The sequence below is a fragment of the Aeromicrobium sp. Root344 genome (assembly GCF_001425755.1).
Lineage (GTDB): Bacteria > Actinomycetota > Actinomycetes > Propionibacteriales > Nocardioidaceae > Aeromicrobium.
On sequence record NZ_LMDH01000001.1, the window covers coordinates 2,742,852 to 2,800,220 of the forward strand.

Annotated in this window: 49 protein-coding genes and 3 tRNA genes (1 of these 52 cut by a window edge); 35 read left to right on the plus strand and 17 right to left on the minus strand. The window is 69.3% G+C overall.

Going from position 1 to position 57,369, the window contains the following annotated elements; translation table 11 throughout:
- Positions 1-27 precede the first annotated feature (27 nt).
- Positions 28-104, minus strand: a tRNA-Arg gene (locus ASC61_RS13550).
- 93 nt (positions 105-197) lie between these two features.
- Here ASC61_RS13550 and ASC61_RS13555 point away from each other — a divergent pair.
- The 5 genes from ASC61_RS13555 (at position 198) to ettA (ending at position 7,128) form a co-directional block, all read left to right on the plus strand.
- Entirely contained in the window at positions 198-1,385 is a 1,188-nt protein-coding gene (locus ASC61_RS13555; protein WP_056212732.1) for a PrsW family intramembrane metalloprotease, read from the plus strand.
- Between the two features lie 103 nt (positions 1,386-1,488).
- Positions 1,489-3,204 (plus strand): GTPase, encoded by a 1,716-nt coding sequence (locus ASC61_RS13560; RefSeq protein ID WP_235503559.1) that lies wholly within the window; start codon positions 1,489-1,491, stop codon positions 3,202-3,204.
- Positions 3,201-4,850, plus strand: a complete 1,650-nt coding sequence (locus ASC61_RS13565; RefSeq protein ID WP_056212734.1) for a GTPase — start codon at positions 3,201-3,203, stop codon at positions 4,848-4,850. Before ASC61_RS13560 ends, ASC61_RS13565 begins: the two co-directional genes overlap by 4 nt.
- 109 nt (positions 4,851-4,959) lie before the next feature.
- The gene (locus ASC61_RS19975) at positions 4,960-5,403 is read left to right on the plus strand and encodes a single-stranded DNA-binding protein (RefSeq protein ID WP_056212736.1); all 444 of its coding nucleotides are present in this window, start codon (positions 4,960-4,962) and stop codon (positions 5,401-5,403) included.
- A 42-nt stretch (positions 5,404-5,445) separates the two neighbouring features.
- Positions 5,446-7,128, plus strand: a complete 1,683-nt coding sequence (gene ettA / locus ASC61_RS13575; RefSeq protein WP_056212738.1) for an energy-dependent translational throttle protein EttA — start codon at positions 5,446-5,448, stop codon at positions 7,126-7,128.
- On the opposite strand, the gene ASC61_RS13580 is transcribed toward ettA, so the two are convergent.
- Positions 7,125-7,598 carry a MarR family winged helix-turn-helix transcriptional regulator gene (locus tag ASC61_RS13580; RefSeq protein ID WP_056212740.1) on the minus strand — a complete coding sequence of 158 codons (474 nt, stop codon included), beginning with the start codon at positions 7,596-7,598 and terminating at the stop codon, positions 7,125-7,127. The genes ettA and ASC61_RS13580 overlap by 4 nt on opposite strands.
- Before the next feature lie 98 nt (positions 7,599-7,696).
- Here ASC61_RS13580 and ASC61_RS13585 point away from each other — a divergent pair, with 98 nt between their 5' ends.
- Positions 7,697-8,242, plus strand: a complete 546-nt coding sequence (locus tag ASC61_RS13585; RefSeq protein ID WP_056212742.1) for a YceI family protein — start codon at positions 7,697-7,699, stop codon at positions 8,240-8,242.
- Here ASC61_RS13585 and ASC61_RS13590 read toward each other — a convergent pair.
- Positions 8,239-8,814, minus strand: a complete 576-nt coding sequence (locus ASC61_RS13590) for a TetR/AcrR family transcriptional regulator (RefSeq protein WP_056212743.1) — start codon at positions 8,812-8,814, stop codon at positions 8,239-8,241. The two genes, ASC61_RS13585 and ASC61_RS13590, sit on opposite strands and share 4 nt — an antisense overlap.
- A gap of 99 nt (positions 8,815-8,913) precedes the next feature.
- On the opposite strand from ASC61_RS13590, the gene ASC61_RS13595 reads away from it, so the two are divergent.
- From ASC61_RS13595 to ASC61_RS13605, 3 genes are read left to right on the plus strand one after another with little or no spacing between them, the layout of a single operon-like run.
- Entirely contained in the window at positions 8,914-10,059 is a 1,146-nt protein-coding gene (locus ASC61_RS13595; RefSeq protein ID WP_056212744.1) for an acyl-CoA dehydrogenase family protein, read from the plus strand.
- 32 nt (positions 10,060-10,091) lie between these two features.
- Positions 10,092-11,309: an acetyl-CoA C-acetyltransferase gene (locus ASC61_RS13600; protein WP_056212746.1), complete on the plus strand. Its 1,218-nt coding sequence runs from the start codon at positions 10,092-10,094 to the stop codon at positions 11,307-11,309.
- Complete coding sequence (locus tag ASC61_RS13605; RefSeq protein WP_056212748.1) at positions 11,306-12,061, plus strand: SDR family oxidoreductase; 756 nt, start codon at positions 11,306-11,308, stop codon at positions 12,059-12,061. The genes ASC61_RS13600 and ASC61_RS13605 overlap by 4 nt, the downstream gene beginning before the upstream one ends.
- A 62-nt stretch (positions 12,062-12,123) precedes the next feature.
- Here ASC61_RS13605 and ASC61_RS13610 read toward each other — a convergent pair whose 3' ends face one another.
- Positions 12,124-13,728 (minus strand): M4 family metallopeptidase, encoded by a 1,605-nt coding sequence (locus ASC61_RS13610; protein WP_056212750.1) that lies wholly within the window; start codon positions 13,726-13,728, stop codon positions 12,124-12,126.
- Positions 13,729-13,816: 88 nt separating this feature from the next.
- Complete coding sequence (locus ASC61_RS13615; protein WP_056212752.1) at positions 13,817-14,776, minus strand: LysR family transcriptional regulator; 960 nt, start codon at positions 14,774-14,776, stop codon at positions 13,817-13,819.
- Positions 14,777-14,969: 193 nt separating this feature from the next.
- Here ASC61_RS13615 and ASC61_RS13620 point away from each other — a divergent pair, with 193 nt between their 5' ends.
- Both ASC61_RS13620 and acpS read left to right on the plus strand, forming a co-directional pair.
- Positions 14,970-23,960 carry a type I polyketide synthase gene (locus tag ASC61_RS13620; protein WP_056212754.1) on the plus strand — a complete coding sequence of 2,997 codons (8,991 nt, stop codon included), beginning with the start codon at positions 14,970-14,972 and terminating at the stop codon, positions 23,958-23,960.
- Complete coding sequence (acpS, locus tag ASC61_RS13625; protein WP_056212756.1) at positions 23,957-24,346, plus strand: holo-ACP synthase AcpS; 390 nt, start codon at positions 23,957-23,959, stop codon at positions 24,344-24,346. The genes ASC61_RS13620 and acpS overlap by 4 nt, the downstream gene beginning before the upstream one ends.
- Before the next feature lie 143 nt (positions 24,347-24,489).
- On the opposite strand, the gene ASC61_RS13630 is transcribed toward acpS, so the two are convergent.
- The 3 genes from ASC61_RS13630 to fabG form a co-directional block, all read right to left on the minus strand.
- The gene (locus ASC61_RS13630) at positions 24,490-25,107 is read right to left on the minus strand and encodes a TetR/AcrR family transcriptional regulator (protein WP_056212758.1); all 618 of its coding nucleotides are present in this window, start codon (positions 25,105-25,107) and stop codon (positions 24,490-24,492) included.
- 10 nt (positions 25,108-25,117) lie between these two features.
- A complete protein-coding gene (locus ASC61_RS13635) occupies positions 25,118-26,146 on the minus strand; it encodes a phosphotransferase family protein (RefSeq protein WP_056212759.1) in 1,029 nt (342 codons plus the stop codon).
- 81 nt (positions 26,147-26,227) lie between these two features.
- Positions 26,228-26,983 carry a 3-oxoacyl-ACP reductase FabG gene (fabG, locus tag ASC61_RS13640; protein ID WP_056212761.1) on the minus strand — a complete coding sequence of 252 codons (756 nt, stop codon included), beginning with the start codon at positions 26,981-26,983 and terminating at the stop codon, positions 26,228-26,230.
- Positions 26,984-27,152: 169 nt separating this feature from the next.
- Here fabG and ASC61_RS13645 point away from each other — a divergent pair, with 169 nt between their 5' ends.
- The 3 genes from ASC61_RS13645 to ASC61_RS13655 are packed head-to-tail and all read left to right on the plus strand — an operon-like array spanning position 27,153 to position 29,629.
- Positions 27,153-28,661: an acyl-CoA carboxylase subunit beta gene (locus ASC61_RS13645; RefSeq protein ID WP_056212764.1), complete on the plus strand. Its 1,509-nt coding sequence runs from the start codon at positions 27,153-27,155 to the stop codon at positions 28,659-28,661.
- Positions 28,661-28,885 carry a biotin/lipoyl-binding carrier protein gene (locus ASC61_RS13650; RefSeq protein WP_056212772.1) on the plus strand — a complete coding sequence of 75 codons (225 nt, stop codon included), beginning with the start codon at positions 28,661-28,663 and terminating at the stop codon, positions 28,883-28,885. The genes ASC61_RS13645 and ASC61_RS13650 overlap by 1 nt, the downstream gene beginning before the upstream one ends.
- Positions 28,886-28,906: 21 nt before the next feature.
- Positions 28,907-29,629, plus strand: a complete 723-nt coding sequence (locus ASC61_RS13655; RefSeq protein WP_056212773.1) for an acyl-CoA thioesterase — start codon at positions 28,907-28,909, stop codon at positions 29,627-29,629.
- Here ASC61_RS13655 and ASC61_RS13660 read toward each other — a convergent pair.
- Together ASC61_RS13660 and ASC61_RS13665 are read right to left on the minus strand one after the other, a co-directional pair.
- The gene (locus ASC61_RS13660; protein WP_056212775.1) at positions 29,613-29,999 is read right to left on the minus strand and encodes a globin; all 387 of its coding nucleotides are present in this window, start codon (positions 29,997-29,999) and stop codon (positions 29,613-29,615) included. The two genes, ASC61_RS13655 and ASC61_RS13660, sit on opposite strands and share 17 nt — an antisense overlap.
- Complete coding sequence (locus tag ASC61_RS13665; RefSeq protein ID WP_056212777.1) at positions 29,996-30,928, minus strand: mechanosensitive ion channel family protein; 933 nt, start codon at positions 30,926-30,928, stop codon at positions 29,996-29,998. Before ASC61_RS13665 ends, ASC61_RS13660 begins: the two co-directional genes overlap by 4 nt.
- A gap of 33 nt (positions 30,929-30,961) precedes the next feature.
- Here ASC61_RS13665 and ASC61_RS13670 point away from each other — a divergent pair, with 33 nt between their 5' ends.
- Together ASC61_RS13670 and ASC61_RS13675 are read left to right on the plus strand one after the other, a co-directional pair.
- The gene (locus ASC61_RS13670; RefSeq protein ID WP_056212778.1) at positions 30,962-31,246 is read left to right on the plus strand and encodes a hypothetical protein; all 285 of its coding nucleotides are present in this window, start codon (positions 30,962-30,964) and stop codon (positions 31,244-31,246) included.
- A gap of 132 nt (positions 31,247-31,378) precedes the next feature.
- Positions 31,379-32,362, plus strand: a complete 984-nt coding sequence (locus ASC61_RS13675; protein ID WP_056212779.1) for a hypothetical protein — start codon at positions 31,379-31,381, stop codon at positions 32,360-32,362.
- A gap of 63 nt (positions 32,363-32,425) precedes the next feature.
- Here ASC61_RS13675 and pepN read toward each other — a convergent pair whose 3' ends face one another.
- A complete protein-coding gene (pepN, locus tag ASC61_RS13680; RefSeq protein WP_056215683.1) occupies positions 32,426-34,945 on the minus strand; it encodes an aminopeptidase N in 2,520 nt (839 codons plus the stop codon).
- A gap of 153 nt (positions 34,946-35,098) precedes the next feature.
- On the opposite strand from pepN, the gene ASC61_RS13685 reads away from it, so the two are divergent.
- The 7 genes from ASC61_RS13685 to ASC61_RS13715 are packed head-to-tail and all read left to right on the plus strand — an operon-like array spanning position 35,099 to position 41,850.
- Positions 35,099-36,247 (plus strand): glutamate--cysteine ligase, encoded by a 1,149-nt coding sequence (locus ASC61_RS13685; protein WP_056212780.1) that lies wholly within the window; start codon positions 35,099-35,101, stop codon positions 36,245-36,247.
- Complete coding sequence (locus ASC61_RS13690; RefSeq protein WP_056212781.1) at positions 36,244-36,888, plus strand: mycothiol-dependent nitroreductase Rv2466c family protein; 645 nt, start codon at positions 36,244-36,246, stop codon at positions 36,886-36,888. The genes ASC61_RS13685 and ASC61_RS13690 overlap by 4 nt, the downstream gene beginning before the upstream one ends.
- Before the next feature lie 30 nt (positions 36,889-36,918).
- The gene (locus ASC61_RS13695) at positions 36,919-37,812 is read left to right on the plus strand and encodes an alpha/beta hydrolase (RefSeq protein WP_056212783.1); all 894 of its coding nucleotides are present in this window, start codon (positions 36,919-36,921) and stop codon (positions 37,810-37,812) included.
- Positions 37,813-37,828: 16 nt separating this feature from the next.
- Positions 37,829-39,367 carry a CDP-glycerol glycerophosphotransferase family protein gene (locus ASC61_RS13700; protein WP_056212785.1) on the plus strand — a complete coding sequence of 513 codons (1,539 nt, stop codon included), beginning with the start codon at positions 37,829-37,831 and terminating at the stop codon, positions 39,365-39,367.
- Between the two features lie 33 nt (positions 39,368-39,400).
- Complete coding sequence (locus ASC61_RS13705) at positions 39,401-39,859, plus strand: ribose-5-phosphate isomerase (protein WP_056212787.1); 459 nt, start codon at positions 39,401-39,403, stop codon at positions 39,857-39,859.
- Complete coding sequence (locus ASC61_RS13710) at positions 39,852-40,664, plus strand: Fpg/Nei family DNA glycosylase (RefSeq protein ID WP_056212789.1); 813 nt, start codon at positions 39,852-39,854, stop codon at positions 40,662-40,664. Before ASC61_RS13705 ends, ASC61_RS13710 begins: the two co-directional genes overlap by 8 nt.
- Before the next feature lie 13 nt (positions 40,665-40,677).
- On the plus strand, positions 40,678-41,850 hold the full coding sequence (locus ASC61_RS13715; protein WP_056212791.1) for a PP2C family protein-serine/threonine phosphatase: 1,173 nt from the start codon (positions 40,678-40,680) through the stop codon (positions 41,848-41,850).
- Here ASC61_RS13715 and ASC61_RS13720 read toward each other — a convergent pair.
- Positions 41,771-42,637 carry an oxidoreductase gene (locus ASC61_RS13720; RefSeq protein WP_056212792.1) on the minus strand — a complete coding sequence of 289 codons (867 nt, stop codon included), beginning with the start codon at positions 42,635-42,637 and terminating at the stop codon, positions 41,771-41,773. The genes ASC61_RS13715 and ASC61_RS13720 overlap by 80 nt on opposite strands.
- A gap of 41 nt (positions 42,638-42,678) precedes the next feature.
- Between ASC61_RS13720 and ASC61_RS13725 the strand changes: the two genes are divergently transcribed.
- On the plus strand, positions 42,679-43,251 hold the full coding sequence (locus ASC61_RS13725) for a YdeI/OmpD-associated family protein (RefSeq protein ID WP_056212794.1): 573 nt from the start codon (positions 42,679-42,681) through the stop codon (positions 43,249-43,251).
- Here the strand turns inward: ASC61_RS13725 and ASC61_RS13730 are convergent.
- Entirely contained in the window at positions 43,248-43,877 is a 630-nt protein-coding gene (locus ASC61_RS13730; protein WP_056212796.1) for a tripartite tricarboxylate transporter TctB family protein, read from the minus strand. The genes ASC61_RS13725 and ASC61_RS13730 overlap by 4 nt on opposite strands.
- 146 nt (positions 43,878-44,023) lie before the next feature.
- Here ASC61_RS13730 and ASC61_RS13735 point away from each other — a divergent pair, with 146 nt between their 5' ends.
- Positions 44,024-44,575: a type 1 glutamine amidotransferase domain-containing protein gene (locus tag ASC61_RS13735; protein WP_056212798.1), complete on the plus strand. Its 552-nt coding sequence runs from the start codon at positions 44,024-44,026 to the stop codon at positions 44,573-44,575.
- 252 nt (positions 44,576-44,827) lie between these two features.
- On the opposite strand, the gene ASC61_RS13740 is transcribed toward ASC61_RS13735, so the two are convergent.
- Together ASC61_RS13740 and ASC61_RS13745 are read right to left on the minus strand one after the other, a co-directional pair.
- Positions 44,828-44,901 (minus strand) — tRNA-Gly (locus tag ASC61_RS13740).
- Positions 44,902-44,948: 47 nt separating this feature from the next.
- Positions 44,949-45,494, minus strand: a complete 546-nt coding sequence (locus tag ASC61_RS13745; RefSeq protein WP_056212800.1) for a hypothetical protein — start codon at positions 45,492-45,494, stop codon at positions 44,949-44,951.
- 31 nt (positions 45,495-45,525) lie between these two features.
- On the opposite strand from ASC61_RS13745, the gene ASC61_RS13750 reads away from it, so the two are divergent.
- From ASC61_RS13750 to ASC61_RS13770, 5 genes are all read left to right on the plus strand, one after another.
- Positions 45,526-45,599, plus strand: a tRNA-Pro gene (locus tag ASC61_RS13750).
- A gap of 96 nt (positions 45,600-45,695) precedes the next feature.
- Complete coding sequence (locus ASC61_RS13755; protein ID WP_056212802.1) at positions 45,696-47,339, plus strand: alkaline phosphatase D family protein; 1,644 nt, start codon at positions 45,696-45,698, stop codon at positions 47,337-47,339.
- Between the two features lie 129 nt (positions 47,340-47,468).
- Positions 47,469-48,836, plus strand: a complete 1,368-nt coding sequence (tig, locus tag ASC61_RS13760; RefSeq protein ID WP_056212804.1) for a trigger factor — start codon at positions 47,469-47,471, stop codon at positions 48,834-48,836.
- A 57-nt stretch (positions 48,837-48,893) separates the two neighbouring features.
- On the plus strand, positions 48,894-50,153 hold the full coding sequence (locus ASC61_RS13765; protein WP_056212806.1) for an esterase/lipase family protein: 1,260 nt from the start codon (positions 48,894-48,896) through the stop codon (positions 50,151-50,153).
- Positions 50,154-50,181: 28 nt separating this feature from the next.
- A complete protein-coding gene (locus ASC61_RS13770) occupies positions 50,182-50,664 on the plus strand; it encodes an SRPBCC family protein (protein WP_056212808.1) in 483 nt (160 codons plus the stop codon).
- On the opposite strand, the gene ASC61_RS13775 is transcribed toward ASC61_RS13770, so the two are convergent.
- Positions 50,655-51,293: a flavin reductase family protein gene (locus ASC61_RS13775; protein WP_056212810.1), complete on the minus strand. Its 639-nt coding sequence runs from the start codon at positions 51,291-51,293 to the stop codon at positions 50,655-50,657. The genes ASC61_RS13770 and ASC61_RS13775 overlap by 10 nt on opposite strands.
- 64 nt (positions 51,294-51,357) lie before the next feature.
- Positions 51,358-52,095 (minus strand): GntR family transcriptional regulator, encoded by a 738-nt coding sequence (locus ASC61_RS13780; RefSeq protein WP_056212812.1) that lies wholly within the window; start codon positions 52,093-52,095, stop codon positions 51,358-51,360.
- Positions 52,096-52,217: 122 nt separating this feature from the next.
- Between ASC61_RS13780 and ASC61_RS13785 the strand changes: the two genes are divergently transcribed.
- The 5 genes in view from ASC61_RS13785 to iolD are tightly spaced (at most 20 nt apart) and all read left to right on the plus strand, a layout consistent with a single transcriptional unit that may run on beyond the window.
- A complete protein-coding gene (locus tag ASC61_RS13785) occupies positions 52,218-53,111 on the plus strand; it encodes a TIM barrel protein (protein ID WP_056212814.1) in 894 nt (297 codons plus the stop codon).
- A 20-nt stretch (positions 53,112-53,131) separates the two neighbouring features.
- A complete protein-coding gene (gene iolC / locus ASC61_RS13790) occupies positions 53,132-54,055 on the plus strand; it encodes a 5-dehydro-2-deoxygluconokinase (RefSeq protein WP_056215685.1) in 924 nt (307 codons plus the stop codon).
- Positions 54,055-54,948, plus strand: a complete 894-nt coding sequence (locus ASC61_RS13795) for a Cgl0159 family (beta/alpha)8-fold protein (protein ID WP_056212816.1) — start codon at positions 54,055-54,057, stop codon at positions 54,946-54,948. Before iolC ends, ASC61_RS13795 begins: the two co-directional genes overlap by 1 nt.
- A complete protein-coding gene (iolB, locus tag ASC61_RS13800; RefSeq protein ID WP_056212818.1) occupies positions 54,945-55,784 on the plus strand; it encodes a 5-deoxy-glucuronate isomerase in 840 nt (279 codons plus the stop codon). The genes ASC61_RS13795 and iolB overlap by 4 nt, the downstream gene beginning before the upstream one ends.
- Positions 55,781-57,369, plus strand: partial view of a 3D-(3,5/4)-trihydroxycyclohexane-1,2-dione acylhydrolase (decyclizing) gene (iolD, locus tag ASC61_RS13805; RefSeq protein ID WP_056212820.1) — the 5' portion only. 325 nt of this gene lie beyond the right edge of the window; 1,589 of the gene's 1,914 nt are visible here — the first part of the coding sequence; it begins with the start codon at positions 55,781-55,783; the stop codon falls past the right edge of the window. The genes iolB and iolD overlap by 4 nt, the downstream gene beginning before the upstream one ends.

Sequence of the window (57,369 nt, forward strand, 5' to 3'; positions counted from 1 at the left end):
CATTCGTTCTGAGAGGTCACGTGAGCTTGGCGCGCCCGGCAGGATTCGAACCTGCGACCTAGAGATTAGAAGGCTCTTGCTCTATCCGGCTGAGCTACGGGCGCCCGGGTCGTGAAACCCGCACCAAGCCTATCGGCGTACGTCGACCAGCCGGCGGACCCGGCTTCGGGTCTCGCGTCATGCCCTACGATTTGCGGGTGACAGAAGCGACTGCCGCCGCGACCCCAGCCGCGCTGCCCAAGTACTCCGAGGCAATCCGTCAGCGTGGCCGCACCGCACTGATCGTCATCTTCGTCGTGGTCGCGATCGCCGGAGTCCTCGGCGCAGCATGGATCGCCTGGCGGGGGAGCGACGGCGACGCCGCCGGCTCCACGTTGTCGATCGGCTACGCGCTGATCCCGCTGCCGCTGCTCTGGCTCGTCTACTGGTGGCTCGACCGATACGAGCCCGAGCCGAGGCGCTACAAGTTCGCGGCCTTCGTGTGGGGTGGGGTCGTCGCAGTCGCGATCGCCCTCACCCTCGAGCTCTCGATCCAGGAGATCTGGGACCTCAGCGACAAGCAGATGGCCTCGTTCATCGCACCGATCGTCGAGGAACCCGCCAAGTGCCTGTTCCTCGTCCTCACGTTCACCCGGGCACGCCGGGTCATCGACGGATATCTCGACGGACTGATCTACGCCGGCATCGTCGGCATCGGCTTCGCGTTCGTCGAGAACATCGGCTACTACGCCAGCAGCTACCTCGGCTCGCCCGACATCCAGGTGGCCGGCGCCGAAGGTGCCACGGCCACGTTCGTCGTCCGTGGGCTGTTCAGCCCGTTCGCGCACCCGCTGTTCACCTCGGCGTTCGGCATCGCCGTCGGGCTGGCCGCGGCTCGCCGGTCCAAGACCATGAAGGTCCTGATCTGCACGCTCGGCCTGGTCGTCAGCGCCGGACTGCACGGTCTCTGGAACGGCTCGCTGAGCTACGGCGGCGGCGTCGGCTTCGTGCTGGCCTACCTCGCGCTGGGCGTCGTGCTCGTCGGCCTCGCCGTGCTCGCGATCATCGTGCGCAGCAGGCAGGTCCGCATCCTCGAGCGATCCCTCTCCTACGTGGCACAGCGTGGCTGGATCCATCCGGCTGAGATTCCCTACCTCTCACGGTTCGGCTACCGCAAGGCCGCGCGCCGCTACGCCAAGAGCCACGACGGCAAGGTCGCGGCCCAGGTCGTCAAGCGATACCAAGGCCTCGCGACCGAGATGGCGTTCCTGCACGACGGCCTGATGAGTGGTCGGCAGATCCCACGAGGCGTCGAGCGCACGTACGCGCTGCTCGACGCGATGTACGAGCTGCGGCCGATGTTGCGATTCCCGCCGGCTCTGCAGAGCACCGGCCGTCACTCCTGACTCCTGCGTAGCACGAGGCGTGGCGGCGAAGTGCCCCCTCGTCCACTAATCTGTGCAGAGACCCGCATTGCGCACAGACCACCGTCGACGAGAGGAGCACCCAGTGGCCAGCGAACACGCTTCGGCCGAGCTCCTTGGCGCGATGAGCAAGCTCCTGACCAGCGTTCGTGACATCTCGCTGCGCCTCGAGGTCGACGGCGTCGACGAGGCCCGCCGCACGCAGGCCAAGGTCGCCGATCAGCTGTCCGACTACGTCCTGCCGCGCCTCGTCCAGCTCGACGCGCCCCTGCTGACGGTGGTCGGTGGCTCGACCGGTGCCGGCAAGTCGACGTTGGTCAACTCGCTGGTGGGGGAGCGGGTCACGGAGTCCGGCGTCCTCCGGCCGACCACCCGGTCGCCGGTCCTGGTGCACAACCCGGACGACGCCGAGTGGTTCCTGCCCGACCGCATCCTGCCCGACCTGCCGCGCACCAACGTGCCGAGCAACGACACGTACGCGTTGCGGTTGGCGACCTCGGACAAGATCCCACGGGGGCTCGCGATCCTCGACGCGCCCGATGTCGACTCGATCGACCAGGGCAACCGCGAGCTCGCCGCCCAGCTCCTCGCCGCCGCCGACCTGTGGCTCTTCGTCACCTCGGCGGCGCGCTATGCCGACCAGGTTCCGTGGGACTACCTCCGCCAGGCGGCCGAGCGCAGCACCTCGGTCGCGGTGGTCCTCGACCGCACGACGTCCGACGCCGTCCTCGAGGTGCGTGGACACCTCGCCCGCATGATGACGTCCCGCGGACTGTCCGACTCGCCGCTCTTCACGGTGCCCGAGTCAGGCGTCGACGCGGACGGCCTGCTGCCGCGCGAGGCGGTCTCGCCGATCGTCGTGTGGCTGCACGAGCTCGCCGCCGATCCGGCCGCCCGCAAGATGGTCATGGCCCGCACGCTCGACGGTGCCGTGCGCCACGTCGTCCTGCGCACGCACGACGTCGCCGACGCGATGGACGCGCAGATCGCGGCCTCCGAGGTCATGCACGGCGACATCGACACGATCTATCGCAAGGCGCTCGAGACCTTCACGGTCCAGGTCAGCGACGGCACGGTGCTCAAGGGCGAGGTGCTCGCGCGCTGGCAGGAGTTCGTCGGCACCGGTGAGCTGCTGCGTTCGGTCGAGGAGAAGGTCACCCGCATCCGCGACCGCTTCGTCGACGGCGTGACCGGCAAGCGCACGCGCTCCACCGAGGTCGTCGAGGCCATCGAGACCGGCGTCCAGATGTTGCTGGTCGAGCACGCCGAGGCCGCCGCCGAGGTCGCCTCCCGCGCCTGGGCCGACACTCCGGCCGGCCGCACGCTGCTCGACGCCAACCGAGGCATCGACCGGGCGTCGCGCGACTTCCGGGTCCGCGCCCAGCGCATGGTCCACGACTGGCGGCAGGCCGTGCTCGAGCTCGTACGCGTCGAGGGTGCCGACAAGCGCATGACCGCGCGGTTCCTCGCGTTCGGGGTCAACGGCATCGGGGTGGCGCTGATGATCGTGATGTTCTCGCGCAACGGGAAGGGCGAGGAGGCCGGCGGCACCGCGGCCCTGGGCCACAAGCTCCTCGACGCGATCTTCGGCGAGGAGGTCGTCGCGAGCCTGGCGGCGCGCGCCCAGGCCGACCTCGAGTCACGCGTCGCAGCACTGTTCGAGGGTGAGATGCAGCGGTTCCTCGACCTCGTCGAGTCGCCCGACACCATCAAGGCACACCAGGCCGTCCTCCGTGAATCTGCCCGTCAGGCCGAATACGCTCGGCATGCCGACTTCCTGAACGGAGAGACGACGTCATGACAGCGCCGAGCGACGCCGCCGAAGCAGTGTTCGGCGGCGGCCGGAACGATGTCGCGAAGCGGCTCGACGGCCTCACGCAAGCGGTCGAGGCGAGTCGCGGTCGCATCGACGGCGAGATCCTCGCGCCGGCCGAGATGCTGTCGGGCCGCGCGGCCGAGCGCCTCAAGCTGTCCGGCGACCACACGATCGTCGCGCTGGCAGGCGCCACCGGGTCGGGCAAGTCGTCGCTGTTCAACGCTTTGACCGACCTCGAGCTCGCCGGGGTCGGCGTACGCCGCCCCACGACGTCATGGGCCTTGGCCTGCGCCTGGGGTCCCGACGGCGCACAGGGACTGCTGGAGTGGATGGGCATCCCGGCACGCCACCAGGTCTCCCGCATGAGCATGCTCGACCACTCCGACGAGGACACCAAGCTCGACGGCCTCGTGCTGCTCGACCTGCCCGACCACGACTCGACCGAGGTGTCGCACCATCTCGAGATGGATCGCCTGATCAAGTACGCCGACCTCCTGGTGTGGGTGCTCGACCCCCAGAAGTACGCCGACGCGGCGATCCACGACCGCTACATCCGGCCCATGGCGTCCTACGCCGACGTCACCCTCGTCGTGCTCAACCAGATCGACCGCATCCCGTTCGAGCAGCGTGAGCGGGCACTGACCGACGTCAGGCGCATCCTCGCCGACGAAGGGCTGCCCGACGTCACGGTGGTCGGCGTGTCCGCGACCCGCGGTGACGGCGTCGAGGACCTCAAGCGCGAGATGGCGAGCCGCATCCGGGCCAAGTCCGCGGCGAAGTCGCGGCTCGCGTCCGACATCTCCGCCGCGGCGAGCGTCATCGCCCAGGTCGGCGGCACGAGCGAGACGCCCGGCCTGTCGCCGGTCGACCGTGACGCGCTCGACGACGCACTCGTCGAGTGCGCGGGTGTGCCGCAGATCGTCGACGCGGTGTCCTGGTCGACCCGCCGTCGTGCCGCGCAACGCACCGGATGGCCGGTGACCCGTTGGCTCGGCCGGCTCCGCAAGGACCCGCTCGCGGAGCTGGGCCTCGGCGACGACCTGTCGATGTCGGCACTCGCGCGCGCGGCGGTTCCCGAGACCGGCAACGTCCAGCGCGCCAACGCCGAGCTCGCGATCCGTGACGCCGCCGAGAAGGCTTCGGTCGGCCTCGAACGACCGTGGCGCGATGCGATCCGCGACGCCTCCAACCCGCCGGGCGACGACATCATCGACGCGCTCGACCGAGCGATCCACGAGACCAGCCTCGGCGTGGCTCGCCCGGCCGTCTGGTGGCGCATCGTCCAGGTGCTCCAGCTCCTGTTGTTCGTCGCGATGGTCGGTGGACTGGTGTGGCTCGCCGCGCAGGGCATCCAGCAGCTCGTGTCGTTCGACCTGCCCGACCTCGGCAAGATCGGCGGTGCGCCGATGGCGGCCGTGGTCGCGGGCGGATCCCTGGTCGCGGGCCTTGTCCTCGCTGCCCTGTCCAGCCTCGCGTCACGCATCGGCGGTCGTCGCAAGGCCAGGCGTGCCGACCACCAGCTCCGTGACGCGATCGACCGGGTCACGGCCGAGCGGGTCATTGCGCCGATCCAGGCCGAGCTCGACTCCTACGCCGCATACCGGTCGGGCATCCTCGCGGCCCTGGGCTGATCCACAGCCTGCTCGAGGCCGGTGGCCGGTCCACAGGGCGTGTGGCGGGCCTGTCGTCGCGCTCCCGCAGACGCGAGTGTGGTGCTCCTCATCTGCGAAGGAGATCTCCATGTCCAACGACAACACCATGACGTTCCACGGCCGCGTCGGCACCAAGGTCGAGCTGCGCGAGGGCGCCGTGCCGTGGGTCCTGTTCCGCGTCGCGTCGACGCCCAGCTACTTCGACCAGGCGACCCGCACGTGGCGCGACCTCGAGACGATCTGGGTCTCGGTCAAGGCCTGGCGCACCCTGGCCCAGAACGTCGCCGACTCGCTCGAGGTGGGAGACCCGATCGTCGTGATCGGCAAGATGCGCACCGAGAAGTGGACGACGCAGGACGGCGAGCCGCGCGAGAGCACGGTGCTCGAGGCCAACCTGATCGGCCACGACCTGACGTGGGGTGTCACCAAGCTGCAGCGGGTCGACCGCCAGGCTCCGACCGCCGCGCGCGAGGACACCGGCGCAGCCTTGGCCGCGCTCGAGGGAGAGCAGGTCGAGGCCCCGGCTGCCTGATCCGATTCGTCCGGCTGGGCCCGGATCTATAGGCTTGTCCATATGGCCGATTACGTCTTCACCCTCCGCAACGTCCGCAAGAAGCTCGGCGAGAAGGTCGTGCTCGACGACGTCACGCTGTCGTTCCTCCACGGCGCCAAGATCGGCGTCGTCGGCCCCAACGGCACCGGCAAGTCGACGCTGTTCAAGATCATGGCCGGCATCGTGCAGACCGACAACGGCGACGCCATCAAGGACCCCGACGCGACGGTCGGCATCCTGCTTCAGGAGCCGCCGCTGACCGAGGGCCGGACGGTGCTCGAGAACGTCGAGGAGGCCGTCGGCGAGATCAAGGCCAAGATCGACCGGTTCAACAAGATCAGCGAAGAGCTGGCCGACCCGGACGCCGACTACGACACGCTGCTCCCCGAGATGGGTGAGCTGCAGACCGACCTCGACCACGCCAACGCCTGGGACCTCGACTCCCGCTTGGCCCAGGCGATGGACGCGCTCCGGTGCCCGCCACCCGACGAGCTCGTCGATCACCTCTCCGGTGGTGAGCGGCGCCGCGTCGCGCTGTGCAAGCTGCTCCTCGAGCAGCCGGACCTCCTGCTGCTCGACGAGCCCACCAACCACCTGGACGCCGAGAGCGTGCTGTGGCTCGAGCAGCACCTCGCGTCCTACCCGGGCGCCGTCCTGGCGATCACCCACGATCGATACTTCCTCGACAACGTCGCCGAGTGGATCCTCGAGCTCGACCGTGGCAAGACGCACCCCTACGAGGGCAACTACTCGACCTATCTCGAGACCAAGCAGGCGCGTCTCGTGGTGGAGGGCAAGAAGGACGCCAAGCGCGCCAAGATCCTCGCCAAGGAGCTCGAGTGGGTGCGCTCCAACGCCAAGGCCCGCCAGGTCAAGAACCAGGCACGCCTGAGCCGCTACGAGGAGATGGCCGCCGAGGCCGAGCGTGGCCGCAAGCTCGACTTCGAGGAGATCAACATCCCCGCCGGGCCGCGCCTCGGTGACGTCGTGCTCAACGCCAAGGACCTGCACAAGAGCTTCGGCGACCGTGAGCTGTTCGACGGCCTCACGTTCGACCTGCCGCGCGCCGGCATCGTCGGCGTCGTCGGTCCCAACGGCGTCGGCAAATCGACGCTGTTCCGCATGATCGTGGGGGAGGAGAAGCCCGACGAGGGCTCCCTCGAGGTCGGCCAGACGGTCAAGATCTCCTACGTCGACCAGGGTCGCGGCGGCATCGACAACAACCTCAACATCTGGCAGCTCGTGTCCGGTGAGCTCGACTTCATCAAGGTCGCCAACTACGAGGTACCGAGCCGCGCCTATGTCGCCTCGTTCGGCTTCAAGGGTCCGGACCAGCAGAAGAAGGTCGGCGTGCTGTCAGGCGGCGAGCGCAACCGGCTCAACCTGGCGCTGACGCTCAAGATGGGCGGCAACCTGCTGCTGCTGGACGAGCCGACCAACGACCTGGACGTCGAGACGCTGCAGTCCCTCGAGGACGCGCTGCTGGACTTCCCCGGCTGCGCCGTCGTGGTCTCGCACGATCGCTGGTTCCTTGATCGCGTCGCCACCCACATCCTCGCGTGGGAGGGCAACGCCGAGACGCCGGCTCGCTGGTTCTGGTTCGAGGGCAACTTCGCCGACTACGAGGTCAACAAGGTCGAGCGCCTCGGCGAAGAGGCGGCGCGCCCGCACAGCGTGACCTACCGGAAGCTGACCCGCGACTAGAAGTTCTTGCCGTGGAGCTGCTCCACGACGTTCTGCATGATGCGGCCCATCGCGATGAAGTCCTCGGCGTCGGCATTCTCGATGAGGTAGTCGTGGACGCCCTGGACGTGCGTGTGGGCAGCCGCCTCGAGCACGCTGAAGCCGTGATCGGTCAGCACGGCGGACACGCCACGACCGTCCTCGGAGCACTGCCCGCGCACGACGATGTTCTCGCGCTCGAGCCGGGCGATCGTGTGGGTCACCCGGCTGCGGGAGTGGGCGACTGCGTCAGCCAGCTCCGCCATGCGGATCGACCGTCCGGGCGCCTCGGACAGACGCACGAGAATCTCGTACTCGGGCATCGACAGCCCGTGCGCAGCGCGCAGGTCGCGGTCGAGTCGATCCATCAGAACGGTGGTGCCGCCGAGGAACGCGCGCCAGATGCGCTGCTGCTCCTCGGTGAGCCACGGGGTGGCCGTCGTCGTCTCCATGTGATCCATCCTACTGTGTGAGACTGTTGATTGAATTTTCAACATTGTGCTAGAGTCTAACTTGTTGAAGGATCAACTACATACTTCGAGGAGAATTCATGAGCACCGCAACTGCAGTCAGCACCGGCACCTGGACGATCGACCCGACTCACACCGAGATCGGCTTCTCGGTCCGCCACCTGGTCAGCAAGGTCCGCGGCAAGTTCGAGGCTTTCGAGGGCACCATCGTGACCCACGATGACCTCACCGCTTCCTCGGTCAACGTCACGGTCGACCTCAACTCGATCAACACCGGCACCGCCGACCGCGACAACCACCTGCGTTCGGCCGACTTCTTCGAGGTCGAGAGCCACCCGACGATGACGTTCGTCTCGACCGGCATCGTCCAGAAGAGCGACACGGACTTCGTCGTCACCGGCGACCTGACGATCAAGGGCGTCTCCAAGCCCGTCGAGCTCGCAACCGAGTTCCTCGGCGAGGGCGGCGACCCGTGGGGCGGCACCCGCGTCGGCATCGAGGCCACGGCCGAGATCAGCCGCAAGGAGTTCGGCATCGACTTCAACATCCCGCTCGAGGGCGGCAAGGTCATGGTCGGCGACAAGATCTCGATCCACATCAACGCCGAGGCCGTTCTCCAGGCCTAGGTGCGCCGCGTCATCCTGACGGCCAGATCGGCATGCAGGCTGGCGAGCTGATCGCCGGAGCGTGACCCGCCCGGCTCGAACCATCGCACGAGATCGACGCCCAGGGACAGCAGCGAGAACGCGGTCCCCGGCACGTCATCGACATCCAGGACGCCCTGGCCGACACCGTCGGCCAGGGCGTCCTGCATCGTCTTCTCGATGCTGCGCCGGAAGGTCGCGACCTCGGCGCGGTGCTCGTCGCTCAGCGCGTGGTACTCGTACTGGACGATGCGGCCGACCCGGCTGTTGTCGGCGTGCCACAGGCTGAAGTCGTAGACCATCGACCGCAGTCGTTCGATGGGGTCGGTGCTCGACGCCGCCGCCTTGGTGATGACGTCGAGGGCGCTCCGGTGGCCCTCGATGCTGACCGTGAAGAGCAGGCTCTCCTTGGAGTCGTGGTGCACGTAGACCGCCGCGGGGCTCATGCCGGCGCGCGAGGCGATGTCGCGCGTCGTCGTGCCGGCGAACCCCTTCTCCGCGAACGCCTCGATCGCGGCGTTGATCAGCCGCTCACGTGCCGTGATGGTCGTCATGTCACCCCTCTTTCGGTTGACAGCATGACGGAGGGCTTGCATGCTAAGCAAGCGCTTAGCGCGTTTCCTCCCAGTTTCCCTGATCACGAAGGCAGTGCAGTGCGGCGGACGATCTACGACCAGGACCACGAAGCGTTCCGGGACTCGTGTGCGGCCTTCCTGGCCAAGCACGTGACCCCCAACCTCGAGACCTATCTCGAGGAGAAGGCGCTCCCGCGCGACTTCTGGCTCTCCGCCGGCGCCGAGGGCTTCCTCGGTCTGGAGATCCCCGAGGCGTTCGGTGGCGCGGAGGCCGGAGACTTCCGGTTCAACGCGATCTGGGCCGAGGAGCTCAGCAAGCTCAACGCTGCGCTCGCATCGTGCATGGCGATCCATGCCGACATCGCGGTGCCCTACATCGTCGACCTCGCGACGGACGAGCAGAAGCAGCGCTGGCTGCCCGGCTGCGCCACCGGTGAGATCCTGACGGCGATCGGCATGACGGAGCCCGGCGGCGGCTCGGACCTCGCCGCGCTCAAGACCACGGCGGTCCGCGACGGCGACGAGTGGGTCATCAACGGCTCCAAGACGTTCATCACCAACGGCTACTCCGCCGACCTGGTCCTGACCGCAGTGCGGACGTCGCCGGACAAGGGCGCCAAGGGCATCACCCTGTTCGGCCTGGAGGCGACCGACGAGGGCTTCAGCCGAGGCCGCAAGCTCGACAAGGTCGGGCAGAGCGAGGCCGACACGTCCGAGCTGTTCTTCGAGAACGTCCGGGTCGGCGACGACCGGATCATCGGCGAGGTCGACCGGGGCTTCATCTACATGATGGAACGGCTGCCCCAGGAGCGGTTGACGTGCGCGGTCTCCAACGTCGCGCATGCCAAACAGATCCTTGCCGAGACGATCCAGTACGCCCACGACCGGGTCGCGTTCAAGCAGCCGATCGGCAGCCTGCAGCACAACAAGTTCCTGCTCGCGGAGCTGGTGACCAAGATCGAGGTCGCCGAGGCGTACGTCGACCAGGTCGTGCTGGCCCACACCGACGGCGAGGCGACCGCGATCGACGCGGCCAAGGCCAAGTGGTGGTCGTCGGAGATCCAGAACGACGTCCTCGACCACTGCGTCCAGCTGCACGGGGGATACGGCTTCATGAACGAGTACCGTGTCGCGCGTGCGTGGCGCGATGCCCGCGTCAGCAAGATCTGGGCCGGATCCAACGAGATCATGAAAGAGCTCATCGGCCGCGACCTCGGATTCTGAGGCCGGACCACCCACCAGGAAGGCACGACACCATGCCCGAAGCAGTCATCGTCTCAACCGCACGTTCGCCCATCGGCCGAGCCGTCAAGGGATCGCTCAAGGACATGCGTCCCGACGACCTGTCCGTCCTGATGCTCGAGGCGGCCCTCGCCAAGGTCCCCGAGCTCGACCGTCGTGACATCGTCGACCTGCACCTGGGCGTCGGCCAGCCGGCCGGCGAGTCGGGCAACAACCTCGGTCGCATCGTTGCGGTTCAGGCCGGCATGGACCATGTGCCCGGCGTGACCGTCAACCGCTACTGCTCGTCGAGCCTGCAGACGACGCGCATGGCTTTCCACGCGATCAAGGCCGGTGAGGGCGACGTGTTCCTGTCGCTCGGAGTCGAGACCGTCAGCCGGTTCGCCAACGGCATGGCCGACATGGCGGCAGCGCACAACCCGCTGTTCGACGAGGCGGTCGGCCGTACGGACAAGCGCGCCCAGGGCGGCGCCGAGGCGTGGCACGACCCCCGCGAGGACGGCACGCTGCCCGACGCCTACATCGCGATGGGCCAGACGGCCGAGAACGTGCAGCAGCTCATCGGCATGAGCCGCCAGGAGCAGGACGAGTTCGGCGTACGCAGCCAGAACCTCGCCGAGAAGGCTCTCGCGGACGGCTTCTGGGCCAAGGACATCACGCCGGTCACGCTGCCCGACGGGACTGTCGTCAGCACCGACGACGGACCGCGCGCCGGCGTCACGTACGAGGCGGTGTCGCAGCTCAAGCCCGTCTTCCGCCCCGACGGCACGATCACGGCTGGCAACTGCTGTGCGCTCAACGACGGTGCCGCGGCCGTCGTCATCATGAGCGACACCAAGGCCAAGGAGCTGGGCCTCACCCCGCTCGCCCGCATCGTGTCCACGGGCGTCACGGGCCTCTCGCCGGAGATCATGGGCCTCGGCCCGGTCGAGGCGGTCAAGCAGGCGCTCGGCCACGCCGGCATGGGCATCGACGACATCGACCTGTTCGAGATCAACGAGGCGTTCGCGGTCCAGGCCCTCGGCTCGGCGCAGGCCCTCGGCATCGACATCGACAAGCTCAACGTCAACGGCGGCGCCATCGCGATCGGTCACCCGTTCGGCATGACGGGCGCGCGCATCACGAGCACCTTGATCAACTCGCTGCAGCACCACGACAAGCAGTTCGGCGTCGAGACCATGTGTGTCGGCGGCGGACAGGGCATGGCGATGGTGCTGGAGCGCCTGTCTTGAGCAAGCGCTTCGACGGCAAGGTCGCGATCGTCACCGGTGCGAGCCGGGGCATCGGCCTTGCCGTCGCCGAGCGGCTCGTGGCCGATGGTGCCCGCGTGTGCCTGACGGCGCGCAAGCCGGGGCCGCTGGCCGAGGCGGTCGAGTCGCTCGGTGGCCCCGACAACGCGATCTTCGTGGCGGGTGCCGCCGATGACACGGCCCACCAGGACGAGGCCGTCGCGACGACGATGGACGCCTTCGGGCGCATCGACTTCCTGGTCAACAACACCGGGATCAACCCGGCGTACGGCCGGATGATCGACATCGACCTCGAGGCCGCGGAGAAGATCTTCCGGGTCAACGTGGTCTCGTCGATCGCATGGGCGCAGAAGGTCTATCGCGCCTGGATGGAGGCCCACGGCGGCGCGATGGTCAACATCGCCTCGGTGGCGGGGCTCAAGCCGGCGCCGGGCATCGGGGTCTACGGTGCCTCGAAGTCCAGCGTGATCCACGTGACCGAGGAGCTGGCGGTCGAGCTCGGGCCGGACATCCGCGTCAACGCGGTGGCACCGGCCGTGGTCAAGACCAAGTTCGCGACGGCGCTCTACGAGGGCCGTGAAGAAGAGGTCGCGGCGGCGTACCCCCTCAAGCGGCTCGGCGTGCCGGACGACATCGGCTCGGTCGTGGCGTTCCTGCTGTCCGAGGACGCCGCCTGGATCACCGGCCAGACCATCACGATCGACGGCGGGCTGACGCTCACCGGCGGCGTCTGAGCCACCACGAACGCGGTGCGGCCCATCTCCCGAGAGGAGATGGGCCGCACGTCTGCGTGCCGTCAGCTGACGCTGACTGCCGACCATGCTGCCTTGACCGCAGCGACCTCGGCGCTGCTGGCGCCATAGAGCGTCGTCGCGGCGGCGACCGTGTCGAGGCGTGCCTTGGCGTACGTCTCGGTGCTGGTCATGCGCTCGGTGAGCGCCTTGTACCAGATCGCCGCGGCCTTGGCCCGGCCGATTCCGGCGACGGTCGACCCGTTGCAGGTCGGGCTGTTGCCGTAGGTGCTCTGGCCGCTGCCGTTGGCGAGCAGGAAGAAGAAGTGGTTGCCCACTCCTGAGGAGTAGTGCGGGTCCGACCGCGGGACCGCGGTGCTCCAGCACGCGTAGGACGCACCGTCGCGGCGAGGGTCGTCCATGTAGCGCAGCGGCGTGCCGTCACCGTTGATGTCGATCTCCTCGCCGATCAGGAAGTCCGGCGCGTCGCTGGGGTTGTTGGCGTAGAACTCGACCATCGTCCCGAAGATGTCGCTGGTCGCCTCGTTGAGGCCGCCGGCGTCACCGGAGTAGCCGAGGTTCGCCGAGTTCTCGGTGACGCCGTGGGACATCTCGTGACCCGCGACATCGAGCTCGACCAGCGGCGCCCGGTTGCCGGCGCCGTCGCCGTACGTCATCTGGCTGCCGTCCCAGTAGGCGTTGACGTAGCCGTTGCCGTAGTGGACCCGCGAGGGCACGCCGCTGCCGTTGTCGAAGATGCCCTGGCGGCCGAAGCTCGACTTGAAGTAGTCGAACGTCTTGGCGGCGCCGTAGTGCGCGTCGACACCGGCTGACGCCCGGTCGCTCACGCTGAAGTTGCCCCAGATGTTGTCGGAGTCCGCGAACGTCGTGCAGGTGCCCGACGTGCGGTTCCTGAGGTCGCACGTCCGCCCGTTGCCGTGCGTGGCGTCGACCATCGCGTAGCTGCTGCCACTGCCCGTCGTGCTGATCGAGACCGAGCCGACGAAGATGCCACGACCCGTGCCGGTCGCGGCGACGCCCGGCCTGGCGGCGGCGGGGGACTGGTTGGTCCGTGTCCCGGCCTTGATCGGGGTCAGGATCGTCTCCTCGGCGCTGCGCACCTTGCCGGTGTTGGCATCGGTCACGATGATCTGCCGGCTCGGGGTCTGGCCGTCGGCCTGCACGCCGGTCACGGTGGACCGCCAGGCCAGGACCGGCTTGCCGCGGCGCGCGTCGACGAGGAGCTTGGGCGAGCTCGACGTGCTGATGGTGCGTCCGCTGAACTCGTCGCTCGCCCGGTCGGCGGCTGACGAGGCCGGGACCTTGGGCGTCGTGCTGACGGCGGCCGGCGTCGTCTGCGCGACCGTGACGCTCTGTGGGGTGTCGGCGGCGCTCAGATGGACCACGAGATCACCGCCGAGGACCGGCAGGCCGTTGTACGTACGGTTGAACCGCACGTGGCTGGTCCCGTCGCTCGAACCGACCGTGTCGACGAGCTGGTAGGCATCCTTGGAGGTGCCTTCGACCTTGGCGGGATGTTCCTGGATGTATTCCTTGGCCACGACAGCGGGATCGCCGCTGCTGTCGGCTGCTGCGCTCAGAGAGGGCGTGGCAACGCCCAGCCCGGCCACGAGGAGGGTTGCTCCTCCGATGGCAAAGACATGTTTCATGAGTGGTGGTCCTCTCGGTTGACGTAGGCGTGACGCTAGTCACATCGAGAGGCGTTGGGTCATGCCAGATGACCATGCCATCGGGAGCTCAGGAGCGTGGTCGCGCCGTCGCCAACGGGCCGTGGTGCTCGACCCAGGACCGGTAGACGGGCTGCCGCTCGAGGGTCTCGGTGAGGACGTCGGCCGTGAAGCGTGCGAGCTTGTCGAGGTGCTCGGCGAAGGGGTTGTCACGTTCGGTCAGCAGCAGTCGGCGGACCTGCATCGGCGTGCCGGCCAGCGGCTTGAGCACCATGCCGGAGTCGCGGTTGGTCGGCGTGCTCAGAGCGATCGCCTCACCGGCGCGGATCAGCTCGACGCTGAGGCCGTCGCTGAGGTAGTGGCCGACCTTGGGCGTGAAGCCGGCGTCCCAGCAGATGCGGGTCATGCAGTCGGCCTCGCGGTCGACGTCGAGCGGCGACAGCAGCCAGGTCTCGTCGGCGAGGTCGGCGAGCTCGAGCTCGCTGCGGTCCGCCAGAGGGTGATCTGCCGACATCAGCACGAACCCCGGCTCGCAGCCGACGGGACGTACGAGCAGGCGTGGGTCGAGCGGGATCTCGTTGCCGACGTACTCGTGGATCACCGCGAAGTCGATGCGGTGCGAGCCCAGCAGGTCGAGCAGCCCGTCGATGCGGGTCTCGCTCTCGGTCACGATCTCGGTGCTCGGCAGGGTGGCTCTCAGGCCACGGATGAGGCCGACCAAGGCGTTGCCGAAGCGCACCCCGATGCGGACCTGCGCCGGGGCAGTGCGCAGGCTCGACGCGTCGGTCTTGAGCGTGTCGAGCACCGAGAGGACGGCGGTCGCCCGGCCGACGACCAGCCGGCCCAGGGGCGTCTGCTCGACCCCGGCGTGCGAGCGCTGGAAGAGGGGGCCGCCGAGGTTGTCCTCGATGCGCCGCAGCTGTCGCGTGAGGGCCGGCTGGGTCGTTCCCAGCGCAGAAGCCGCCCGTGTGATGCTGCCTTCGTCCGCCACGGCCTTGACCATCCGAAGATGGCGCGTCTCGATCTCCATGTGCATCCCCCTGGGCTCAGCCTAGTCGCGGGGAGTCGCGAACGCGCGAGGCACGATGCGAGATCGTGTGACCCAGATCTCCGAAAGAAACATGAGGAAACCCTCGCATTAAACTTGAGGATCTCCTCATGTTTTGAGACGATGGTGGGACCGCCCGTCGATCCAGCGACGGCAGTACCCCGAGGGATTCCACGTGACGACCATCGACACCCCGCTTGCCACGATCCAGCCGACCGAGCGCCGCGGCGCCCTGGTCGATCGCATCTCCACCGGCACGCCGTACGCGCTCGCGTTCGGTGGCCAGGGTGCTCCGTGGCTCGAGCCGCTCGCGGGACTGATCCGCGACTTCGCGCTCGAGGCCGAGCTCGAGACGCTCGTGTCGCAGGCCGAGGAGCGCCTCGCTCCGGTCGCCGCCGAGCTCGCCCGGGTCGGCGTGACCTTCACGCCGCTCGAATGGGCCGACGTCATCGCCGTCGGTGAGTCCGCCGAGGACGACGACGCTCCTGAACTGCCGAGCTCCGCGGTGCTGGATACACCCGGAGCCTCGGTACCCGGCATCCTGCTGACCCAGCTCGCCGGCCTCCGTGCGCTGCGCCGCCAGGGCGTCGACACGCAGCTGACGGCCCCCGTCGCCGTCATCGGTCACTCGCAGGGTGACCTCGCGACGCAGTCGCTCGCCGGCGTCGACGACATCGAGCTGCTGGCCCTCGCCCGCCTGATGGGCGCAGCGGCGCAGCTCGTGGGGCGCCGCCGCGGCCTGCTGGGCTCGACGATGCTCAGCGTCTCCAACGTCGTGCCGGAGCGCATCGACGAGATCCTGGCCGAGCTGCCCGCGTCGCTGCGCGTCGTCTCGCGCCTGCGCAACGGCCGCCGTGGCGTCGTGCTGTCAGGTCCTGCCGACAGCCTGCGCGTCGTGGAGGCCCGCTTCGAGGAGGTCGCCGCCAGCGAGAAGGCCGACCGTGAGCGCAAGGTCACCGGCGGCTCACCGTTCGCACCCGTCCTGGAGCCGCTGCCGGCCCAGCTGGCCTTCCACCACCCTGACCTCGCCGAGGCGGCCGATCTCGTCGCCACGTGGGCCGAGGCCTGCGGCTTCGACGGCGCCCGCGCCCGTACGCTCACGATGCGCTCGATCGTCGACCCGGTCGACTGGGTCGCATCGCTGGAGTCCGCCCTCGACGCCGGCGCGACCTGGGTCCTCGACCTGGGCCCGTCCGACATCGCCGCCCGACTGTCCGCTCGCGAGCTGCGCAGCCGCGGAGCCGGCGTCATCGCCACGACGACCCGCCGCGGCCACCGCGAGCTGACCGCCGCCGGCGCCGCCCCGCGCCTCGCGACACCCTGGTCGGCGTACGCGCCGAGCGTCGTCACGCTGCCCGACGGCAGCCTGCACGTCGAGACCCGTTTCACCCGCCTGACCGGCAAGTCGCCGATCCTGCTGGCCGGCATGACACCGACCACGGTCGACGCCAAGATCGTCGCCGCGGCGGCCAACGCAGGGTTCTGGTCCGAGCTCGCCGGTGGTGGCCAGGTCACCGAGGAGATCTTCGCCGACCGCGTCGCCGAGCTCGACGAGCTGCTGCTGCCCGGTCGCACGTACCAGTTCAACTCGCTGTTCCTCGACCCCTACCTCTGGAAGCTCCAGCTCGGCCAGAAGCGCCTCGTGCAGCGCGCCCGCGCCGCAGGTGCCGCGATCGACGCCGTCATCGTGACGGCCGGCATCCCCGAGCTCGACGAGGCAGTCGAGCTCGTCGAGGAGCTCCGCGCTGCGGGGATCACGCACGTCGTGTTCAAGCCGGGCACGGTCAAGCAGATCCGTCAGGTGCTCGCGATCGCCAAGGCAGTCGCTCCGACGCCCATCATCGTGCAGATCGAGGGCGGTCGCGCCGGCGGTCACCACTCGTGGGAGGACCTCGACGACCTGCTGATCGCCACGTACGGCGAGCTGCGCGGGCTCGACAACGTCGTGGTCGCCGTCGGTGGCGGCATCGGCACGCCTGAGGTCGCCTCGGCGTACCTCACGGGCGAGTGGGCTCGCCGCCACGGCTTCCCGGTCATGCCGCTCGACGGCATCCTCGTCGGCACCGCCGCGATGGCGACGCTCGAGGCGACGACCGCCCCGGAGGTCAAGCAGCTGCTGGTCGAGACCCGCGGCACGGGCACCTGGGTCGGCGCGGGCAGCGCCAAGGGCGGCATGGCCTCGGGCCGCAGCCAGCTCGGCGCCGACATCCACGAGATCGACAACACGGCATCGCGCACGGGCCGCCTGCTCGACGAGGTCGCCGGCGACGCCAAGGCTGTCGCCGCACGTCGCGACGAGATCATCGAGGCACTCAACCGCACCGCCAAGCCCTACTTCGGCGACGTCGAGACCATGACGTACGCCCAGTGGCTCCGCCGCTATCTCGAGCTCTCGGGCACACCGTCGTGGCTCGACGTGACGATCCGCGACCGCTTCCACGCGATGCTGCAGCGTGCCGAGGCCCGCCTCAACCCTGCCGATCGCGGCACGATTCCGACGCTCTTCGCCGACGCTTCCCTGGTCGACGACGGTGCCGCGGCAATCGCCCGGGTCCTGGATGCCTACCCGGCCGCCGAGGACGTCATCCTCCACCCGGCCGACGTGCTGTTCTTCGTGGAGCAGTGCCGGACGCCCGGCAAGCCGGTCAACTTCGTGCCCGTGCTCGACCAGGACGTACGCCGTTGGTGGCGCTCGGACTCGCTGTGGCAGGCGCACGACCCGCGCTTCTCCGCCGACGAGGTCTGCATCATCCCCGGCACGGTCTCCGTCGCCGGCATCGACCGCGTCGATGAGCCCGTCGCCGACCTGCTGCGCCGCTTCGAGGACGCCACGATCGACGGACTCCTCGCCTCCGGCCGGGCCGCCCAGCGCGTCACGGGTCGCCGTCGCGTCGAGGACGCCGGCGACGTGCTCTCGCTCGTCCTCGCCGCTCCCGACCTGGTGTGGGCCGGACGGACGGTTCGCAACCCCGTGCACCGCCTCGGCGCCGAGTGGGTCATCGTCGACCCGCAGCGCGCTGAGCACCCCGAGACCGGCGCCGCGCTGGTCGCGATCGACGGCCGCACCGCCGAGCTGCAGGTGCCGCTCGCGCGTCCGCTGTCGCTGCGCATCGCGGTCGACGACTCCGTGCTCGCCGGAGCCGCCCCGGTCGTGACGACCGAGGTCGCCGCGTCCGCGATGTCGTCGCTGGTCGCCGGCGCCGCCGGCGGTGTGGTCCCTTCGGTCAACAACGGCCGCGCGACTGTCACCGTCGAGTGGGACCCCGACCTGATCGCCGACCACGCCGGTGTCACCGGTGCGCACACCCCGGTCCACCCGGTGCCCGACGTCCTCGTCGGGCTCGCCTGGCCGTCGGTCTTCGCCGTGCTCGGCGAGGCCACGACCCCGGCAGGCGTCCCGGTCATCGAGGGCATGCTCGACCTGGTCCACCTCGACCACGCGATCGCGCTTCACGACGCGCTGCCCGTCGCGCCGTCGACGCTGACGATCACCTCGGTCGTCGAGTCGATCGAGGACACCGGCTTCGGCCGGGTCGTCGCGGTCGACGTCACGGTGTCCTCCGCCTCAGGGGAGGTGGCGACGCTGCGTGAGCGCTTCGCGATCCGCGGACGTACCGGCGCCGGCGAGCTCTCCGACCCGGCACGCGCCGGTGGAGCACTCGGTGACGACGTCACGGACACTCCGCGCAAGTCGCGCGGTGCTGCGACCCTGACGGCGCCGACGGACCTGCGCGGCTTCGCCGCCGTGACGGGCGATCACAACCCGATCCACACCAGCGTTGCTGCTGCCCGCCTCGCGGGCCTCGGTGCGCCGATCGTCCACGGCATGTGGGTCTCGGCCGCGGCGCAGCAGGTGCTGTCGGGCCGTCGCATCACCGGCTGGACGACGCGCTTCCTCGCGCCAGTACGCCCCGGCGTCACGGTCGACGTCAAGGCCGACCGCATCGGCCTCGACGACGGCGCCGAGCTCGTCGACATCACGTGCCGCGCCGAGGGCGAGGTCGTCATGTCGGCGACCGCACGCCTCGAGGCGCCCCGCACGGCGTACGCGTTCCCGGGCCAGGGCATCCAGCACCAGGGCATGGGCATGGCGGCGTACCAGCGCTCCAAGGCCGCCCGGGAGATCTGGGACCGCGCCGACGCGCACACGCGCGCCGCGCTCGGCTTCTCGATCCTGACGGTCGTCCGCGACAACCCGACGGTCCTGGTGACCAACGGCGTGACGCACAAGCACCCGGAAGGCGTGCTGTTCCTGACCCAGTTCACGCAGGTCGCCATGGCGGTGCTCGGTGCCGCCCAGATGGCCGAGCTGCGCGAGTCCGGTGCGTTCGTCGAGGGCTCGATCCTCGCGGGCCACTCGGTCGGCGAGTACAACGCGCTGGCCGCCGTCTCGGGCGTCATCCCGCTCGAGGCCGTCGTCGAGGTCGTGTTCCAGCGCGGCTCGGTCATGCACACGCTCGTGCCTCGCGACGCCGAGGGCCGCAGCAACTACCGCCTTGCGGCGATCCGTCCCGCACAGATCGGCCTCAACGACGACAACGTCACGGCGTACGTCGACCGGATCGCCGAGGAGTCCGGCGAGTTCCTGCAGATCGTCAACTACAACCTCCGCGACTCGCAGTACGCGATCGCCGGCACGGTGCGCGGCCTCGAGATCCTCGAGGACGACATCACGCGGCGCCGCGAGGAGTTCGGCGGCAAGGCCGCCTACATCCTGGTGCCCGGCATCGACGTGCCGTTCCACTCCACGGTGCTGCGCGACGGTGTCCCGGACTTCCGTGACCGCCTCACCGAGCTGCTGCCGGCGACGATCGATCCCGCCATCCTCGCGGGTCGCTACGTCCCCAACCTCGTGCCCAAGCCGTTCTCGCTGGACCGCGCGTTCCTGCAGGAGATCGCCGATCTCGTGCCGTCCGAGCCGCTCAACGCGGTCCTGGCCGACTTCGCGACCTGGTCGGCCAAGCCCGGCGAGCTGTGCCGCATCGTGCTGATCGAGCTGCTCGCCTGGCAGTTCGCCAGCCCGGTTCGCTGGATCGAGACGCAGGACCTGCTGTTCGGCGACCTCGGTGTCGAGCGGTTCATCGAGGTCGGCGTCGGCCAGGCCCCCACGGTGGCCAACCTGGCGTCGTCGACGCTCAAGCTGCCGGGTCGCTTCGGCGGACCCGTCGAGGTGCTCAACTTCGAGCGTGACGGCGCCGCCGTCTTCGCGACCGACGAGGAGCAGGTCGTCGAGGAGGAGGAAGCCCCGGCCGAGTCGTCCGCGGCTGAAGCCTCGGCGCCTGCCGCGGCACCTGCCGCCGCTCCGGCGACCTCGAGCGGTCCGCGTCCGGCCGACCTGACGTTCGACGCCGCCGACGCCACCACGGTGCTCATCGCGTGGTGGACCAAGATGCGCCTCGACCAGATCGGCGCCGCGGACACGATCGAGTCGTTGTGCGACGGCGCGTCGTCGCGCCGCAACCAGCTGCTCGTCGACCTCGGTGGCGAGCTGAGCCTCGGCGCGATCGACGGGGCCGCTGATGCGGACCTGCCGACGCTGTCCGCCCAGGTCAAGGGCCTGGCCCGCGGCTACAAGCCGTTCGGCCCGGTGCTGACCGAGGCCCTCGGCGACCACCTCAAGAAGGTCTTCGGACCGACCGGCAAGCGCCAGTCGGCCGTCGCCGAGCGTGTCGCCGACGTGTGGCAGCTCGGGCCGGGCTGGGCGAGTCACGCACTCGTCGAGCTCGCGCTCTCGAGCCGCGAGGGATCGAGCGTTCGCGGTGGTGACTACGGCTCGCTGAGCGGTCTCGCCTCGGGCGCCGATGTCGACGCCGCGATCGACGCCAGCATCCAGGCCGTCGCTGCCCGCCACGGCGTCAGCGTCGACCTGCCGTCCACCGGTGGGGGAGAGGGCGCCACGATCGACGCGGCCGCCCTCGGTGAGTTCACGGCGCAGATCACCGGCCCCGACGGTGTCCTGGCCTCGTCGGCACGTCTCGTGCTCGACCAGCTCGGGCTCACCGACGTACCGGCCGTGGTCGAGACGGATGAGGCGGAGGCCGAGATCCTGGCCCGCGTCGAGTCCGAGCTCGGCAGCGACTGGGCCAAGCTCACAGCACCGGCGTTCGACCCGCTCAAGGCCGTCGTGCTCGACGATCGCTGGGCCAGCGCCCGTGAGGACCTGGCCCGCATCGCCGCAGGGGAGACCGTCGAGGCGAGCTTCGTCGGCTCCGGCGAGGTCGTCGCGGCGCAGGCCCGCTGGCACGCGGATCACTCCGACCCGCGCCTGGCCGAGCGCTTCACGCAGATCGCTGCCGACGCCGTGAGCCCCACGGACCAGACCTGGTCCGGCGAGCTCGCGGTCGTCACCGGCGCCAGCAAGGGTTCCATCGCGGCGAGCGTCACCGGGAAGCTGCTCGCGGGCGGTGCGACGGTCGTCGCGACGACCTCGGGCCTCGACGCCAAGCGCCTCGCGTTCTACAAGGAGCTCTACCGCACGCACGCCGTTGCCGGAGCCGTCCTGTGGATCGTCCCGGCCAACATGGCGTCGTACGCCGATGTCGACGCGCTGACGAGCTGGTTGACCAGCGAGCAGACGCAGACGCGTGCGGGTGTCACGACGGTCGCCAAGCCGGCCATGACGCCGACGCTCCTGTTCCCGTTCGCGGCCGGCCGGGTCGCCGGTGACCTCACCGACGCCGGCAGCCGCACCGAGGTCGACATGCGCATCCTGCTGTGGTCCGTCGAGCGCCTGATCGGGCAGCTCTCGGCCGGCATCCAGGACCGCGACCTGACCTCGACGTTGCACGTCGTGCTCCCGGGCTCGCCCAACCGCGGCATGTTCGGCGGCGACGGCGGATATGGCGAGGCCAAGGCCGCGCTCGACGCAGTCGTGGCCCGCTGGTCCGCAGAACGTACGTGGGCCGATCGCGTGACGCTGAGCCACGCGATCATCGGCTGGGTCCGAGGCACGGGTCTCATGGGCGGCAACGACCCGTTGGTCGAGGCCATCGAGGCCCGCGGCGTCCGTACGTGGTCGCCGGCGGAGATGGCTGAGGCGTTGCTGGAGACGGCAACCGTCGAGGCCCGCGCCGCCGCACGCATCGAGCCGCTCACGGTCGACCTCACGGGTGGGCTCGCGGGCGTCAAGCTCGACATGAAGGCACTCGCCGAGGGCATCACGCGTCCGGCCGCTGTCGAGGAGGACGAGACCGGCATGATCGCCGCGCTCGCTGCCTCACCGGCGCAGCTCGACCGCGTGGAGCAGCTCGACTGGGCCCCGGTCGACGCCAGGCCCGAGGACCTCGTGGTCATCGTCGGCGCCGGCGAGCTCGGCCCCTACGGCTCCTCCCGCACGCGCTTCGAGATGGAGGTGTCCGACGAGCTGTCGGCTGCCGGCGTGCTCGAGCTGGCCTGGACCACGGGTCTGGTCAGCTGGGACGAGCAGGGTGGCGGCTGGTTCGACACCGAGACCCAGGAGAAGGTCGACGAGGCCGACCTGGTCGAGCGCTACGAGGACAAGGTCCGTGAGGCTGTCGGCATCCGCCGCTACGTCGACGAGGGCAACATGGTCGACAACTCGGCCCCGCTGCTGACGTCGGTGTTCCTCGACAAGGACCTGTCGTTCACGGTGTCCAACGAGGCGGAGGCGCACGCGCTGCGCGACGCCGACCCCGAGCGCACGGTCATCGCGGCGACAGCCGACGGCGACTGGACCGTGACCCGCAAGGCCGGCACCGAGATCCGCGTGCCGCGCCGCATGGCGCTCACGCGTACGGTCGGCGGCCAGATCCCGACCGGCTTCGACCCGACGGTGTGGGGTGTGCCGGCCGAGATGGTCGACTCGATCGACCGGGTCGCGCTGTGGAACCTCATCTGCACGGTCGACGCATTCCTCTCGAGCGGGTTCAACCCGTCCGAGCTGATGCGGTGGGTCCACCCGGCTCTCGTCGCCAACACGCAGGGCACCGGCATGGGCGGCATGCAGTCGATGCAGTCGCTCTACCTCGACACGCTGCTGGGCGAGAGCAAGCCCAACGACATCCTGCAGGAGGCGTTGCCCAACGTCATCGCGGCGCACGTCGTGCAGTCCTACGTCGGCTCGTACGGCGCGATGGTCCACCCCGTCGCCGCCTGCGCCACCACGGCCGTCTCGGTCGAGGAGGGCGTCGACAAGATCCGCCTCGGCAAGGCTGAGTTCGTGGTCTCCGGCGGGTTCGACGACCTGAGCGTCGAAGGCATCGTGGGCTTCGCCGACATGTCGGCGACCGCGGACTCCGCGGCGATGCGGGCCAAGGGGCTCGAGGACCGCTACTTCAGCCGGGCCAACGACCGTCGCTACGGCGGCTTCGTCGAGTCACAGGGCGGCGGCACGATCCTGCTCGCCCGTGGAGACCTCGCGCTGCGCATGGGCCTGCCGGTCCTCGGTGTCGTCGCGTACGCCGGCTCGTTCGCCGACGGTGTCCACACGTCGATCCCGGCCCCGGGCATGGGCGCGCTGGCGGCCGGTCTCGGCGGTCGTGAGTCCGCCCTGGCGAAGTCGCTCCGTACGCTCGGCCTCACCGCCGACGACATCGGCGTCCTGTCCAAGCACGACACGTCGACCGGCGTCAACGAGCGCAACGAGTCCGAGCTGCACGAGCGGCTCGCGACGGCGATCGGTCGCAGCGAGGGCAACCCGCTCTACGTGATCTCGCAGAAGAGCATCACGGGGCATACCAAGGGTGGCGCGGCGGCGTTCCAGATCGTCGGGCTCTGCCAGGTCCTGTCCGGCGGGGTAATCCCGCCGAACCGCAGCCTCGACTGCGTCATGGACGACCTGGCCGAGCACGAGCACCTGGTCTGGCTGCGCAAGCCGCTGGCCACGGGTCAGCTCAAGGCGGGCATCCTGACGAGCCTCGGCTTCGGCCACGTCGCCGGCCTCATCGCGCTGGCGCACCCCCAGGCATTCCTTGCGGCCTTGAGCGACGAGGAGCGAGCCTCCTACGCCGCCCGTGCGGAAGCACGGCTCATCGAGGGTCGGATGCGCCTGGTCAGGGCGATGTATGGCGGAGCGTCGCTGTACGAGCGTCCTGCCGATCGGCGCCTCGGCAGTGAGGGAGTGCGGACCCGGGAGGCTGGAATGCTCCTGGACCCGCAGGCACGGCTGGGTGAGGACGACGTCTACTTCGGAGCGTCGTGCCAGTGACGGTTGTCGGTATCGGTGTTGATCTGGTCCACGTCCCTTCATTCGCGGACCAGCTGGAACAACCCGGAACCACGTTCGCCACGGCTTTCCTGCCCGGTGAGCGAAGTGACGTGCGGAGTCGTCCCTCAGATTCCGCGCGTCACTTCGCCGTGCGCTGGGCTGCCAAGGAGGCGGTCGTCAAGGCGTGGTCGGCGTCGCTCCACGGCGAGCCACCCGTCATGGACGAGCAGGTGCACCACCTCATCGAGGTCGTCGCGGATGCGTGGGGTCGCCCGCGCATACGCCTCCACGGCGAGGTGGCGAAGCACCTCGACGGTCATGCCCTCGAGGTGTCGCTGAGCCACGACGGCGACTACGCCATCGCGTACGTCGTCCTGTCCCGCTGACCCTGCTGCTGGGCTGGCGGTTTACCAAGAGGTCAGGGCAATCTGCACACTCAGCAGGGCAAACCGTCACACCTCAGGGCGTGCGCGCCGTGAGATGTGGCTGTCTGCCCTGACCTCTTGGTAAACCGCCAAGCCGCGACGGGTCAGGCGTGCTCGGCGCTCAGCAGGTAGGCCGTGACGAGCCGTTTGAGCTCGATGATCGACTCGGCGTGCTCCTGGCCGTCGCGGATCGAGAAGTTGAGCATCGAGTAGACGACGTGCACCAGCACCTCGGCCATGATCTGCCGGCGTTCACGCGGCGTGCCGGGGGTCAGCGGAGCCAGGGCCCGCGCCACCTCCGCGGCGAGCTCCCGCTCCGTCACCGCGGCGGTCGCGCGGGTCGCCGGCGTCGACTGCACCGCGAGCCACACGGCGCGGCGTGACGGGTCGTTGACCCACAGCGCGGCCATGTGGTCGACGAGCCGGTTGAGGAACTTGAGCCAGTCGAGCGTCGGGATGGCCTCGGCGAAGCTCGCGAGCTCCTGCCGTACGGCGACCGCGTCGACCCGGTCGAGCTCGCACACGATGACGTACTTGTTCTGGAAGAACTGGTAGAGCGTGCCGATCGGCAGACCCGCGCGGTGCGCGACCTCCTCGCACGTGAACGACTCGAAGCCGACGTCGAGCAGCAGCTCGCGCGACACCTGCAACAGGTGGTCGAACTTCTTGTGGCTACGCTCCTGCGTCGGGCGGCGCCGGGGTTCGAGGATCTCGGCCGTCACGGGCGCAACCCTATCCCGTAGCGGCGCGTCCTGCGGCGATCAAGGGCACGATCATGTCGCCGATGCCGTCGAAGCCGGCCCCCACGGTCTGCCCGTGCGAGTGGCGGTAGTGGATGCCCTCGAGGATCACGGCGAGCTTGAAGAACGCGAGCGCGAGGTGGAACCCGATGTCGCCGACGTCCCGCCCGGACTCTGCGGCGTACCGGGCGAGCACCTCGTCGCGGCTGAGGTAGCCGGGCGCCAGGGGTGCGTCCGTGATCATCGCGGTGTCGCCCGACGGGGGAGCGACCTCGGCGAGCTGCTGGTAGGCCAGCAGCACCGCGACGTCGGTCAGCGGATCGCCGAGCGTGCTCATCTCCCAGTCGAGCACCGCGGTGACCTGGTCCTGGTCGTCGACGAGCAGGTTGTCGAGCCGGAAGTCTCCGTGCACGATCGTGCCGTCCCCGTTGGCTGGGATGTGGGACTCGAGGTGTGCGACGAGCTCGTCCATGCCCGGCAGCTCGCGGCTGCTCGACGCCTCGAGCTGCTTCTTCCAGCGGGCGACCTGGCGTCCCAGGTAGCCGTCAGGACGGCCGAAGTCGCCGAGACCCACGGCGGCGGAGTCGACGGCGTGCAGCGCGACGAGCGTGTCGACCATGCGCTCGCTGATGCCGCGCGTGCGTTCGGCGCCGAGCGGCTCGAGCTGGGACGCCCGGCCGTACGGCGTGCCGGCGACCTTCTCCATCACGTAGAACGGCGCACCGATGACCTCGGTGTCCTCGCAGTGGGCGATCATCTGCGGCACGGGTACGTTCGTGGGCGCCAACGCCGCCATGACCCGGTACTCCCGGCCCATGTCGTGTGCCGTGGCGAGGACGTGACCCAAGGGCGGGCGGCGTACGACGTAGTCACGCGACCCGGCGCTCAGCGTGTAGGTCAGGTTGGACTTGCCGCCCGTGATGAGGCTTGCCGTCAGCGGCCCGGTGACGAGCTCGGGACGCTCACGCTCCAGCCAGTTCTGCAGCGCCGCGAGGTCGAGACCCTTGGGATCATCCGTCATGTCGATGTCCCCTTGGGTAAGGCACGGTAAGGCGACACCGACATGACATGCCCTCGTTTCACTCGCTGGCGCTCGCTCATGTCAGGCCTTGGGCCCGCCGGCGACGTAGATGACCTGGCCGGACACGAAGCCGGCGCCTTCGCTCACGAGGAACGACACCGTGTGGGCGATGTCCTCGGGCTGGCCGACGCGAGCCACCGGGATCTGCTCGGCGTTCCACGTGATGAAGTCGTCGAACGGGATCTTCATGCGCTCGGCGGTCGACGCGGTCATGTCGGTCTGGATGAAGCCGGGGGCGATGGCGTTGGCCGTGATGCCGAACTTGCCGAGCTCGATCGCCAGGGTCTTGGTGAAGCCCTGCATGCCGGCCTTGGCGGCGGAGTAGTTGGCCTGGCCGCGGTTGCCGAGCGCCGAGGTGCTCGAGAGGTTGACGATGCGGCCGAAGCCGGCCTCCGTCATGTGCTTCTGGGCGGCCTTGGTCATCAGGAACGCGCCGCGCAGGTGCACGTTCATGACGGCGTCCCAGTCGTCGACCGTCATCTTGAACAGCATGTTGTCGCGGATGATGCCGGCGTTGTTGACCAGGACGGTCGGGGCGCCGAGCTCGGCGGCGATGCGCTCGAAGGCGGCGGTGACCTGCTCCTCGTTGCTCACGTCGGCACCGACGGCGAGCGCCTTGCCCCCGGCGGCGGTGACGGCATCGACGGTGGCGGCACAGGACGCCTCGTCGAGGTCGACGACGGCGACCTGGAAGCCGTCGGCGGCCAGCCGCTGCGAGACGGCGGCGCCGATGCCTCGTGCGGCTCCGGTGACGATCGCGGTACGGGGTTCGGTCACGAGATGCTCCTTCGACGGGCGCCTAAGCGCTTGCTTAGTGAATTCCTCCCGCACGTTATCGCACGAGGCCCGCGTGTGCGAGATCACCGTCGAAATTGCCGGTGTTGAAGATGAAGGAACCCTCATGTTTGTGTATAGTTGAGGAAAACCTCATGTTTTAGGAGTCCTCGTGACGCAGCTCGACACCCCCTCGGTGGTTTCAGCGCCGGACCAGGCCGATCACCGCTCGACGCTCACGCAGCGCCGGCAGGATCGGTTCGCCCGGGTCGAACCCAAGGGCAAGCGCGTCTTCACGGCGCGCGAGCGGGCCGAGATGCTCGTCGACGACGGCTCCTTCGTCGAGATGACGCCGTTGCGCACGGCGGGTGGAGGCGCCGGCAGCGGTGTCGTCGCCGGTTGGGGTACCACCGACGGGCACGCGGTCGTCGTCGTCTCGCACGACGCGGCCGTGGCCTCCGGTGCGATCGGTGCCGTGATGGCCGACGCGATCATGAAGGCCCAGCGGTTCGCGATCGACAAGGGCTACCCGATCGTCTACATCAACGACTCGGGCGGCGCCCGCATCCACGACGGCATCTTCGCGCTGCACGGCTGTGGCGGCATCTTCGCCAACAACATCGAGGCGCAGCAGCGGATTCCGCAGATCTCCCTGATCATCGGCCCGTGCGCCGGTGCCGCGGCATACTCACCGGCTCTGACGGACTGGACCATCATGGTCAAGGAGCAGGGGCAGATGTTCCTGACCGGACCCGAGATCGTCAAGGCCGCGACGGGCGAGGACGCCACCGCCGAGGAGATCGGCGGATCGGCGCTGCACACCAAGGTCAGCGGGGTCGCGCACCTCGAGGTCGACAGCGAGGAAGAGGCGTTCCACGCGACACGCCTGCTCCTGTCGTTCCTGCCGACGCACAAGGGCGGTCCGCAGAAGCGGCACAGCTCGGTCCCGGCCAACCCCGGGGCTGCCGAGCGCCTGCCCACGCTGGTGCCGGACAAGTCCAGCGTCGTGTTCGACATGAACGCGCTGCTCGACGGCGTGCTCGACAACGGGGCACGGCTCGAGCTCATGCCGGCGCACGCTCCCAGCATCCTCACGCTGTTCGGTCGCCTCGACGGCCACGCGGTCGGCATCCTGGCCAACCAGCCCAACGCCCGTGGCGGCATCCTCGACGCCAAGGCGTCGGTCAAGGCCGCGCGCTTCGTCGAGTTCTGTGGTCGTTTCGACCTTCCGGTCCTGACGTTCGTCGACGTGCCCGGCTTCCTGCCCGGCACGGTCGAGGAGGGCCGCGGCGTCATCACGCATGGCGCCAAGCTCCTCAAGGCGTACGTCGAGACCAAGTCGCCCAAGCTGACCGTCGTGGTCCGCAAGGCGTACGGAGGCGCCTACATCGCGATGGGCTCCGCCTCGCTCGGTGCCGACGTCAACTGGGCCTGGTCGGGCTCGGAGATCGCGGTCATGGGCCCCGGCGGCGCCGTGGCGCTGCTGCACCGCCGTGCGCTCAAGGCCGCGGAGGAGCCGGCCAAGCTGCGTGACGAGCTCGCCGCGGTCTATCGCGAAGAGGTCGCGCGCCCCTACATCGCGGCCGAAGCCGGTATCGTCGACGACGTGATCCTGCCCGAAGAGACCCGCGACCGCATGGCTGCCGCCCTGCGCATGCTGACCCACGAGTCGTCGCTCTGATGTTCGCTGCGCGTGCCGAGATCGTCGCCAACGTCTGGAAGATCGTCGCCCGCGAGGGTGACCAGGTCGGGGTCGGCGACGTCCTCGCGGTCCTGGAGAGCATGAAGATGGAGATCCCGGTCTACGCCGAGGCGTCCGGGTTCGTCAGCAAGGTCCTCGTCGAGGTCGGGCAGATCGTCCAGGAGGGCGACCCGCTCATCGAGATCGACGAGAGCCACGCCTGACGCGTCTGGCATCATCGGCGGGTGCCCGTCACCGTCGTCCATGAGCTGCCCATGCGCTGGGCCGACCTGGACTCGCTCAACCACGTCAACAACGTCGTCTACCTCGACTACGCCGCGGAGAGCCGCGCGATGCTCGACGCCGACGGCGTCCTCGACGAGCATCCCGTACGCCGGACCGTCGTCGAGTTCCTCCGCCCGCTGCTGCTGAGCCGCCGTCCCGTCCACATCACCTCGACGGTCGAGGGCGACGAGCTGGTGCAGGAGATCCGGCCGGTCCCAGAGGCCGAGCCGTTCGCGCGGGTCACCACGACGCTCGGGGAGCCTGCACGGCTGCCTGCTTCGACCTCCGACGCCGACACGCTGCCGTGCCCGGTGCGCCGCAGCGACCTCGGCCCCGACGGGCTGGTGACGGGCGTCAAGGTGTTCGAGCTGTTCCAGGAGGCGCGGATCCTCTTGATCGCCAGCCGGCTCAAGGCGCTGTCGGCCGGGCGCTTCGTCGTCGGCCGGGTGGACGTGACGTACGGCGAAGGGATGCCGTGGCGCGCTGAGCCCTACGAGGTCTCGTCATGGGTCAGCCGGCTCGGCACGTCGTCGGCCGCGATCGAGGCGGAGATCATCGGCGCCGACACGGTGCATGGCCGCGCCAGCGCGGTGCTGATCGGGTTCGACCTGGAGACGCAGCGCTCCCGTCCGTACAGCGACGAGGAGCGCGAGGCGTTCGCGTCGCTCAGCCGGCCTGATTGACCATGAAGTTCGCGGCGTGCTGGACGTACGCCCAGAACTGCGCGTCGAGCTCGGGGGAGAGCTTGGCCTTGTCGAGCCCCTCGCGAAAGTGCACGAGCCAGCGGTCGCGAGCCTCGGGGGTCACCGCGAACGGCGCGTGACGCATGCGCAGACGCGGGTGCCCGCGCTGGTCGGAGTAGGTCGTGGGGCCGCCCCAGTACTGCTCGAGGAACATCCGGAACCGCTCGTTGGCGGGGCCGAGGTCCTCCTCGGGATAGAGCGGGCGCAGGAGCTCGTCGGTCGCGACCCCCTCGTAGAACGTGTCGACGATGAGCTTGATCGTGTCGTGCCCGCCGATCGCCTCGTAGAACGTGATGGTCTCGTCGCTCACGCCGGGGGCTCCTCGTCGGTGATCGTGGTGGACACGGGGAAGGTCGTGGGCATACGGATGCCTGCGCGGTCGAACTCGGCCTTGATGCGTTGGCGCATGGCGCGGGCGACGAGCCACTGTTGCGCCGGGGCGGTCTTGAGCACGACGCGTACGACCACGCCGTCCTTGTCGAAGCGCTCGACGCCCCACACCTCCGGCTGCTCGATGATGACGTCGTGGAAGCGCTGATCCTCGTAGGTCGTGGTGGCGACATCCTGGAGGATCTCCTGCACACGGTCGAGGTCGGCGTCGTACGAGACCGTCACGTCGAGGACCGTGCGCGCCCAGTTCTGGCTCTGGTTGCCCACGCGCAGGATCTCGCCGTTGCGGACGTACCAGACCGTGCCGTTGACGTCGCGGAGACGAGTGACGCGTAGGCCCACGGCTTCGACGGTCCCCGTGGCCTCGCCGAGGTCGACCGTGTCGCCGACGCCGTACTGGTCCTCGAGGATCATGAAGATGCCGGACAGGAAGTCCTTGACGAGGTTCTGCGCGCCGAAGCCGAACGCCAGGCCGAAGATGCCGGCGCTGGCGATGATGGGCGCGATGTTGGCGCCCAGCTGGGACAGCACCATCACGATGACGATGGCCAGGATCACGCCGGTGGCGACGCTCTTGAGCAGCGATCCCATCGTCTGCGCGCGCTGCTCCCGGCGCTGGTGGCTGCCCTGCTTGAGCCCGTCGAGGAACTCGCCGGCCTTGGAGTTGGCGATGACCCCGGGCACGGCGCCCTTGCTCGCCCGCGAGACGAGGCGATCGATGGATCTGCAGACGAACCACCGGAACACCAGCCCTGAGACGATGATCAGCAGGATTGAGAGCGGCGCGGCGACGAACCAGTCGTACGCCTTGCCGGCTGGCAGGTCCCAATTGACGTCGAGGGGTGACATTCCTCCAGCCTACGGGTGGATACGATGGTGCCCATGAGGACTCCCGCCCGCCTGCTCGGACCAGCGCTTGCCTTCGTGATCACGTTCTTCGCCGGATCGGCTGCGGCGTTCGCCGATCAGCCCACCGGTGGAGCCTGGCCGGACGGCAAGGAGCGCAGCGACCTGTGGTTGCTCGTGCTCTTCGGCGGCGGCACGGTCGGCCTCTTCATCATCATCTCGCTGTTCGCGCTGCTGACGGCCCGCAACAACTACGTGCCGCCGGCGCCCGGCAAGGAGATCCACGTCCGTACGGACAACACCCCCACCCCTCACCACTGACTCGAGCCAGCTCCCCGCTGGGCCTGACGTTTCTGTTGCGAAACGCCGTGTGAGTTCAGCAGAAACGTCAGGCTCAGCGAGGGCTGTGGATCGCGGCAAGCGCGTGGCGGGTGCATCACGCACGATCTGCGGATGGACCACGTTGATCCCACCTTGGTGTCACTCCGTGTCAAGCGAGCCCAGGAGATGGGCTTCACGGCCGGTCAGCTTCGTGGCGACCAGTGGCAGCACGTGGCACACGGCGTCGTACGGCCCGCATTCTTCGCGGTCGACCCGATATCGGCCAAGGTGGCGGATGCCGTCGCGCTGATGGGTCGCGCGAACGTGCTGGGTGGCTGGGCGTCGCTCTGGGTGCAGGGCAACACATGGTTCGACGGTTCGAATCGCGCTGGTGACCCACGTGACGTGTTGGTCCATTGCTTGGCCGGCTCGCAGCTACGAGTCCGGCCGGGCATTCTGCCGAGCCAAGCGGATCTACACCCCGATGAAATCGACACTCTGGGGCACTACGACGTCACAACACTCGCGCGCTCTGCACATGACGAGATGCGGATGGCGAGCAATCTTCGTGAGGCGGTTGTGGTGCTGGACATGGCGGTGAGCACCACTTCAAAGGTCGCTCACACCACACTCGGGGCGGTCCGCCGGGTCATCGATTCGCACCGAAAGACGCGCGGGATCGTTCAAGCAAGGAACGCTCTCGAGCTCGGAACGGCTCGATCCGCGAGCCCGTGGGAGACACGCACCCGTCTGCTGGCCCAGTTGGATGTCGGAATCAAGGAGCTCAAGGTAAATGTCCCAGTGTTCGACCTGTCCGAGAATCTTCTGGGCGTTGCGGACCTGATCGATCCCGAGACTGGGCTGGTCATCGAATCGGACGGGGCGGAGCACCGGGAGCTCTCCAGGCACACCGATGACAACGTGCGCGAAGAGAAGTTCGAGCGGGCCGGGCTCGTCGTGTGCCGCGTGACCTCGCTCGATCACGCAGACCGGTGGGCGACAGTGGGGCGCATCAACCGTGCATGGACTGACGCGGCCAGGACGAGTCGCAGGCTGTGGACGCTGGAACAGCCCGACTGGTGGACCTCATGGCCGCCTGCCCGGCGCTGGGCCTGACGTTTCTGCAGTTGCGACACGGCGTGTCGCAACAGAAACGTCAGGCTCAGCGGGGACCCAGCCCTAGAAGGCTGCTTGGGCCTTCAGGGCTCGGGCGAGGTCGTCGCGACCCTCGGAGACGTAGCGCTTCGCCGCCGGGTTGGCGTCGGTCGACGAGAGCCAGGCATCGACCTTGTCGAGCGAGGCCTGCGACGGGTTGGCCGACGGGAACAGGTAGATCAGTGCGACCTGCCCGATCCAGACGCCCATGTCGTCGATGATCGTGCTCGCCATCTCGAGGTAGCGATCGACGTACGGCTCGAGGACGTCGGCCTGACCGGCGACCTGGAACGCCAAGGCGGCCTGGCGACGTGTCTCGTTGGGCGTCGACGGGTCGACCGCGGCGATCTGCCACGCCTCGGCCTTGGCCTCGGCGACCGGCCGGATCGTCCGGGCGGCGACGGCGTTCTCCTGACCGGAGATCGTGTTGTCGCGCTCGAGCTCTGCGGCGATCTCGGCCTCGTCAGCAGCGCCGATGCGGGCCAGCGCGGTGACGATCGTCCAGCGCAGGTCCGCGTCGACCGAGAGGCCCTCGAGCCCACCGTCGAGGATCTCGCGCAGCCGCTCCGGTCCTGAGGCCGCCGAGGCGTACGCCCGGACGAGCGCCAGCTGGTGGTCGCTGCCCGGCTCGGCCGCCTGCATCAAGGCGCGCACGCCGGACTCCCAGCGCTCCTTGAGCTCCGGCCGCGCCTCGTCGGGCGTGAACAGGTTGACCGCACTGAGCCCCTGGCGCAGCAGCGAGCCGACCGCGGTGAGGTCGGTCTCCGACCCGACACCGGCGAGCACGAGGGTGACGAAGTCCGACGACGACAGCTCGGCGTCGCGGGTCATGTCCCATGCCGATCCCCAGCACAAGGCCCGGGGGAGCGAGTCCTCGAACGTCGCGATGCTCTCGATCAACGTCGCGAAGGAACGCTCGTCGAGCCGGATCTTGGCGTACGTCAGGTCGTCGTCGTTGAGCAGGATCAGGTCGGGCTGCTTGGTGTCGATCAGCTCGGTGATCTGCGTCGACGCACCGCGGATGTCGGTCTCGACGCGCTCCGTGCGCACGAGCTTGCCCTCGACCTGGTCGTAGAGGCCGATCGCGACGCGGTGGCGCCGCAGCGTCGGATAGGCGTCGATGGCGCTCTGCTCGACGGAGAACGACGTGAAGTAGCCCTCGTCGTTGGTCTCGAACGACGCGCGCAGCGTGTTGACGCCCGACGTCTGCAGCCACTCCTCGGCCCACTCGCTCAGCTCACGGCCGGATGCCGCCTCGAGCTCGACGAGCAGGTCCTTGAGCTCGGTGTTGCCGTACGCGTGCTTGCCGAAGTAGGCCCGAAGGCCGGCGAAGAAGTCCTTCTCGCCGACCCACGCCACGAGCTGCTTGAGCGCGGAGGCGCCCTTGGCGTACGTGATGCCGTCGAAGTTGGCCTCGACCGCGTGCAGGTCGTAGTTGTCGGCCGCGATGGGGTGCGTCGACGGGAGCTGGTCCTGGCGGTAGGCCCAGTTCTTGCGGGCGTTGGTGAAGCTCGTCCACGAGTCGGTGAACCGCGTCGCGTTGGTCGCCGAGTGCGAGGCGGCGAATTCCGCGAACGACTCGTTGAGCCACAGGTCGTCCCACCACTTCATCGTCACGAGGTCGCCGAACCACATGTGCGCCATCTCGTGCAGGATCGTGTTGGCCCGCTGCTCGTACGCGGCGACGGTCTGCCGGCTGCGGAAGATCATCTCGTCGCGGAACGTCACGGCGCCGGCGTTCTCCATCGCCCCCATGTTGTACTCCGGGACGAACAGCTGGTCGTACTTGCCGAACGGGTAGGCCATCTCGAACGCACCCTCGAAGAACTCGAACCCCTGCTTCGTGACGAGGAAGATGTCGTCGGCGTCGAGGTGCGGGGCGACCGACTGGCGGCAGAAGATGCCGAGCGGGATCTCCTCGTACGCTCCGCGGTAGGAGTCGGTCACCGAGACGTACTCGCCGGCGATCAGCGCGGTGATGTAGGTCGACATGCGCTTGGTCGGCTCGAAGTGCCACGTCGACGTGCCCTCGGCGGCGGCGACGGGCTCGGGCGTGGGGGAGTTCGACACGACGGCCCAGTCCGACGGCGCCGTGACGTGGAACGTGAAGACCGCCTTGAGGTCGGGCTGCTCGAACGTCGTGAACACGCGCCGGGCGTCCGGCACCTCGAACTGCGTGTAGAGGTAGACGCGCTGGTCGACGGGGTCGACGAACCGGTGCAGGCCCTCGCCGGAGCGCGAGTAGGCACAAGTGGCGTCGACGACGAGCTCGTTGCTCTCGGCGAGGCCGGTCAGCGCGATGCGGTTGTCGGCGTACGCCGAGACGTCGACGGGGTCGCCGTTGAGCGTGATCGAGGAGATTTCGGCATCGACGAGGTCGACGAACGTCGAGGCGCCGGGTGTGGCGCCGAACCGGATCGTCGTGACCGAGCCGAAACGCGTCTCGGAGTCGAGGGTGAGGTCGAGCTGCACGTCGTACGTCTCTGTGGAGACGACGGAGGCGCGCTCGCTGGCTTCTTCGCGGGTGAGGTTGGTACCAGGCATGTTCGCCATGCTTTCACGCTGCCGTCCATGGGACGAGGCGGGTGGACGAGACGATCTAGGGGAGGATGAGCACATGAACGAGCGCAGCGAGCGAAACATCGGGCTCTTCATGACCCGACCTCCATATCGTTGGCTCCTGTCGGAGGTCGGGTCATGAACATTCCGTTCGCCGAGTCCGAGCGCTCGACCGTGGGCATCGAGTGGGAGCTCGCGCTCGTCGACTCGGACTCCGGCGACCTCCGCCAGGTCGCCCAGACCGTGCTCGACGCGGTCGCACCGGCCGGTGGCGGCGAGCACCCGCACATCCGCCAGGAGCTGCTGCTCAACACCGTCGAGATCGTGTCCGGGGTGTGTCACACGGTCGGCGAGGCCGGTGCGGACCTCGAGCGGGCGATCGAGGAGATCCGGGCAGTGACCGATCCGCTGCGCGTCGAGCTCATGTGTGCCGGCACGCATCCCTTTGCGGCGTGGGACCACCAGAAGGTCACGGACAAGGAGCGCTACGCGACGCTGATTGACCGTACGCAGTGGTGGGGCCGGCAGATGTTGATCTACGGCGTCCACGTGCACGTCGGCATCGAGGACCGCGACAAGGTGCTGCCGATCAGCCGCGCCCTGCTCACCTACTACGGCCACCTCCAGGCGCTCAGTGCCTCGTCGCCGTTCTGGGGCGGCAAGGAGACCGGCTATGCCTCCAACCGCGCGCTGATGTTCCAACAGCTCCCGACGGCGGGGCTGCCGTTCCAGTTCGAGGAGTGGAGCCAGCTCGAGGGCTATGTCGACGACATGATGCACACGGGTGTCATCGACGTGTTCGACGAGATCCGCTGGGACCTGAGGCCGTCCCCCAAGTTCGGCACCCTCGAGGTACGCGTCTGCGACGGCATCCCGTCGATGGACGAGCTGCTCAGCATCTCGGCGCTGACGCACTGCCTCGTCGAGTTCTTCTCCTCCGAGCTCGACGCCGGTCGCGAGCTGCCCACCGTGCCACCGTGGTTCGCCCAGGAGAACAAGTGGCGCTCCGCCCGCTACGGCATGGACGCGATCCTCATCCTCGACAAGCACGCCGACGAGGAGCTCGTGACGACGCACCTGCATCGCGTGCTCGAGCAGCTCGCACCTGTGGCCGAACGGCTCAAGTGCACCGAGGAGCTCGGCGGCATCCACGACATCATCTCGGGCGGCGCGTCCTACCAACGGCAGCGCAGAGTCGCTGCGATGAACGGCGGAGAACTCGACGCCGTGGTCGGATCTCTCGTCGAGGAAATGCGCGCGGGTCGTCCGTTGTTGAACTTTCCATGACTTCTACTGACACCGCCACGCCCGCGACCGCCTCGACCTCGACCGAGGCGGTCGACTTCTGGTTCGACCCGTTGTGCCCGTTCGCCTGGATCACGTCCCGATGGATGCTCGAGGTCGAGCAGGTCCGCGACGTGACGACCACGTTCCACGTCATGAGCCTGTCCGTGCTCAACGAGGACAAGGACGTCGAGCAGCGCTACAAGGACATGCTGGAGCGCGGCTGGGGCCCCGTGCGTCTCGCGATCGCCGTCGAGCAGGCGCACGGGTCCGAGGCCCTGCGCTCGTTCTACACCTCGATCGGCACGAAGCACCACAACGAGAAGCGTGAGTTCGACAAGGCCCTCTACGAAGAGGTGCTCGAGGAGATCGGCCTGCCGCTCGAGCTCGTCGCGGCAGCCGACGACACGTCGCTCGACGAGGCCGTGCGCGCGTCGCACAAGATCGGCATCGACCGCGTCGGCGAGGAGGTCGGCACGCCCGTGATCGCGATCGGCGGCACGGCGTTCTTCGGCCCGGTGCTCCAGAGCATCCCTCGCGGCGAGGTCGCCGGGTCGGTGTTCGACGGCGCCCGTCTGCTGGCGAGCTACCCGGACTTCTTCGAGCTCAAGCGCACCCGCAAGGGCGAGCTGTCGTTCGACTGAGCACCGGACGGGACTACTAGGCTCGTGCGCATGAGTCTTCATCCGCAGTCCCGAGAGCTGCTCGACGTGCTGGGACCCTCCGCGTACGGCTCGCTCGCCGAGACGTACGCGGAGATCCGGGCGACCGCCCGGGCCGCCGCCCTCGCGAGCACCGACCGGATCGGGCTCGACCACGTCAGCGACGTCGACGCGGATGGTGTGCCGTGCCGGCTCTACCGTCCCCGTCAGGGCGCTCCGGTGGCGCTCTACGTCCACGGTGGCGGCTGGGTCCTGCACGATCTCGAGACGCACGACAGCTTCTGCCGATACCTCGCGCACACGACGGGATGGGCGCTGTTGGCGGTCGACTACCGTCGCGCCCCGGAGCATCCCCATCCGGCTCCGCTCGACGACGTGCAGACCGCCGCCTCCTGGTTGCGTACGCACGACCGTGAGCACCGCGTCGACGCGTCGTTCCTGCCGGCGGTCGGCGACTCGTCGGGCGCCAACCTCGTCGCCGGACTCGCCGTGCGGCAGCCGGCGGCGATCGACTTCCAGGTGCTGATGTACCCGCCGGTCGACCGCCGCGCCGACCTGGCCGGACCCGATGACAACGCGGCGCTCGAGCGTGACGCGATGGAGTGGTTCTGGGACTCGTACGCACCCGGCGACACGGGGGACCTCCCCGAGGTCTCGGTCGTCAACGCGACCAACCTGGCCGAGCACCCTCCGGCGTTCCTCGTGACCAACGAGCACGACCTCCTGCGGGACCAGGGCGAGGCGTACGCGGCGCAGCTGGCCGAGGCCGGCGTCGACGTGACCGCGTTCCGCGCGCTCGGCATGGTGCACTCCTACTGGCGGCAACCGGCGGTGTTCGACGCCGCCCGGGCGACCGTCACGATGGTCGGCGCGCTGCTCGACGCCCGTCGGTCGCGCGCACGCTGACTGGCATACTGAGCGCGTGACCGGGGACGTGCGGAAGCCGAGCAAGCGCTCCCAGACCCTTCGCAAGCAGGTCGCCGAGCGACCCAGACTGGTCGTGCTGCCGCTGGTCGGAGTGGCCCTGGCGGTGCTCCTGGTGCGACTGCCGGACGCAGGCACCTTCGCGTCGCTGCTGGTCCTGCTCGCCGGCACGTTCCTCGTCCCGAGGATCTCGGAGTCGCCGTCGTACGCCTACGGGTTGCCGGGCGTCCCGGACGGCCCACCGAAGCCGAGCCGCGTCCCGGTCGAGGCGCACACCTGGGTCAGCCTCGCTGCAGCCGCGATCGCGGTGCTGCTGACCGTCGTGGGTGCCTCGTGGCCGGCCTTCGCTGCCCTTGCCGCCGTCGCCGTCGTCGCCTGGCTCGCGTGCGCGGCGACGATGCTGCGCTACCTGCGTCACGGCCGACGCGTGCGACAGGCGCTCGAGGCGTACGCACCGACGATCGCGATGGGGTTCGCCGGGCGCTCCGGAGGACCGTGGCAGCTCCGCATGTGGGAGCCCTACCTGCTGCGTTCGGGCGAGCGCTGTGTCGTGATCACGCTGCACGAGAAGTACCTGCCGCTGATCCTCGACGGCGCGGACCTGACGTCCCCACTCGTCCAGCTCGGCTCGCGAGGCGCGCGTGACCTCGACTCGCTGTTCGTGCCGTCGATCCGCGCGGTGTTCTACGTGCAGAACGCGCAGGCCAACAAGGGGTTCATGGCGCACACGGACCTGACGCACGTGTGGCTCAACCACGGCGACTCCGACAAGCCGGCCAACTTCAACCCGCGCCACGCCCTCTACGACGTGCTGGTCGTGTGCGGACAAGCCGGCATCGATCGCTACGGACGGCACGGCATCCACGTCGCGCCCGAGAAGTTCCGCATCCTCGGCCGCCCCCAGGCCTCGGGCGTACGTCCGGCGCGCGGTCCCATCGCAGAGCTCGAGTCCAAGGTCGTGCTCTACGCCCCGACCTGGCAGGGGCTCGACGAGTCGGTCAACTTCTCGTCGCTGGAGAAGGGGCCCGAGATCGTCAAGGCGCTGATCGACCGCGACGTCACGGTGATCTTCCGTCCCCACCCGCTGAGCCATCGCTGGCGCATCCGCCGTGCCGTCATCCAGGAGATCCACGCGATCCTGCACGCTGACAAGCAGAGCTCGCACCGCCGGCACCAATGGGGCAAGACGGTCGGCAACGTCTGGACCGTCGTCGACTGCGCGAACCGCTCCGACGCCCTGATCTCGGACGTGTCGAGCGTCGTCTCGGACTTCCTGCAGTCCGAGAAGCCCTACGTCATGACCAGCATGCGTGCCGGCGTCGAGGCGTTCCGCGAGGAGTTCTCCGTCGCCGAGACCGGCTACGTCCTGCTCGGCGACCTGTCCAACCTCGACGAGGTGCTCGACGACCTGTTGGTGCGCGATCCGCTCGCAGCGGCACGCGCCGAGCGCAAGCGGTACGTGCTCGGCGACTTCGTCGGCGAGGAGTCGGCCGACGCGTTCGCGGCGTTCGTGCGCGAGCTCGTCAGAGGTGCGTGAGCATGTCGTCACAGGGACTGGAAGACTGAGCACATGCGCGTCCACATCGGCTCCGACCATGCCGGCTTCGAGCTCAAGACCCACCTGATCACCTGGCTCACCGACAACGGCTACGAGCCCGTCGACCACGGCGCCCACGAGTACGACGCCGAGGACGACTACCCGCCGTTCTGCATCGCGGCTGCCTCCGCCGCCGTGGCCGAGCCCGGCTCGCTCGGCGTCGTCATCGGCGGGTCCGGCAACGGTGAGCAGATCGCCGCCAACAAGGTCAAGGGTGCGCGTGCGGCCCTCGGCTGGAGCACCGAGACCGCGTCGCTGGCGCGTCAGCACAACGATGCGCAGGTCATCGCCGTCGGCGCGCGCATGCACACCGCGGACGAGGCCACCGCGATCGTCGAGACGTTCTTGACGACGCCTTGGAGCCACGCCGAGCGTCACCAGCGCCGGATCGACATGCTGCTGGCCTACGAGGAGACCGGCGAGCTTGCCTGAGGGGCACACGCTCCACCGGCTCGCGGACGAGCTCCGCACCGCCTTCACCGGCCGTGCCGTGACCTCGTCGAGCCCGCAGGGCCGCTTCGCCGCCGAGGCAGCGCGCATCGACGGCCGGGTGCTGGACGGCGCCGAGGCGTGGGGCAAGCACGTCTTCGTGTCGTTCGCCGACGTGCCTGAGCAGGTGCACGTCCACCTCGGCCTCTATGGCACGTTCCTCATCACGCCCGGGACCGGTCGCCCGGTCGTCGGCCAGGTGCGGTGGCGGATGGAGGCGACATCCACCGCCGACCTGCGCGGACCCAACGCCTGCGAGCTGCTCACGCCGCCGGAGGTCGACGCACTGATCGGACGACTCGGACCCGACCCGCTGCGCGACGACGCCGATCCCGAGCGAGCATGGCGCCGCATCCACCGCTCCTCGACGCCGATCGCCGCCCTGCTGATGGACCAGGCCGTGCTCGCCGGCGTCGGCAACGTCTATCGCGCCGAGGTGCTGTTCCGCAACGAGGTCGCCCCGATGACTGCCGGTCGTCGCATCACCCGCAAGCGGTGGGACGCGATGTGGGCCGACCTCGTGGAGCTGATGCACGAGGGCGTACGCACGGGGCGCATCGACACGGTCCGAGCCGAGCACGAGCCGGAAGCCATGGGGCGCGAGCCACGAGCCGACGACCACGGGGGAGAGGTCTACGTCTACCGGCGCGAGGGGCAGCCGTGCCTCGTCTGCGACACGCCCGTCCGCCGTCGCGTTCTCGCTGGCAGAAACCTGTTTTGGTGCCCGGCATGCCAGCATCGTGGATAGGCTCGACGACGTGATGCGAGGATTCCGGCGGACGCTGCCCACGGCGGCGCGCTACGTCGACGACCGGATCGTCCGGTGGCGCACGGGCACGAGCGAGGGCCAGGTCGTGGTCGTCTCGGCCCTGATCATCATGTCCGCCCTCATCATGCTCGCGTCGCTGGTCAGCTACAACACGTTCCCGGCGGCCACCTTCGTGATCCCCATGCTGCTCGGCACGATGGCACTGCGCTACAAGCCGTTGCTCGCCCTCGTGCTGTTCATCGTCGTCGCGACCGCGACCACGGTGACGCACGAGACGATCAACAGCGGGATGACCACCGGACGCGTCAGCACGCTCATCGTCATGGCGATCGTCGCGGTCATCGTGCTGTTCGAGTCGAGCCGGCACCGAAGCGGCCTGCCCGGTCCGTTGGGCGAGGCGATGCTCGTCGAGCTCAAGGACCGGCTCCAGGCGCAAGGCGTCGTGCCGCCCCTGCCTGAGGGCTGGACGTCGCAGTCGGCGATGCTGTCGGCCGGCGGCGCCAAGTTCGCCGGCGACTTCCTGGTCGCCAACCTCTCCGATGACGAGACCCGGCTGGAGATGGTCCTGGTCGACGTGTGTGGCAAGGGCGTCGCGGCCGGCACTCAGTCGTTGCAGTTCGCGGGCGCACTCGGTGGCCTGATCGGCGCGCTGCCCCCGCTGGGGCTGTTCTCGGCCGGCAACGACTTCTTGATCCGGCAGGACTGGGACGAGGGCTTCGCCACCGCCGTGCACGTCCTGGTCGACCTGACGACCGGTGACTACTCGATCATCAACGCCGGGCACCCACCGGCGCTCCGCTGGAACGCCGAACGCCAGGTCTGGGACATCGACGGCGCACGGGGCACGGCGCTGGGCATCATGAAGCGCCCCGACTTCCACCAGACCACGGGCCGGCTCGAGGACGGCGAGGCCCTGATGTTCTACACCGACGGGGTCGTCGAGTCCCGTACGCAGGACTTCACCGCCGGCATCGAGTGGCTGCGCACCGAGGCTGCCGCGGTCGTGTCACACGGTTTCGACCAGGCGCCTCGACGCATCCTCAAGCTCGTCAGCTCGGGCGACGACGACCGCGCGGTGCTGATCCTCAGTCGTTCCGCGGTTCGGAGCCCGTTGGTTGCGGAAACTGAGTCTTCAGCATCGCATCCCAACCTCTCGCTCCCATGAGGCTGCGGGTCCTGATCGACAGGGTGGCCGACGGCGTCACGGTGTAGCGGATGTGCGGCCGGCGGGCCGTCAGCGACTTCTCGATGACCTTGGCGACGGCGTCCGGGCCACCACCGAGGCGGCGCATCGGCCCGGCATACACCTCCTTCGTCGCCTTGGCGACCTCGGCGTTGAACGTCGCGTAAGGGCCGTCGGCGTTGCTGGCCATCGACGCCACCGCGGCATTCTCGAAGTTGGTCGTGATCAGGCCCGGCTCGACGATGACGACCTTGACGCCGAACCCGGCGACCTCGAAGCGCAGGGCGTCCGACAACGCCTCCACGGCGTACTTCGTCGCGTGATAGGCCCCGCCGCCGGGGAACACCAGCCGGCCGCCCATCGACGAGATGTTGACGATCCGCCCGTTGCCTCGCGCGCGCATCGTCGGCAGGACGAGCTGGCACATCCGCACCAGCCCGAACACGTTGGTCTCGAACTGCCGGCGTACGTCGTCGAGATCGAGCGTCTCCACCGCCCCGGACTGCGAGTAGCCCGCGTTGTTGACGAGCGCGTCGATGCGGCCCGACTCGGTCAGCACGGCGTCGACAGCCGAGGTCATCGACTCCTCGCTCGTGACGTCGAGCGCCAGCGCATGACACCCCGCAGCCTCCAGGCCGGCAAGGGTCTCGGGCTTGCGCGCCGTGGCGTAGACGGTCCAACCGGCGCCGGCCAGGCGGGCGGCGGTCGCCTCACCGATGCCGGACGAGCAGCCGGTGATGAGCACGGTGCGAGCGGTGCGATCGGTCATGTCGCTCAGTATGGCCGCGCGGACGTGATTACGATACGCAGATGGCCGACGAGCGCGAGCCCATCCGATTCGCCGACGCGGCCGAGGCCGAGGCCTGGTACGAAGCGCACCATGCGGACACCGATCGCGCCTGGTTCGTGATCGCCAAGAAGGGCTCGACGCTCAGCACGCCGACGTTGGCAGAGCTGCTCGACCTTGCGCTGGCCTTCGGGTGGATCGACGGCCTGCGCCGTTCGCTCGACGATGCGGCCTACCTCCAGTCGTACGGGCCACGGCGCCCGCGGAGCCCGTGGTCGCAGATCAACCGTGACAAGGTCGCGGCATTGACCGCTGCCGGTCGCATGCGCCCCGCCGGGCTCGCGGAGGTGGAGCGGGCCAAGCAGGACGGCCGGTGGGACGCGGCGACGGCGAGCCCGTCGACCGCGGAGGTGCCCGAGGACTTCCTCGCAGCGCTGGAGGCGAACCCGGCCGCCAAGGCCTTCTTCGCGACACTCAACAAGAGCAACACGTTCGCGGTCTACTACCAGCTCCATCACGCCAAGCGGCCCGAGACCCGGGTCCGCCGGATCGAGAAGTTCATCGCGATGTTCGAGCGTGGCGAGACCCTGAACTAGACAGTGCGGTCGACCCTGCGGTGGTAGTGGGTGCCGGCCTTGCCGCCGGCCAGTGCCGCAAGGAGCGTCGCGAAGATCGCCGCCGCGATCGTGATGGCACCCCCGAGGGTCAGGTCGTCCGTGGGGATCGGCACGTCGGGGATGTCGACGCGATTCATGACGTCGTACTCCGAGCCCCACGCGGCCCCGATGATCGCCGCGATCACGACGACGACAAGGCTGATGAGCCACACGGCCCAGCCTTGTCGCGTGCCGTCGAAGCGGGACATCCGGCCCGCGACGTAGCCACCGGCGTAGAAGCTGATCAACAGCACCACGAGCAGCACGATCGCGGCCGCGACGCTGATCTGGCCGGCCTCGCGCTCGATGTCCGACTGGGTGATGTCGTTGGCGTCCCCGACGGCTGCTGCGATGGCGCCGATGATGCTCGACAGCAGGACCGCCATGCCGACGGCAACGAGCCAGCCGAAGAAGCCGGCGCCCAGGTTCATGCCGCCCCAGCGTTCGCGCTGGTGCTCCTCGACCTCGGCGTCCCGCTGGTCGGGGCCGATGTACGCCGTCCGGTCCTCGTCGCGCGTACGCGTGTCGGTGTCGACGTGGTTGCCCTTGTCCCTGTTCCAGATCATGGCCGTCTCCTGTCGTGCACGTCCTCCTGGGGAGGCTTTCGGGCCCGAGTACCCGTTTCACCGGGGTCTCAAGCAAAAACCGCGCCAGCCGTGCCCGGTTCGATGAGGGGTCGCTGGGTATCGAGACGGCGACGAAAGGGGACACCATGACTGATCTGAACGGGCGCCGCGTCGCCATCCTGGCTGCCGACGGCGTCGAGCGAGTCGAGCTCGAGCAACCGCTCAAGACCTTGGTCGACGCCGGGGCGGAGACGACCTTGCTGTCGCTCGAGGACGGCGAGATCGCCGCGCGGAACAACGACCTGGAGGAGGCGGGCACGTTCGACGTGGACCGGGTGGTCAAGGACGCCTCGGTCGACGAGTTCGACGCACTGCTGCTGCCCGGCGGCACCGTGAATCCTGACAAGTTGCGGGCGGACGAGTCTGCCGTGGCGTTCGTGCGGGACTTCGTCGCGAGCGGCAAACCCGTCGCCGCGATCTGTCACGGGCCGTGGAGCCTCGTCGAGGCCGGCGTGGTGTCGGGCCGGACCGTGACATCGTTCCCGAGCATCCGCACGGACCTGCGCAACGCTGGTGCGAACGTCGTCGACGAGGAGGTCGCGACGGACGGGAACCTGATCACGAGCCGGTCGCCGGACGACCTCGACGCGTTCTGTGACGCGTTGGTCTCGGCGGTGGCGGGTGGCGCTGCCACCTGAGGTGGGAGCGCCTTCGGCGCGACGGAGGGCCCATGAGTCTCGTCGTCCACACACTGGCGCCTACGGCGCGAAGAGCGGACGACGATCCCTTTGAGGGCGCCTTCGGCGCGACGGAGGGGCCCATGAGTCTCGTCGTCCGTCGACGGACCGCTACGCGGTGATGGAGCGGACGACGATCCCTAGATGGCGGCTTCGCCGCGCTGAGGGGCCCATGAGTCTCGTCGTTCACAGACTGGCGCCTGCGGCGCGAAGAGCGGACGACGAGACTCGAACTCGCAACATTCTGCTTGGAAGGCAGAGACTCTAACCAATTGAGTTACGTCCGCGAAGCCTTGCGGCAACGACGTCCATCTTGCCACATGGCCCGACCCGATCAGGCGCCGGTGTGCACCACGACGTCGGCGTGGCGGCGGGTCTCCTCGACCGCGAAGTGGTCCGATTCCTGTGCGGCCCAGACGTCCCAGTACGGCGCAAAGACACCCCCGTCCCGTGCCAGCGCCCGCTCCTTGCGTACGTCGGCGGGCGCCTCGACCCAGATCAACAGGCTGAGGTACGGCCGGAGCATCGCGGCTCCGCTGCCGACGCCGTCGAGGATCAGCAGCGGTGCCGGCGGGACGTGCAGCAACGCTCCGGGCCGGTCGCCGACCCAGTCCCATCGAGCCGCCGTCCCGATGTTGCCGACCGAGACCGCCGCGAGGACCCTGCGGACGATCGGAGGAGTGGCATCGAGGCCGTGCCAGCCGGGGTAGAGATCCTCGAGGTGCAGCACGGCCGCGCCGGCAGCGTCCGCCAGCCCGCTGACGAGACTCGTCTTGCCCGAACCACTCGGCCCGTCGACCGCCACGACGGTCGTCGTGCCACATGCGGGGTGTCGTTCGCGGATGAGCGCGACGAGGCGGTCGTACCGATGCGAGGTCACGGGCCAAGTGTCCACTAGACTGGCGCGGCTACGGGATGTAGCGCAGCTTGGTAGCGCATCCGCTTTGGGAGCGGAGGGCCGCAGGTTCAAATCCTGTCATCCCGACTTTTTCGAGATCAGCACCAGACGTACGCCTGACCGCCGCGTGACGTTCACCCTCCACTGGAGCGTTGGTTCCGCCGCCCCTGACCGAATGGGGGTGTGAGCACGGGGCGCAGGCAGTTCCTGGTCGGCGGCGTGGGACTCGCCGCGGGGTTCAGTGTCCTGGGCTCCGAGATCCTGTCGACACCCGCGGAGTCGTCGACCGTGTCGCCGTTCCGGCACGGGGTGGCATCGGGCGATCCGCTCCCGGACGCCGTCGTGCTGTGGACCCGGGTCACGCCGACGGAGCAGTGCGCGCCGGGATCCGGCCGCGGCCCCCGCGTCACGGTGCGCTGGGAAGTCGCGCTCGACGAGGCGTTCACCCACGTCGTACGCTCCGGCGCCGTCGCGACCGAGGCCGCCCGCGACCACACGGTCAAGCTCGATGCGACGGGGTTGGCACCGGGGACGGACCACTGGTTCCGCTTCGCGTACGGCGAAGCGGTGTCGCCGACCGGTCGTACGCGGACCGCCCCGGCGCCGGGCAGCATGCCCGAACGTTTGAGGTTCGGCGTGGTGTCGTGCGCCAACTGGCAGGCCGGCTGGTTCAGCTCCTACCGGCACCTCGCCGAGCGCGGTGACCTCGACGCCGTGATCCACCTCGGCGACTACCTGTACGAGTACCAGCCCGGCAAGTACTCCTACGGCCACCGCAACGAGGACGTACGCCGACATGACCCGCCCCGAGAGACCGTGAGCCTCAGCGACTACCGCCGCCGGCACGCCCAGTACAAGACCGACCGCGACCTGCAGGCCCTGCACGCCGCGGTGCCGTTCATCGTGACCTGGGACGACCACGAGGTCGCCGACGGGAGCTGGGCGCACGGCGCGTACGAGCACCAGTCGCGTGAGGGCTCGTACGCGAAGCGAGCCCGGGCGGCTCAGCAGGCGTACGACGAGTGGATGCCGGTCCGGATCTCGGGCACGGCCGTGGCCGGTGACGGGCGGCGGATCTATCGGCGGCTGCAGTTCGGCCGCCTCGTCGACCTGTCGATGCTCGATCTCCGGAGCTATCGAAGCAAGCGCGTTGCCGAGACCGATCCGGCGATCGAGGATCCCGGACGCACGATCGCGGGGGAGCACCAGCTCGCCTGGCTCTCGGCCAACCTCGCGACGTCGCCCTGCCGGTGGAAGCTCGTCGGCAACCCGGTCATGATCTCGCCCGTCACCGTGCCGCCACGCCCTGCGGCCGAGGAGTTCGCGCTGGGCCAGACCGTGAGCCTCACACCCCTCCGGTCGTCCGCGCCGAACACCGACGAGTGGGACGGCTACCCCTCGGACCGCAGGCGTCTGCTCACCCGGGTGGAGTCGGACGAGACCACCGGCGTCGTGTTCCTGACCGGCGACGTGCACACGGCGTGGGCCAACGACGTACCAGGCCCGAGCGGCAGCATCGTGGCGACGGAATTCGTGTGCAGCTCGATCACGAGCAACAACGTCGACGACTTCATCGGTGCACGTCCTCGTACGGTCTCACTGACGCTGGAAGCGGCGATCCAGGCGGAGAATCCGCACGTCCGGTTCGTGAACCTCGACGACCACGGGCACTCGGTCGTCGAGGTGACACCCGAGCGGGTCCAGATGGACTGGTACGCCGTGGACGACCGCCGCGACCCGCGCTCCGCATCGCGGCGACTCGCGTCATGGGCCGTGAGGTCAGGCACCGCACGGGTCGAGGCGGCGGGCCGGTCGCTCGAGGCATGATCGCTGCCGAGACTCGATTCGGGGCCTGTTGGGCTCCCATGAGAGACTGGTACGTCGCTGTATTCGCCGCGCGCATGCCGGCTGCAGCCCCCAACCGTCAAGCATCGAGATCATGCAGGAGTCAGTCACGTGAAGAGCACCACCGAGACACTGAGCCCCACCCGGATCAAGCTCACCATCGAGGTGCCGTTCGAGGAGTTCAAGCCCAGCCTCGATGCTGCCTACAAGACCATCGGCTCGCAGATCACGATCCCCGGTTTCCGCAAGGGCAAGGTTCCCGCGGCGATCGTCGACCAGCGAGTCGGCCGCACCGCGGTCCTCGACGAGGCCATCAACTCCGCGCTGCCCGGCTGGTACAGCCAGGCGCTGCAAGACACCAAGATCCAGCCGCTGAGCCAGCCCGAGATCGACCTGTCGAAGTTCGAGGACGGCGAGCCCATCGAGGTCACCGCCGAGCTCGACGTACGTCCTGAGCTCGAGCTCCCCGACGTGTCGACCATCGAGGTCACGGTCGAGGACGCCGAGATCAGCGACGACGACGTCGAGGAGCAGCTCACCGCGCTGCGTGAGCGTTTCGCGACGTTCGCCGAGGTCGACCGCGCTGCCGCCGAGGGCGACTTCCTGACGATCGACCTCTCGGCGTCGCAGAACGGCGAGGACATCGAGGCCGCGCAGGCTGAGGGCATGCCCTACACGATCGGCCGCGCGACGATGCTCGACGGGCTCGACGAGGCTCTGATCGGCCTCAAGGCCGGCGAGTCCAAGACGTTCACGACCAAGCTCGTCGGCGGTGAGCTCGCCGGCCAGGACGTCGACGTCACCGTCACCGTCAAGGACGTCAAGGAGCAGCAGCTGCCCGAGCTCGACGAGGAGTTCGCCCAGACCGCGTCGGAGTTCGACACGATCGAGGAGCTCCGCGCCGACCTCACCGACCGCGTGACCCGCGGCAAGCGGATGCAGCAGGCCAACGAGGCCCGCGACCTCGTCCTCGACGAGATCGTCAGCAAGATCGACGCCCCGCTGCCGGAGAACCTCGTCACCGAGGAGATCGACAGCCGCCGCCAGCAGATCGAGCAGCAGCTCGCGATGGCCGGCGTCGAGTTCCAGACCTACCTCGACGACGAGAAGCAGACGATCGACGAGTTCGAGGCCGACCTCGAGAAGCGCGTCCGCGACTCGCTGATCGCGCAGTTCGTGCTCGACCAGATCGTCGCCAACGAAGAGTTCGGCATCGACGACGCCGAGCTGTCGCAGCACATCATGCGCCGCGCCCAGCAGTCCGGCGAGGATCCGAACGCCTACATCCAGCACATCATGGAGCACAACCACGTGCCCGAGATGGTGAGTGAGGTGCTGCGCGGCAAGGCGCTCGCGTCGCTCGTGGAGTCCGCCAAGGTCACCGACAAGTCGGGCAACGCGATCGAGCTGTCGAAGCTGCAGGCCGACGGCACGTACGCGGACGAGGCCGACGACGCCGAGGCTCCTGCCGAGGCGTGACCGACGACTCCCCGCGCGGGAGTTCATTTTCGGTTCGGATACCGGCAGTATGTACTCATGCCCGATGAACCTGCACGGACGACTGACGTCGCGGCGCTGGCTCTCGACTACAGCGACCGCCTGATCGTCGGCACGGTCCGCGACCTGCACTCCGCCGTCACCAAGCGCATGTTCAAGGCGACGCGGGTCGTCGGCGGACACGTGCCGGAGTCGCTGCACGACGCCGTCGTGACCTCGGTCTACGGCGCGATCTCCGGTGTGCTCCGCGTCTCGAGCGGCTCGGTCCGCGCGCTCGCGACTCGTGGCGTGGGCCGTCCGATCGAGGACACCAGGCGCGGCCGGCTCGTCGTCGCGGCCGTCAACGGGCTCATCGGTGACGAGCTGCGCATGCTCGACGACCCCCAGGCCATCACGATGGCCATCCGGCACGAGGGCCAGGACGTGCCCGCGACGTCGTGGCCGCTCGCCGAGGCGTTCCGCGAGGGCACGAGCCACCCGGTCGTCTTCCTCCACGGGCTCTGCGAGAACGACGAGTCATGGGCCAACGGCGCGAAGGTGCACGGCACGACGTACGCCGAGCGGATCCTCGCCGAGACCGATGGCACGCCGGTCATGATCCGCTACAACACCGGCCTCCACATCTCCGAGAACGGCAAGCACCTCGACGCGTTGCTGCAGCAGGTCGTCGAGGCATGGCCCGTCCCGGTCACCCGCATCACGCTGATCGGCCACTCGATGGGCGGGCTCGTGGCTCGGGCCGCGACCAACCACGCGACGGCCTCAGGCCAGACGTGGCAGCACCTCGTGCGCGACGTGGTGTGCCTCGGCACGCCCCACGCAGGCGCGAACCTCGAGAAGGTCGCCCACCTGGGCTCGCGGCTGCTGCGGTTCTGGCCCGAATCTGCACCGTTCAGCTCGATCCTCGAGAGCCGGTCGGCCGGCATCGTCGACCTGCGCCACGGCTACATCACCAAGGACGAGTGGGAGGGCCAGGACCTCACCGGTCAGTGGGGGCTCGACCGCATCGCGGCTGCCCCGTTGCCACACGCCGAGTATCACTTCGTCGCCGCCACGCTCGGGGCCTCGCAGCGCCATCCGCTGAGCGCCGTGCTCGGCGACCTGCTCGTGCACTTCTCGTCGGCGACCGGTGTCGGGCGCACGGGACCGATCGTCGACGGCGCCACGTTCGAGTACCTCCCCAGCGCTCACCATTTCGCCTTGCTCAACCACCCCCGAGTGGGCGACTGGCTCGTCGAGTGGCTCAACTCCCGGACGCGCAACGTACGGGCGCTGCCCGCCGCGCCGCGCCGGGCCTGAGCCCGTCCGAACCACGAAAGGCCTGACCATGGGGCAGCCCCCGCTCGAGTCGACCACCCGGATCTCCGCGACGCCCGACGAGGTGTGGGCGGCCGTGTCGGACGTCAAGGCGATGCCCCGACGCAGCCCGGAGCTGGTCGGCATGTGGCTGTTCGGCAAGCCCAAGGTCGGTCGTCGCGGCATCAACCTCAACCGGCGCAAGGGCTTCGTGTGGCCAACGTTCAGTCGCGTCGTGCAGTGGAAGCCGCCGGCCAACGACAACGGCCGCGGCGTCTTCCGGTTCCACGTGTGGCCCACGAACGTCGACTGGTCCTACGAGATCGAGCCCGCCGATGGCGGCACGCGACTCACGGAGCGGCGCACGGCCCTGCCCAACCCGTCGCCGAGCGTCCGGTGGACCGCGCGTCTCGCCCTGGGCGGGGCCGACGCCCACGACGCCGAGCTGTGCGACGGGATGGACCGTACGCTCGCCGCGATCAAGTCCGAGATCGAGAACGTCGCTCAGCGGTAGAGCTCCTCGTCGATGCTCGCCAGCCGTGACGGATGAACCCGCTCGCCCAGGCCGTAGAACTGCTGGAAGCTCATGATGAGCGGCCGCCAGCGATCAGGGTCGATGCGGTGATCCGTTCCCGGCATGCGGATCGTGTCGTGCACGTGGACGCGCTCGACCTGCACCTCGAACATCACGGTGCCCTCGCCGATCGGACCGAGGTCGACGACGTGCGCCTCCAGGTTGACGGGGCACTCGGCGATGCGCTGAGCCCTGACCGTCTCGGACGGCAGCGGCGTGAGGCCGGCGCGCCCGAACTTGTCCGGCTCGTAGCGGTAGCCGCGCTCGGCCTTCGCCGCCGGGACGTCCTGACGCCCCGTCGTCAACGCGAGCCGGTCGACCTCGGTGGCCAGGTCGACCGACGGCAGGTTGAGCACGCATCCGAGGTTGCGCCGCAGGTTTGCCGCAGTCTGCGAGCGGGCGCCGATGCCCAGGACGCCGGTGTGCCCGAGCCAGAACGCTGACGACATCGGCATGATGTTGCTGCTGCCGTCAGGGTTGACCGACGTGAGCAGGACGACAGGAGTGCCGAAGTAGAGGATCGCCGGGTCGATCACGGTGTGCGAGTCGCAGGTCTGCGTCGTGGTCATACGCCCATCGTCCGGGACGTCCGACGCCTGGACCGGCGGGTTTCGGACGTGACGTTTGCGCGGGTCAGCGATCGACGAGGGTGAGCTCGAACGCGTACAGGTCGGGGCGGTAGGCGTGCCGGCCGTACTCGACGGCGCGGCCGGCGTTGTCGTACGCCGTGCGCTGCATCGTGAGCAGGGGAGCACCCTTCTTCTCGCCGAGCAGGGCGGCCTCGTCGGCGCCCGCACCCCGGGCGCCGATGCGTTGCCGAGCCACGCGCATGAGGATGCCGGACGTACGCATGTGCGCGTAGAGCCCGGTCTTCTCCAGGTCGACCGCGTCGAGGTCGACGACGTCGAGCGGGATGAAGTTGTGCATCACGGCGAGCGGTTGCTTGCCCACGAACCGGAGGCGCTCGAGCGACCAGACGTCGTCGCCGATGCCGAGCTGCAGCTCGTGCGCGACGTCCTCCTCGGCGGCGACCTTGCCCACCGCGAGCACCTCCGTGCGGGGCTTCTGACCCGCGGCGCTGAGGTCGTCGAACAGGCTCGTCAGCTCGACGGAGCGGCGGATCTTGCCGTGCACGACCTGCGTGCCCACGCCGCGCTTGCGGACGAGCATGCCCTTGTCGACCAGCACCTGGATCGCCTGGCGCATCGTGGGCCGGGACAGCCCGAGGTCCTTCGCGAGGGCGATCTCGTTGTCGATCCGCTCGCCGGGGGCGATCTCGCCGCTCAGGATCGCGTGCTCGAACTGCTCGGCCACCTGGAAGTACAACGGGACGGGACTCGACCGGTCGAGCGTGAACCTGGGGCCTGGCATGCGGACAATGTATCGACTCATGACTAGACGTCAATATGTCAGGACAAAGGGTTGACACGGCGTGTGAGGGCCGACACACTCATCCTTGATAGTTTGTCAGCACAAACCCGCAAAGGAACCGCATGACCGCGAGCGAGCTCCGCCCGACCGGCCCCCGAGTGGCCGGTGCCCCCATCTCCTGGGGGGTGTGCGAGGTCCCCGGATGGGGATACCAGATGCCGCCCGAGCGGGTCATGACCGAGATGGAACGCCTCGGGCTGGTTGCGACGGAGTTCGGTCCCGACGGATTCCTGCCCGAGGACCCCGAGGCCAAGGCCGCCTTCCTCGCGACGTACGGACTGCAGGCGGTCGGCGGGTTCCTCCCCGTCCTGCTGCACGACCCGGAGCACGAGCCGATGGGCGAGGTCGACGTCTTCATCGACAGCTGCCTGGCGACCGGTGCTGGTGTCGTCGTGCTGGCCGCCTCCACCGGCCACGACGGCTACGACGAGCGTCCCGTCCTCGACGACGTGCAGTGGAAGACGCTGCTGACCAACCTCGACCGCATCGCGGACCACGCCGCCGAGCGTGGCGTGCTCGCCGTGATCCACCCGCACATCGGCACGATGGTCGAGGACGCGGCCGACGTGCAGCGGGTCGTCGACGGGTCTCACATCGGCTTCTGCATCGACACGGGCCACCTCAAGGCCGCCGGTGCGGACCCCGTCGCCATCACCTTGGCCAACCTCGACCGGGTCAAGCACGTGCACCTCAAGGACGTCGATGCGGCCAAGGCGGCCAAGGTCGTCGCCAAGGAGATCACGTTCTCCGACGCGGTCGCGGACGGGATGTGGCAGGTGCTCGGCGCCGGCGACGTCGACGTCAAGGCGATGGTGGAGGCGCTTCAGGGTGCCGGCTACGACGGCTGGTACGTCCTGGAGCAGGACGTCATGTTCAAGGACGGCGAGCCCGAGGGCGAAGGCCCGATCGCCGACGTCCGCGCGAGCCTCGACTACCTGAAGGCTGTCCTGGCGTGACGGATTTCGAGCTCATCACGATGGGGCGCGTCGGCGTCGACATCTATCCCGAGCAGGTCGGGGTCCACCTTGAGGACGTCTCCACGTTCGCCAAGTTCCTCGGCGGCAGCTCGACCAACGTCGCCGTGGCTGCGTCGCGCCTGGGTCACCGGGTCGCCACCATCACGCGTACGGGCGACGATCCGTTCGGCCGGTTCATCCACACGGCGCTGCAGGGATTCGGCGTCGACGACACGTGGGTCACCCCGGTCGAAGGCCTGCCGACCCCCGTGACGTTCTGCGAGATCTTCCCGCCGGACGACTTCCCGCTCTACTTCTACCGGGAGCCCAAGGCGCCGGACCTCGAGATCGACGTCGACGAGCTCGACTACGACGCGATCCGTGCCGCCGACGTCTTCTGGGTCACCGGCACCGGGCTCTCGCAGGAGCCCAGCCGCGCGGCCCACCTCGCCGCTCTCGAGGCGCGTGGCAAGCGCGGCATCACGGTGCTCGACCTCGACTACCGCCCGATGTTCTGGGAGTCCGTCGAGGCGGCCACCGCCCAGATCCAGGCCGCCCTCCCGTACGTCTCGGTCGCCGTGGGCAACCGCGAGGAGTGCCAGGTCGCGATCGGCGAGACCGACCCGCAGGCTGCCGCCAAGGCACTGCGCGCCGCGGGTGTCGAGCTCGCCGTCGTCAAGCAGGGCCCCGCGGGGGTGCTCGGCGTGCGCGGCGACGAATCGGTCGTGGTTCCGCCCGTCCCGGTCGACGTGGTCAACGGCCTCGGCGCCGGCGACGCGTTCGGCGGCTCACTCGTCCACGGCCTGCTCAGCGGCTGGGACCTCACGACCACACTGGCGTTCGCCAACGCCGCAGGTGCCTACGTCGCCGGACAGCTGTCCTGCGCCGATGCCATGCCCACCGCCGACCAGGTCGCCGCGGTGCTCGAACGGGGGAAGGTCTGATGACCACCGTCAACGCCGAAAGCATTGCGAGCGTCGTCGCGACGCGCGCACTCCATCCCGAGCGGATCGCCGAGCTGGCTGCTGCCCGCCAGCAGCCGACCGGCCTCGTGGGGGAGACCGGGAGGCTGCTGCTGGTCGCCGCTGACCACCCGGCCCGTGGCGCGTTGCGTGCGGGTGACGACGCCCTGGCGATGGGCGATCGTGCCGAGCTGCTCAGCCGCATGGTGCGAGCGCTCGAGCGGCCCGGCGTCGACGGCGTGCTCGGCACGGCCGACGTCATCGAGGACCTGCTGCTGCTCGGTGCCCTCGAGGGCAAGGTCGTCATCGGCTCGATGAACCGTGGTGGCCTGGCCGGCACGGTGTTCGAGATCGACGACCGCTTCACGGGCTACGACGCGGGCGCCATCGCCGCATCCGGCTTCCAGGGCGGCAAAATGCTGTTCCGCATCGACCCCGAGGACCACGCGACACCCGCGACGATGCAGGCGTGCGCCACGGCGGTGGACGAGCTCGCCGCCCAGCAGGTCATGGCGATGGTCGAGCCGTTCATCTCCCGCCGCGACGCCGAGGGTCGCATCCGCAACGACCTGACGACCGAGGCCGTCGTCCGGTCGGCGACGGTGGCCGCCGGGCTCGCCAGCACGTCGGCCTACACGTGGCTCAAGCTGCCGGTCGTCGACCACATGGACGCCGTCCTCGCCGCCACGACCCTTCCGGTCGTGCTGCTCGGCGGTGAGGTGTCGACCGACCAGGAGGCGCAGTTCGCCGCCTGGTCCAAGGCGCTGGCCAGCCCCAACGTCCGCGGCATGGTCGTCGGTCGCACGCTGCTGTTCCCGCCCGACGGCAACGTCGAGGCCGCTGTCGACGCGACAGTTGAGATGATTCGTTCATGACCGCGGTGCTGCGCTCAGTCGAGGAGATCACGCCGGAGTCGGCGGGATGGGGCTACTCCGGGCTGCGGATCCTCGAGCTCGCCGCCGGCGGGAGCGAGACCATCGACACCGACGGCTCTGAGTACGTCGTCCTGTCGCTCGGCGGCTCCGCCGCGGTGACGGTCGACGATCACACGTACGACCTCGAGGGTCGCAGCGGCGTGTTCGCCGGCCCGAGCGACGTCGTGTACGCCCCGCGTGACGCCTCGCTGACGGTGACCTCTGCCGCGGGCGGCCGCTTCGCCCTTGCCTCGGCGCGCTGCGACAGCCGCCTCGAGCCGGCCTACCTGCCCAAGGCCGACGTGCCCGTCGAGATGCGCGGCGCCGGGCAGTCGAGCCGGCAGGTCAACAACTTCGGCATCCCCGGTGTGCTCGACGCCGACCGCATCATCGCGTGCGAGGTGCTGACTCCTGGCGGCAACTGGTCGTCCTGGCCGCCGCACAAGCACGACGAGGAGCGCGACGGCGAGACCGCCCTGGAGGAGATCTACTGGTTCGAGGTCGCGGACGGGCCCGACGGTCCCGGCATCGGCTTCCAGCGCGTCTATGGCCACGAGGGCGCCGACATCGACGTGACGGCCGAGATCCGCAGCGGCGACGCTGTGCTGATCCCGCACGGCTGGCACGGCCCGTCGATCGCCGCGCCCGGTTACGACCTCTACTACCTCAACGTCATGGCCGGCCCGGGCGCCGAGCGGGCCTGGCTGATCTGCGACGACCCGGCACACACCTGGGTCCGCGACACCTGGGCCGAGCAGGCCATCGACCCGCGACTGCCTTTCGGGAGGAACGCATGAGCGTACGTTTGACTGTTGCTCAGGCGCTGGTGCGCTTCCTCGAGGCACAGCACGTCGAGCGCGACGGCGTCGAGAACCCGTTCTTCGCCGGCTGCTGGGGCATCTTCGGCCACGGCAACGTCGCCGGCGTCGGCCAGGCGCTGCTCGAGCGCGAGGTCGCGGGCGATCCGTCGCACCTGCGCTACCTGCAGGGCCGCAACGAGCAGGCCATGGTGCACGCCGCCGTCGCGTACGCCCGACAGCGCGACCGGCTCGCCACGATGGCCGTCACGGCCTCCGTCGGCCCCGGAGCGACCAACATGGTCACCGGCGCAGCGCTCGCGACGATCAACCGGCTCCCGGTGCTGCTGCTGCCCGGCGACACGTTCGCCACCAAGGTCGCCAACCCCGTCCTCCAGGAGCTCGAGGACCCGGCCAACGGCGACATCTCCGTCAACGACGCGTTCCGCCCGGTATCGGCCTACTTCGACCGCGTGCACCGCCCGGAGCAGCTGGCCCCGGCCCTGCTCCACGCGATGCGCGTGCTGACCGACCCCGCGGCGACCGGCGCCGTGACGCTCGCGCTGCCCCAGGACGTACAGGCCGAGGCGTGGGACTGGCCCGACGAGCTGTTCGCCCGCCGGGTGTGGCACGTCGCCCGCCCCGTCCCCGAGCCCGATGCGCTCGACCGTGCGGTCGCCGCGATCCGCTCCGCCCGCAAGCCGCTGGTCGTTGCCGGTGGTGGTGTCACCTACAGCCGTGCCAACGACGCGTTGCGCGCGTTCGCCGAGGCCACCGGCATCCCGGTCGCCGAGACCCAGGCGGGCAAGGGTGCTCTGGCGTACGACCACCCGCAGGCCGTCGGTGCGATCGGCGCCACCGGCACGACCGCCGCCAACGCGCTCGCCGCCGAGGCAGATCTCGTGATCGGTGTCGGCACGCGCTACAGCGACTTCACGACGGCGTCGCGCACGGTGTTCGCCGCCGACGACGTCCGCTTCGTCAACCTCAACGTGTCGGCCTTCGACTCGCACAAGCTCGCCGCGACGAGCCTCGTGGCCGATGCGCGCGAGGGCTTGGACGCCCTCACGGCAGCACTCGGTGGCTGGACGACCGACACCGCGTACACCCAGCGGGCGACCCAGCTCGCGGGGGAGTGGGACGCGATCGTCCAGGCTGCGTACGACCAGGACCACCAGCCGCTGCCGGCTCAGTCGCAGGTCATCGGCGCCGTCAACGAGCTGTCCGACCCGCGCGACGTCGTGCTCTGTGCCGCCGGCTCGATGCCCGGCGACCTGCACAAGCTGTGGCGCACGCGCGACCGCAAGGGCTATCACGTCGAGTACGGCTTCTCCTGCATGGGCTACGAGATCGCCGGCGGCCTCGGCGTCAAGCTCGCAGCGCTCGACGAGCAGGATGCTCGCGACGTCTTCGTCATGGTGGGCGACGGCTCCTACCTGATGATGAACACCGAGCTCGTGACGGCGGTCGCCGAGGGTGTCAAGATCATCGTCGTGCTGGTGCAGAACCATGGCTTCGCCTCGATCGGCGCACTGTCGGAGTCGCTGGGCTCCCAGCGCTTCGGCACCCAGTACCGCTACCGCAC

Excerpts from the sequence above, each read along its gene's own strand:
- ASC61_RS13565 (WP_056212734.1), top strand. The coding sequence starts at position 3,201 with ATGACAGCGCCGAGCGACGCCGCCGAAGCAGTGTTCGGCGGCGGCCGG.
- ASC61_RS19975 (WP_056212736.1), top strand. The coding sequence starts at position 4,960 with ATGTCCAACGACAACACCATGACGTTCCACGGCCGCGTCGGCACCAAG.
- ettA (WP_056212738.1), top strand. The coding sequence starts at position 5,446 with ATGGCCGATTACGTCTTCACCCTCCGCAACGTCCGCAAGAAGCTCGGC.
- ASC61_RS13580 (WP_056212740.1), bottom strand. The coding sequence starts at position 7,598 with ATGGAGACGACGACGGCCACCCCGTGGCTCACCGAGGAGCAGCAGCGC.
- ASC61_RS13585 (WP_056212742.1), top strand. The coding sequence starts at position 7,697 with ATGAGCACCGCAACTGCAGTCAGCACCGGCACCTGGACGATCGACCCG.
- ASC61_RS13590 (WP_056212743.1), bottom strand. The coding sequence starts at position 8,814 with ATGACGACCATCACGGCACGTGAGCGGCTGATCAACGCCGCGATCGAG.
- ASC61_RS13600 (WP_056212746.1), top strand. The coding sequence starts at position 10,092 with ATGCCCGAAGCAGTCATCGTCTCAACCGCACGTTCGCCCATCGGCCGA.
- ASC61_RS13610 (WP_056212750.1), bottom strand. The coding sequence starts at position 13,728 with ATGAAACATGTCTTTGCCATCGGAGGAGCAACCCTCCTCGTGGCCGGG.
- ASC61_RS13615 (WP_056212752.1), bottom strand. The coding sequence starts at position 14,776 with ATGGAGATCGAGACGCGCCATCTTCGGATGGTCAAGGCCGTGGCGGAC.
- ASC61_RS13635 (WP_056212759.1), bottom strand. The coding sequence starts at position 26,146 with ATGACGGATGATCCCAAGGGTCTCGACCTCGCGGCGCTGCAGAACTGG.
- ASC61_RS13650 (WP_056212772.1), top strand. The coding sequence starts at position 28,661 with ATGTTCGCTGCGCGTGCCGAGATCGTCGCCAACGTCTGGAAGATCGTC.
- ASC61_RS13665 (WP_056212777.1), bottom strand. The coding sequence starts at position 30,928 with ATGTCACCCCTCGACGTCAATTGGGACCTGCCAGCCGGCAAGGCGTAC.
- ASC61_RS13670 (WP_056212778.1), top strand. The coding sequence starts at position 30,962 with ATGAGGACTCCCGCCCGCCTGCTCGGACCAGCGCTTGCCTTCGTGATC.
- ASC61_RS13675 (WP_056212779.1), top strand. The coding sequence starts at position 31,379 with ATGGACCACGTTGATCCCACCTTGGTGTCACTCCGTGTCAAGCGAGCC.
- pepN (WP_056215683.1), bottom strand. The coding sequence starts at position 34,945 with ATGCCTGGTACCAACCTCACCCGCGAAGAAGCCAGCGAGCGCGCCTCC.
- ASC61_RS13685 (WP_056212780.1), top strand. The coding sequence starts at position 35,099 with ATGAACATTCCGTTCGCCGAGTCCGAGCGCTCGACCGTGGGCATCGAG.
- ASC61_RS13690 (WP_056212781.1), top strand. The coding sequence starts at position 36,244 with ATGACTTCTACTGACACCGCCACGCCCGCGACCGCCTCGACCTCGACC.
- ASC61_RS13695 (WP_056212783.1), top strand. The coding sequence starts at position 36,919 with ATGAGTCTTCATCCGCAGTCCCGAGAGCTGCTCGACGTGCTGGGACCC.
- ASC61_RS13705 (WP_056212787.1), top strand. The coding sequence starts at position 39,401 with ATGCGCGTCCACATCGGCTCCGACCATGCCGGCTTCGAGCTCAAGACC.
- ASC61_RS13715 (WP_056212791.1), top strand. The coding sequence starts at position 40,678 with ATGCGAGGATTCCGGCGGACGCTGCCCACGGCGGCGCGCTACGTCGAC.
- ASC61_RS13720 (WP_056212792.1), bottom strand. The coding sequence starts at position 42,637 with ATGACCGATCGCACCGCTCGCACCGTGCTCATCACCGGCTGCTCGTCC.
- ASC61_RS13725 (WP_056212794.1), top strand. The coding sequence starts at position 42,679 with ATGGCCGACGAGCGCGAGCCCATCCGATTCGCCGACGCGGCCGAGGCC.
- ASC61_RS13730 (WP_056212796.1), bottom strand. The coding sequence starts at position 43,877 with ATGATCTGGAACAGGGACAAGGGCAACCACGTCGACACCGACACGCGT.
- ASC61_RS13735 (WP_056212798.1), top strand. The coding sequence starts at position 44,024 with ATGACTGATCTGAACGGGCGCCGCGTCGCCATCCTGGCTGCCGACGGC.
- ASC61_RS13765 (WP_056212806.1), top strand. The coding sequence starts at position 48,894 with ATGCCCGATGAACCTGCACGGACGACTGACGTCGCGGCGCTGGCTCTC.
- ASC61_RS13770 (WP_056212808.1), top strand. The coding sequence starts at position 50,182 with ATGGGGCAGCCCCCGCTCGAGTCGACCACCCGGATCTCCGCGACGCCC.
- ASC61_RS13775 (WP_056212810.1), bottom strand. The coding sequence starts at position 51,293 with ATGACCACGACGCAGACCTGCGACTCGCACACCGTGATCGACCCGGCG.
- ASC61_RS13780 (WP_056212812.1), bottom strand. The coding sequence starts at position 52,095 with ATGCCAGGCCCCAGGTTCACGCTCGACCGGTCGAGTCCCGTCCCGTTG.
- ASC61_RS13785 (WP_056212814.1), top strand. The coding sequence starts at position 52,218 with ATGACCGCGAGCGAGCTCCGCCCGACCGGCCCCCGAGTGGCCGGTGCC.
- iolC (WP_056215685.1), top strand. The coding sequence starts at position 53,132 with ATGGGGCGCGTCGGCGTCGACATCTATCCCGAGCAGGTCGGGGTCCAC.
- ASC61_RS13795 (WP_056212816.1), top strand. The coding sequence starts at position 54,055 with ATGACCACCGTCAACGCCGAAAGCATTGCGAGCGTCGTCGCGACGCGC.
- iolB (WP_056212818.1), top strand. The coding sequence starts at position 54,945 with ATGACCGCGGTGCTGCGCTCAGTCGAGGAGATCACGCCGGAGTCGGCG.